Source organism: Leptonema illini DSM 21528 (assembly GCF_000243335.1).
Classification (GTDB): domain Bacteria; phylum Spirochaetota; class Leptospiria; order Leptospirales; family Leptonemataceae; genus Leptonema; species Leptonema illini.
Genome location: NZ_JH597773.1, coordinates 1840564 through 1898234 on the forward strand (window position 1 = coordinate 1840564; position 57671 = coordinate 1898234).

The following is a 57671-nucleotide window of genomic DNA, read 5'->3' on the forward strand; positions in this document are numbered from 1 at the left end:
TGAGAGCGCATCGGTCGCAGGCCGATAACGTTGCAGCACCTGAATCGCAAAACCTGACATGCAGAATCTGAAAGGAAAATTCCCCGAAGAGCTTGCCGAGGAATTCCGGCAGATGGGCCTGCCAGCCTATCGCGGCAAGCAGGCCTTCATGCGCATCTACAGGCATCGAGCGACGTCCATCGACGACTTCTCAGAATTCCCGAAAGAGCTGCGCGAGGCGCTCGCGCCGGCCTTCAGACGACTCAGTATGCTTGAGCGATCCGATGCTCCAGGCGGAACGGAGAAGTTCATCTTCGACTATGCGCCCGATAACGAAAAGAGTTCGCGCTTTCGCAGCTTTGAAAGCGTCTGGATCGTCAGCAAGGAACGACGCACCGCCTGCATTTCAAGCCAATCCGGATGCACGCTGAACTGCGCCTTCTGCGCCACGGGCACCCTGCCCTTTTCGGGTAACCTTGAGGCCTGGATGATCGTCGATCAGGTCTACGAGCTCTTGCATGCGCGTCCCGATGAGACGCTGACTAACATCGTATTTATGGGCATGGGCGAGCCCTTTCATAACTACGACAACGCCCTGAAGGCCGCTCATCTGCTCAATCATCCGCATGGCCTGGCGCTTGGAGCGCGGCATATCACGCTTTCAACGGCCGGCGTCGTTCCGATGATCCATCGCTTCATCGACGAGAAGCAGCCGTTCAACCTGGCCATCTCTCTCAATCATCCCGATCCCGAACAGCGCGGTCAGGTTATGGATATCGATCTCAAGTATCCGCTCGAAGAGCTTATCGACGCGGCGCGAAGACTGAACCGCGAGCTGAACCGTCCCGTTATGTTCGAGTACGTGATGATTCCCGAAAAGAACATGGATGCGGCCAATCTGAAGCGCCTGATACAGATCACCCGGCGTGTAAACTGCAAGATCAATCTCATCCCTCTCAATACGAATCTTCAGGGATGGCGGCGTCCCACCGAAGAAGAGGCCGCCGAATTTCAGATCGCTCTGCGCAACGCCGGCATCCTTGCCTTTAACAGAGGCTCTCCAGGACGCGAAGTGGACGGAGCCTGCGGCATGCTGGCCTTCCAGCGCCTGAACGCCGGCAAAAGCTAAATTCGCTTTACGGCCGCGTCATTCGGGCATTCCTGACCTATGGTTCAGGCTCCGACGGCAGAGGAACTTCTTGAACGATTGAAGGGATTTCTCGAAGTCCATACGAAGTCCCGTATTCTGAAGTCCGACGTTCCGACGATGCTTATGTATATACGAGCCTGCCATGCGAATCAGAACAAGAAGCCGAAAGATCAGACGATCAACTTCCTTCTGTTGCGGTTTCGCGAACAGGTACTCGATCAGGCTCCCGACGAGCGGCAGCGCATCATCGGCGACTTCCTGATCGACGAAATGAACAAATTCTACAACTAAAACCACAAACGCCTTCCGGAGAAGATAATGAAAGACGCCATCCTTTCTTCGCGCATGAATCACATCGACACGTCATTGATTCGAAAGATGTTCGATCTTGCCGGCGATCTGAAGAATCCGATCAATCTTTCCATCGGCCAGCCGCATTTTCCGGCGCCGCGAAACATCGTCGATGCGGCGGCAAAGGCGCTCACAGAGGGCCGCACGGCCTATACGCAGACGCAGGGTATACCGCAGCTTCGCGAGGCGATGGCGGCCCACTTTCGCGAGAAGAACGGCATTGCAACGCAGGCCGATCGCGTGCTTATCAGCTCGGGCGTTTCGAGTCTTCTTCAGCTGCTTTTTATGGCGACGATCGATCCCGGCGACAGGGTGCTGCTTGTTTCGCCCGCTTTTCTCATTTATCGAGGCCTCGTTTCTTTTTTCAGAGCCGAAGAAACGCTTCTTCCGCAAACCTTCGCCGCTGACGATCTGAAGAAGATCCCGAAAGATCGACTGAAGCTCATCATCTACTCCAGTCCGTCTAACCCCACGGGCTATATCATGAAGGCCGAACAGATCAAAGCCCTCGCCGATCTGGCCGAAGAAACGGGAGCGCTGCTCGTATCTGATGAGATCTATGCCCTGTTCGATTACGATAAGAAATTTATCAGCGCCGGGTCGATCTATCCCGAGACGCTCACTCTTTTCGGATTCTCGAAATCCTACAGCATGACGGGCCTGCGCCTGTCGGCGGCGACGGGCCCGCAGACGATCATGAAGGCGATGACGACGCTGCAGCAGTATACGGTCGTCTGTGCCCCTTCTGCCGTGCAGTGGGCCGGCGTGGAGGCGCTGAAAACCGATATGACGCCTTATGTCGACGACTACCGCAAAAAGCGCGATCTCATACGTGCCGGACTTCAAGGAGTCACCGAGTTCTACGAGCCCGAAGGCGCCTTCTATCTTTTCGCTAAGGTGCCCGGTGAAGACATGGCCTTCTGTGAGAGGGCCATTAAAGAGAAAGAGCTGCTTGTAGTTCCTGGTCGCATCTTTACAAACGAGACGAACTGGATTCGTATCTCGTATGCGGCCGAAGAGTCCGTTCTTCATCGCGGTATTGACGCCCTGAAAGAGCTGATGAAATAATCCAGCTCGAATCAGAGGCAACTCATCTGAAACTTTTCGCGCAGACTCTTAAAAAAGGATTGTCGAAAGCGGACGACCGATTTGGTTTGACATCAAACCATGTCCCGCAGCGATCATCCGGTATTCGTGCATTTCCTGCTCCGCCTTCAAGAGGAGGCCGATCGTTTTGTAAAAGAACGTCTCGACCGCATCGGGCTCGATATCGGCCGCACACATCTTGAAATCCTGCTCTATCTGGCCCGAAAAGGCGAAAGCGCCATGCAGCCGCTTGCACGGGCCATTCATCGCGACAAATCGACGCTGACCGCCCTTGTACAGCGCCTTGAGAGAGAGCAGCTCATTGAAAGGGGCGAGTCCGAGGATCGTCGCATCCGTCCGATTCGCCTTACGCCGAAAGCGCAGAAGCTACGGCCCGCTCTTTTGCGAATTCTACCCGACCTGCACAGGCATCTTTCGCGATCTCTGTCGCGCCAGGAACGCGAGACGCTGCGTCGACTGCTTCGCGGCATCTTTCTTTCCGTCGTCGATGCCGAACGTTCGCCTAACATCATCTACGAAAAACCGGGACGCGACGCTCCCTGATTGCGAGGATTTTCATGTCAAGAAGGCCATCTCTCTCTGAATTCAAGCCCGACGCTCTCTGGTTGCGTATGGAGAAGTGGATCGGCTTTCATCGAACGATCAATGTTTTCGGCCCCTATCTTGGAGCGGGCGTAAAGGTGGAGTCGGTAACGCCCGACTACAGCGCGATCACCGTTAAGCTGAAGATGCATTTTTATAACCGCAACTATGTGGGCACGCATTTCGGCGGATCGCTCTACTCGATGACCGATCCGTGGTATATGTTTATGCTCATGCAGCGTCTTGGAACGGGCTACATGGTCTGGGATAAATCGGCAAGCATCGAATTCGTAAAGCCCGGTACGGGAACGGTGCGGGCGACGTTCCGATTGCCCGACGAAGAGCTTGAACGAATTCGAGCAAAGGTCGAGGCTGAGAAGAAGACGGACTGGTCGTTTGAAGAGGTCATCGTCGATGAAAAAGGCACCGTTGTTGCCCGTGTGCGTAAGGTGATTTACATAAGGCGACTTGGGAAATAGATGCGTTGAAAAAGAGACGTATCAAAGAGTTTTACAGGCCCTTAAAAGCTTCTCTCTCGGTGGCAGACAAGCGCCTTGCCGTCGCTCTGGAAGCCCATAGCTTCGAGAGCGGATCGGTACGGACTTTGAAGAGACGGCTGTTCGTTGATGATCTCGACCGTCAGGCGTGCTGCGGGCTCAAAATCGACATAGAGAAGGGCCAGTAGCGCCTGTTTCAGATCATCGATCTCGTCGGGAGCGTCAAAGAACTGAATCACCCTTCCCTGCCTTGTGAGCACGGCTGCAAGCTTCTCCCCTCTGTAGATCATACGGTTACCGGGCAGCCTTGACGGCAGTGGACGCTCTTCATCGACCATAAGGCCGAGGCCGCAGAGCGACGCCGGATCACATGCATTGAGCCACCATACATGCCGTCTTTCAAGAAAGGCTTCAAGGCCCTGCATCCACTTATAGGCTTCGGCCGATAGGAACTGCAATCCTGTTAACCCTTCGAAAAAGGCTCCGGCATGCACCTCGCCTGCAAGCTCCATGCGACAGAGCGTGCGAAAGACCGAAGACCAGCGAAGTGCGGGCAGCTCTTTCTGTAAAAGCTCGCGAAAGATGATGCCGTATCGATCAAGAAGAAGCCGCACGCGCAGCCGGCTCTGCTCTTCGACGACCAGAGGATCCGTATCAAAGGCGCGACCCGGAACGGACCATGTATCTGCCTGCGACTGCCAGCGACGGCGCTGTGGCCGCTGCTCTTCGCTGTCTCGAAACGAAGTGCGAGCCACCTTGCGAAGCACTGAAATCGATCGTCCGGCAACCAATCCCTCCTGAAGCGCTTGAAGCAACGCCTCTCTCTGCGAGGCCTCAGCACGAAAAAGCGACTGCCCGCCCGAGTGTGCTGTAATCTGCAAACGCTGCTTTTCATTCAGATCATTCTGTTTTAAAAAAAGAGAGGCCTCATCTTCCAGAAAAAAGAATACCGACTCGCCTCCCGTTCCCGTGAAGCATAGTGAGGAATCCGTGAAAAGCGCATCGAGCGATGCCGTCGTATAACCCTCGATGCGAGCAGGGAATATCTGCTGCTCCCAGAGAGAGATCGGCGCCGTCGATCCAAAAAGCCGCTCCATCGTCTGCTGCAAGAATTCCACCTGCGCAGGCGGCTTGCGAAAAACCACCGATACGTTCTGCCTGTGGGCGACAAGAAGCGCGAGAAAACGCAGCGGACGGAGTGGCGGCGCAAGCCTTGTATGATGTCTCTGCAGTCGGTAGATTCGTTCGAGGTTGCGCCGCAGACACAGGCAGTCCGCAGCGTCGTCTTTGATTAAGGGAGCCCGGATCAGTTGCTCATCTATTTCTTCAAGCATGCGCTCCGTCAGATCGCCGAACAGATCTCTGATGCGATCCAGAGTCACAGGACCGTACCAATCGAGAAACCGCAGAAGCAGATCACCAGCTCCGGGCACGTCACGCCCTTCTCCCGCTGACGTTCGATCAAGGATCTCTGAAACCCCTTGATAGCAAACAAAGGACTCACGAGCCCCCGCGAAACGGTAGGCTTCGGCGACCGCAGAATCGCCCGATCCCGCAGCGCTCGCGTCTGAGGCGTTCCGGGCCGCTTCCGAGAGAATCACGGCTGCCTTACTCTGGCTCACAACATCACGAAGCGATTGCCACTCCGACTGCGGAATAAAGCTACGCTCTTCAAGCCACGACGAAAGGGCCGCCTCGCTATCGGGCGCATACCCGGCCTGTAGACGAAGCGACCGCATTTCAAAAAGCTTAACTGAATCTCGACTGACGGGAATCCACCTGTTCCCGAGAAGCTCCTGAAAATAACTCGATCGGTGGCCGGCCCCGCCCACACGGTCAGGCTCGTAGGTCAGTTCATTCACACGCTGAAAATCAATGCCCGCAGCGAACGGAGTCGGCTGGTCTACATACCGCATGACGAACTCGATCTGACCGGTCTGCCACTGGTCCAGACGTTCTCGTAATCCGTCTATATCGAAGCGATCACGCAGAAGCGCCCTGTAGACTTCCACCGTCACCGGAAACTCGCCCTTTCCAGACAGGGCTTCAAGCAGACGCCCGGCAGCGGCGCGAAGCAGCCAGAGCGGCGTCCGTCGACCGAAGCCCTTTCGCGGAAGCAGCAGCGCCGTCGATGCGGACTGACGGAACTGCCCGCCAAACAGGCCCGACTCGGGCAGCGCCTTCTCCAGATGTACGTCGAGCAACTCAGGCGGCAGGCTGAAAACATCTTCGGATTCGGGCGGTGCGGGAAGCACGACGATGACGCCATCGTCGCTTGCATAATACGGGATGCGCGTTTGATACCGCCCTTCAAGCTGTGCGGCAAGAGCAAGGGCAAAGGGACGGTTACGACGACCTCCCCAGAACGTATGCAGAAAGACCGGATAACTATCGTCCTCTCCTGGAAGCACTTCGGCGACGATGCGGTAACGCCCCGGAAGGTCGGCATGCGAGGCCTCCCGCTGCCTCTGAAGAAAAAGAAGCAGTTCGCGCGCGACGTCATCTCCTTCTTCGCTCCGCAGCCGATCAAGAAAACCGGGCCGCTGCATCTCTTGATTCCATAGATCAAGCTGATCGGCGACGGCATCGGCAAAGCCGTTCTCGCGATCTCTGCTATCAGCCCGCCAGAACGGGCTCATGCCCCATCCCGTCGTCGCCGGAATGACCTCCACCTCGCTGTCGCCGATGGACTGAATCTGCCAGAGCCTGGAGCCGAGAACGAAGCGGTCGCCGGCGCGACGCTCCCACACAAACTCTTCGTCCAGCTCGCCAAGAAGCGTTCGCTCTCCGCCGCTCAATCGCAGTTTATAAAGGCCCCGTTCCGGAATCGTTCCTCCTGATTGATACAGCTGAAGCCGCGCTCCGGGCGCAGGCAGGAGCGAATCGGAACCCGCAGCGTTAAGCGAAGCGCGCAGGCCCGAGAAAGGAAGGCCCTGAAAACGTCCCTGCAGCATCTCAAGCGTCAGGTCAAAATGACGCCGATCCAGTTTATGATACGTATCGGATCGTCGAAGCAGCTCAAAGGCGCGCTCTATGTTCAGGCTATGCCCGGCGGCCTCGGCCTCACAGGCCATCGAGATCAGAACCTGTGCAAGCAGATCAAGCGGAGAAGAAGGCGGCCGGATCGGCTCAAGCCGCCTTTGATCGACTAACCGTCGCAGCACAACGCCGTTTACAAGATCCATGCTGTGCAGCGGGTACAGCGTGCCTCGCGAAACCTCGCCCGGACGATGCCCCGCTCTTCCCAGGCGCTGCATCGCCGAGGCCACCGACGAAGGGCATTGCAGAAGCAGTACCTCATCGAGCTCGCCGATGTCGATGCCCAGCTCAAGCGACGAAGTGGCGACGACGCAGCGCAACCGCCCGGCCTTGAAGGCCTCTTCTACGGCAAGCCGGATCTCACGCGAAAGCGAACCGTGATGCGCAAAGGCGACCGGCTCGACGGTCATGCCTTCTTCTGCCTGCTTCTGATGCAGATCGTTCACAAGAGCGGCCACACGCTCAACGACGCGACGGCTTTCCGTAAAACATAGAATACGAGTGCCCGCCTTTATCTTTGCATAGATCTCAGCACCGAGTGCATCCCATACGGTTTCGGCCGGCGTATCAAGAGGCCCGTCGGCGGCGGGATTCCAGATCACCTTGATATCCAGCTCAGCGCGAGCCGGGCTTTTTTCATAAAGCAGCTGAACGGGGCGACGCTCTTCGCCCTGCCATCCGCCAAGATACTGGGCGATGCGATCGGGGTCGGCGACCGTTGCTGAAAGTCCGATGCGCTGCAGAGGTCCGGCTAACTCTTCCAGACGTTCGATGGCCGTCATCAGATGAGCGCCGCGAAGGCCCGGAGCGATGGCGTGAATCTCATCGACAATGACCGCTCGAAGCCCGTTTAACATCAGGCCGGCCGTCCCCGAAGCGAGCAGAAGGTTCAGGCTTTCGGGCGTAGTGATGAGGATCTCAGGCGGATGACGCCGCATGCGGTTTCGTTCGGACTGCGGGGTGTCGCCGCTTCGCGTAACGACGCGGATCTCGGGCATGGCGAGTCCGGCATTCTCAAACTCCGAATGAAGCTCTTCAAGCGGCAGAAGCAGGTTACGTCGGATGTCGTTATTCAGCGCCTTGAGCGGCGATACGTACAGCAACCGCGTCGTGCCTGATGCAAGACGTTCGGTAACGAAGTCATTGATGAACGAATAGAAGGCGGCAAGCGTCTTGCCCGAGCCCGTCGGCGCCAGGGCCAGCAGATGGCGGCCCGAGGAAGCGACAGGCCAGACCATCTCCTGGATCTCCGTCGGACTCCCGAAGCGCCGGGCAAAATACTCGCGAAGCAGCGGATGGAATCCGGCTGCGCCGCCCATTTACTTCCCGTAGACGTAGTTCAGGCGCATGTACACGCCCGGATTGTCGTGTATATAGTGCAGCATGCCGTTGCGGCTGATGCGGTATACCTGACAGGTCGTTTTTGTACGGAAGGTTAACGTCGAGGTGAAGCCTTTCTGGAAGTTATAGATCTCACCGCAGAAATCTCCCCAGGCAAGCGTTTCTATCGTACGGCCCCCGTGCAGCACGTCGACCTCGCCTCGTTTGATGATGAAGACGTCGTCGAAATTGCTGCCCTCGGTAATAAGATCGCGACCGCCAGGAATCTCCTCTTCTTCCATGAGGATTTCCATGCTCGTCTTTTGAGCCGACGTCATGCCGCGAAAGAAGCGCGAATTGGACAGCGTCTCCCACGTTCCGGTACGTCGGATCTGGTTGAGCTTCTCGAACTTCTCCATCAGGTCGGTTCCGCGAATAAAACTCAGAAATCGCGCCTTCTCGATCGTCAGAGCCTGCACGTCGGTTTCGGCTACGACGTCGGCGCTGCGCAGCGTATCGAGAATGAGCGACGCCTCGCCGAAATACTCGTAGGTGCCGTAGCGCTTCGTGACGTTCTCTTCTTCGAAGCTTTCCTGTTCCATACCTTCGACGCGAACGTTACCCGAAAGCAGAATGAAGAACTTATCGCCCGCCGTATCTTTGCGAATGATCACGTCGCCGCGTTTATACAGCTCTTTGTCGGCGATCGTAAGGAACTCTTTCGCTTTCGCTATGGGGAAGTTCTTGAAAATATCGACGTTCGCAAGGGCATCCAGGATGCGATAGGCCTCTTCATGGGGCGGCGTTTTCACGACGGGATAGAGGGTGTTCTCGATACCGAATTTCGCAAGCGTGAGATGTGATTCCGGCGGCATGGACTTGCGCGAGATATGATAGACGGTGATCTTCTTCTGCACCTCTTCGGGCAGCGTCGACAGATAGTCGACTCGAGTATGCAGCGGCGGAATGCCCGCCTCATGATAGATGATATCGTAATGCCAGGGGAAGTCGAGCAGATCGCGATAGCGGCTTTCGGTCAGCACTCCGTTATCAAGAAGCTCCTTGAATTTATCGGGATCATTCAGGTGATCCGACGAATAAATGAAGGACTGATCCTGAAACTGAAATTCGAAGCTGAGAGACGGAATCGAATGCAAGGCATAGTTGAAACGGAAGGCCGCTCCGTTGATGATATACGTTTTACCGATAACGACGGGAACGAAGTCAAACAGCGTATACAGCTCTTTGATGGGAATCTGCGTCAGCGCATGATATTTGCGAATGAACGAGTGCATGACCGTTACGGTCGTGAAGATCGTAATCTTACCCTCTTCGAGGATCTTCTGGAACGTGCCGGCGTCATGGTCGGCATGGCAGTGCGTGAGGATGACCGTATTGATCAGCTTCGGATTCACGTTGGAGCGACGCAGCCATTCCGTCGAATTCACAGGCGGATCGACCATCACGCCCTGATGATTGATCCACATGATGAAGCCCGACGTGTTATCGTCGGGGTCAAAGCCGTGACTGGGGCCGAGACAGGTAACGCCGAGCAGCGGCGGCTGATATGGCTCGGGCATGCGTTCGCCCGTATCATAGATGATGTTGTAGCCGACCTCACCCGGTAGGTCGGTCTTTTTATTCCAGTCGGAGTCGTGCACCTCGAAGTTGCCGTCGTCTCTCTTCACGATCGTGACGTTATTGAAGCGCACCTGATTGTCTTTGAAGATGACGAAGCGCACAAGGTCGTCCATCTCGCGGTTTCCGCGGAAGTAGTCGATCTCGGCCTTCATATTCGGGAAGCCGAAGCTCTGCTCACCGTTCGCATAGTCGGATTTCAGATCGAGCTCTTCAGGGCCGAAAATGGCCTCGTTGAGAACGATGCGGAACTGCTCGCGCTGTTCCTCAGTACAGACGACATAGGTCTTTTTCTGGCGCAGGAAGTGGTTGTAGTAGATCGGGAATTCAAGCTCGGCGACAGAAATGCCCTTCGAGACATGGAAAAACTGATTCGGAAGCACGAAAATGAAAGGCGTACTCCTCGGAAGCATCATCGTATCTTTGATCGTCTCAGGCGGCGAGCCGATCTGAATATACCCGACAGAGGTTTCGAGCAGGTATCCGCCCCGCGGAAGCGTTGTATATGGTTCGGTCAGAATGATCTTCGACATAGGCCTCTCACGGAGAGATTGTGATTGATACGCCTGAAATTGACTGTATTTAGGTTCTGTATATTATCGGACTACGAGATGCGGAAAACGACGGCAATCCTTTTTTTTAATATGCTGGCAGCGGCCTGCTCTTCCTCGAACTCTGATCCGAAAATACAGGCGCAGGTGGGAGTAGCACTGGGCCACAGCCATCCGCTGAGCATGAGATTTGCCGATCTGGAGGCCGGTCAGAGCGCCTTTGTGCTCGAAGAGTCCGCCGGGCACCGGCATGAGCTGCGGCTCAATGCCGAACAGAGCGCCCTGCTGCTTATGAAGTTCCCCGTAGCCGTGGAAAGCACCGAAACGGACGCTCATGTGCATCCGGTTACGATTTATGTCGCCGATGATTGAACGGCGTTCCCGCTTTTCGCTGAAACGCCGTTCTCAAAGCCGATTTCTTTCGATTCAGTAGATTACAGGTGCTTTTCGAGGACCTTTTTCAGATGGTCTTTTGGCAGAAGCCCGACGATGCGGTCCACCGGTTTGCCGTCTTTGTAAAGAACCATGGTCGGAATCGCAGAAATGCCGAGAGACGAGGCGACAGAGGGGTTCTCATCTACGTTGATCTTGCGGAACTGTACCGTACCCATCTCGTTGGAAAGCTGCTCCACGATCGGGGAAAGCATGCGGCACGGCCCGCACCACTCCGCCCAGAAGTCCACGAGAACCAGTCCCTTCGATGTTTGATCTGTAAATGTATCGTCTGTAATTGCGGTTACTGCCATTTGTTATCTCCTGTTTCTCCTTCCTCAGCGGCAAGGAGGACGTCCATCGCTTTTCGCGGGCCCATCTGCCCTTTTGCCGGTCGTGGCCGTCAGTTCTATCAGGTCGATTTCGCTCGCCCGATAGTTAGAAAATAATAAGAGGAGGGCCAGCTGCCACTCTTTTTCTATACCCATAGGGGGTAAATGGATTCAGGGACTATTTCTTCTCCTGTTTCTTCTTCTTTAAAATGTCTTCGACCGTGGCTTTCATCGACGTCAGGTTCAGCTCGTTTTTGCTCTGCTCTTCGGGATTGCCGGCAAAAGAATAGATCATCTTCAACATCTCAAGCAGCTTGATCGCCTTCTGTAGATCCCCGACGTCCTTGCCCGCCATTTCGTATTTCTGCCGGTATTCGCGGGCCGCCGTGCTCGCCGTATCGATCAAAAGGTCGAGATGATCCCTGCTCTCGGCATAGCCCGGCTCGCCGGGGTTCTTAGTTCGCTCAAAAAGCTTGAAATCCATAAAAACAAAGGCCAGAAGCGAGAGATTCATATAGAGCTCGGCGAAATACCAGCGGTACTTGCCCGTTCCCTCGGCCTCCTTCGTCATATCAAGAACCTGACGGAAGCCATCGATCAGGTTCAGTCTCTTTTTAGGATCAAGAAGCACAAACTGATCAAGCACCTCCTGATTCTCGGTCAGGGTCATGTCGCTGACGGCGCCGGTCAGTTTAACCAGGTCGGCCAGGGCGTTTGAGACCTCTTTTCGAGCCGTGCTGATATTCGTATCGCTGCGCAGATTCTGTATCTTCTGTGAAAAGGCATCAAGTCGTATATACAGAGTCGACTTCTGCAAGGATAGCATGGCCTGGCGGATCTTCACATACGGGGCCATGGCCGCATCCTGCTTCAGAACTCCATTCAACATGGAATGCTCTCTCGACAGATCGTCCAGTTGTTGTTTATAGGGCTCCGAGATGCGTGTGAAATTCTGACGCTGTTCACGTGTAATGGCCATGGCTTCCTCTGTTTTTCAAGCGAACGCCCTCGCTGAAAAGCTGATTTTCATTGTTTTTTTGAGAACGACGATTTTCCTGGAGATATGTTCTCCACTACGCTATTTATCGGCGGAATCGGCGGCACGGAAATGATCATTATTCTGGTCATTGCCCTGCTTCTTTTCGGTGGTCGCAAGATTCCCGAGCTTGCCCGGGATATTGGATCCGGTATCAAAGAATTCAGACGCAGCATGTCCTCTCCTCTTGAAGAAGAGCAGAAGACCACGCAGGTCGAACAACCGCGTCAGATCGAATACCAGCCGGGCCCGACGACGAAGAAGGCCACCCGGAAAACCTCTCGCAAGGCCTGATCTTGAATGGCTGCATCCGGTAAGAAGCGGAGCAGTCGCAAGACTGCTTCGAAAAAACGTGTCCTGCCTCCTGGAAGAAAGCCCGGCCTGCTACCGACCGGGAATACCCAGGGCTACACCGGCTACACGGCCCGTCCTCCCGAAAACGTCCCCGCAGAGCCAGAACAGAGTGAAAGCTCGTTTACACAGTCCGAGAACTCCGTTTATGAGGAATCTGACCGTGAGCGTTTCATGTCGCTCGGCGATCACCTTGAAGAACTGCGTTTTAGATTACTCTGGATCATCGGCATCCTTGTCGTTACGTCGTCGGTCACAGGCATCTTCATTGAGCGCATCCACAGCTTCTTAATAGCCCCGTATAAGGCCGTAGTAGCTCAACTGCCTGCCACGCAGGCCTCGCCGGGGCTCATTCTCGGCTCGATGTATGGCTCTATCGAGATCTACTTCAAGCTTGCCGTGATGATCGGCTCTCTGATCACACTGCCCATCGCCCTTTCGCTTCTCTGGGGCTTTGTGACGCCGGCAGTCAGCAAAAAGATCGCTCGCATCGGCCATGCCGGAGTCGCCGCATCGACTCTGCTCTTCTGGGGCGGAGTCGTCTTTGCCTATCAATACATCTTTCCGCTCAGTCTTGACATGATGCTCTATACCTTCTTACCCGAAGGAGTGATCGCACAGACGTCGCTTGAGAAGTATTACAGCTTTCTCTTTATGATCGTGCTCGGCTCGGGCATTACGTTTCAGCTGCCCATGGTCGTCGTCGTGCTCGGTGTGATCGGCATCGTGCCGGTCGCCTATCATCAGAAGATCTGGAAGGTGGTACTGCTTGGAATCCTGGCGTTTTCGGGATTCTTCACTCCACCTGATCCGTTCAGCCTCTTTGCACTGGCTCTGCCGCTCTGGGCGCTCTATGCGATTTCGGTCGGTATCGTCTGGCTGATTGAAAAGGGTCGCAGGCGTAGAGATAAAGAGAGAGCTAAAGAGATGGCGCAGTCCGACGCTGCATAAGGCGTCTGGCGACTTCAATTAGCCTGCTCGATATTGCCCTTGAAGGCGACACTTCCTGTGTCGTCAAACCCGCATTACACGGTTAACCGGAATAACCTTTAATTCAAAAGAAAAAGCCGGCCTTTCAGGCCGACTCCTTGCTGTCTTCGGTTTCGCGACTGGCGGCTTTTTTACGGTCGCTCTCTTTTCCGCCTTCCCGGCCGTTCTCTTTACCGTTTTCTTTGCGGTAGATGAGCACCGGGCCTTCCTGCTTCTCGATAACGCCGGGGGTGATGATCACCTGCTCGACGTCTTCGCGGGAGGGGATCTCGAACATAAGATCCATCATGATATGCTCGACGATAGAGCGAAGTCCACGAGCGCCCGCTTCTCGTTCGATGGCCTTCTTTGCTATGGCATCGATCGCTTCATCGGTGAACTTCAGCTTCACGTCTTCCATCTCGAAGATACGTTGATACTGTTTGTAGATCGAATTCTTCGGTTCGGTGAAGATCGTCTTCATCGTCTCGACGTCCAGCTCGGCAAGCGTGGCGACGACGGGAAGACGGCCGACAAACTCGGGAATCAATCCGAATTTCATGAGATCGTCGGGCTGCACATACTTCAGCGTTTCACTGCGCTTCATCTTCGTAGGCAGATCGGCGTCTCCGGGACGGCGATCAAAACCGATGGAACGCGAACCGAGTCTTTTCTCGATAATCTTCTCAAGGCCTACAAAGGCTCCGCCGCAGATAAAGAGGATGTTTTTCGTGTTGATCGTAAGGAAATCCTGATGCGGATGCTTGCGCCCTCCCTGAGGCGGAACGTTAGCCACAGTGCCTTCGATGATTTTCAGAAGGGCCTGTTGCACTCCTTCGCCCGACACGTCACGCGTAATCGAAGGGTTCTCGGACTTACGCGAGATCTTGTCGATCTCGTCGATATAGATGATGCCGATCTCGGCCTGCTTGATATCGTTTGCTGCGTTCTGAATCAAGCGCAGCAGGATGTTCTCAACATCCTCGCCGACATAACCGGCCTCGGTCAGAGCCGTCGCATCGGCGATGGCAAAGGGAACTTTCAGGAGACGGGCGAGCGTCTGCGCAAGCAGCGTCTTACCCGATCCCGTCGGCCCGACCAGAAGGATGTTCGATTTATCGAGCTCGATTTCAGACTTACGGCGGTTCTCGCCGATGCGCTTGTAGTGGTTGTACACGGCGACGGACAGAGCCTTCTTCGCCGCTTCCTGGCCGATCACATACTCGTCGAGAACGTCTTTGATCTCTTTCGGCCGGGGAAGGTTCTTGAATACGTCGCCTTCTTGAATGTCCTGATCGGATTCTTCGGCGATGATTTCGTTGCAGAGCTCAATACACTCGTCGCAGATATAAACACCGGGACCGGCCACAAGCCGCTTCACGGAATCCTGTTCCTTCCCGCAGAAGGAGCAGTGCAGCTTTTCTTTTCCGTTTCCTTTTTTCTTCGTACTCATGAATCCACCCGGTTTTTCTGATCTGCCTTTTTCTATTTCTGGCCTGTTCGCACTCGTGATCCCGGCAATTCAGAGTGGATCACGTCTCCACTCTGAGGTCAAGTAGAAAGTCAGCCGACGGCAGGCTCACGCTTGCGGTTGAATTCGAAAACCGTATCGATCAGTCCGTAATTCTTCGCATCTTCGGCCGACATGTGGAACATACGATCCGTATCACGCTCGATCTGCTCAAGCGGACGCCCCGTATGATGGGCGTAGATGTTGTTCAGTCGGTCCTTGATGTTGATCAGTTCCTGCGCCTGGAGCTCGATATCGCGGGACTGGCCGGTCACGCCCCCAAGCGGCTGATGCATGGCGATGCGCGCATTCGGCAGAGCCGACCTCTTGCCTTTTGTACCGGCTGTCAAAAGCAGAGAGCAGATGTTTGAAGCCTGCCCGATGCAGATGGTCCGGATGTCAGGACGGATGTATTGCATCGTGTCATAGACGGCAAGGCCGGAGGAGATGTATCCGCCCGGTGAATTGATGTAGATGTAAATATCGTTCTGCGGATCTTCGGCTTCGAGAAACAGAAGTTGAGCGATAATGGAATTCGCATATTCGTCGTTGATCGGATGGCCGATGAAGACGATGCGATCGCGCAGCAGCCTGGAATACACGTCGTAAGGACGCTCTCCGCGGGAAGTCTGCTCGTAAATTGTGGGGTAATAAGACATTGTCCTCTCCGGGTCTGGATTCTCGAATCAGTGAAGCAAAGAATGGGCGATCCGTCAAATACGGATCTTGCCCTCTTCGATCAACTTTTTGATGGAGACTTTATCTCCTTTCTTCACCTCGGCGTTCTCATAGAGCCAGTCGAGCGTTTTTTTCACCTTCATCTCGTCGCGCAGGCCGCTTCGCAGGTTTTCGTCCTGCACCATGCGGTCAAGCATCGGACCGTCTTCATAACCGGCCGAAACCAGGCGCTCCCGAATCTCTTTCTCAAGATCGGCGTCGGTTACCTCTATGGATTCCAGACGAGCCGTTTCGTCAATGACCATGCGCGATTTGATATTCTCAAGCGCCATGGCCTCGTACTCCGACTTCACTTCTTCGCCAGTGCGGCCGGTAAGCTGTGCCAGGCCTTCGATAGAAATGCGCTTTCCTTCTTCAATGCCGAGGCGGCGCGAAAGGTTGGCGAGGATGCGCTCCACTTCCGTTTCGACAAGGGCAGTGGGAACGGCAAAGGGGTTCTTCTCGATGATCTGTTTGATCAGCGAGTCCATAGCCCTGCCCTTCAGATGCTCTTCAGCCACTTTAAGGATCTTGCTTTTAATGTCGGCCTTCAGGTCGGCAAGCGTGCTGAACTCACCTGCCTGGGCGGCAAGCTCGTCGTTAATCGCAGGCAGCTCACGTGCGCGCACATCGACCGTATCAAACGAAACGGTGACCTTCTTACCGGCATAGCGGCGATCGGGAAAGTTCTTCTCGACGTCGACTTCATAGCTATGCGCGTCGCCGACCTTCTTGCCCGATACGGCCTCTTTCAGTCCGGGAAAGATCTCATCTTTAGCCGTATCGAACTCAAGCTCGGAATTCTTATATAACTCTTTTTTACCCTGAGCGATCTGAAGATTCAGAGTAACGACATCGCCTTCAGAAACGGGTTGCCCTTCGCGCGGCACCATGATGACGTTCTGTTCCTGAATCTTTGTCAGCACAGGCTCATAGAGCGCCTCTTCGAACTCAGGCTGCTCCTGTTCGACCTTTAACTTCTTGTATTTTGCGAGCTTGATCTCGGGAAGGAATTCGTATTCGGCCTCAAACTCAGCGCCTTTGCCGGGCTCGAACTTCTCAAGCTTGAAGGAAGGGCGGCTTACGGGCGACGGATCAAGCTTTTCGACCGTATCGTTATAGGCATCGATAACAAGGATGTTGGCGGCGTCTTCAATAACGCTATCGCCAAGATGCTTCTTCACCAGATCGATCGGCGCCTTGCCGGGCCTGAATCCTGGCAGTTTTACCTTGGACGCCGCCTTCACATAGGCCTTCTCATAGGCGCCTTCGATATCGGCGGCCGTAGCCGTAAACGTAACGACGGCCTGTGTGTCGGATTTCTTCTTAACTTTGTATTCCATGCAGGTTCTTTCCGTGAAATTGGTGAAATAGAGACGCCTTTTGAGGTCTTAACGTGTGATGGTTAGCTTTTCGAAAGCACCGACAGCTACAATTAAAAAACAGCGGCAGAATTGCGCTCATCACGTGTACCCGCTCTCTTTAAACGGCAATAATGAGGCAGAAATGAGAAAGGCCGGATAACCGGCCTTCATATTCATCGATTCTTTTTTAATCGCTTCTTCCAGACCCTTGCGAGTCTGTAATGAGCGGGAAACGGGATTTGAACCCGCGACCCCCTCCTTGGCAAGGAGGTGCTCTACCGCTGAGCTATTCCCGCATGGTTTTGCGAGCGAAGGGACTTGAACCCCCACACCTTACGGCACCAGAACCTAAATCTGGCGTGTCTACCAGTTCCACCACGCTCGCTTCGCTCGCAGTGCAAACTGATGATCAACACTTTTCATCATGTGTTTGCGATCAATCCTTTTTCAGATCCATCACATTCACTTCCTGAAAAAAATCAGGATGGGCGAACGACGGGGATTGAACCCGCGACCACCAGAGCCACAATCTGGCGCTCTACCACTGAGCTACATCCGCCATGTCGGTCTCGCGCCAGGGAGGAGTCGAACCCCCGACCCACTGCTTAGAAGGCAGTTGCTCTATCCTTCTGAGCTACTGGCGCCTTCGGGATGATAGGATTTGAACCTACGACCCTCTGGTCCCAAACCAGATGCGCTACCCCTGCGCTACATCCCGCTCTTACAGTCAATTCCGGCCCGGGCGGCGCTCCGTCCACCAAAAAACAAATGCATCCTGCAAATTGCCGCCACCGCCGATATTGAAAAAGATATGAGATCCTTTCCTTTATGGGACGCCATCCGAAAAGACCAGGAAAGCCCGCTTCAGAAGGAGCTCGCCGTCATGCGCGAGATTCCTCTTTTCGATAGCATTCCACAGAAAGGTCTTCGCGTCATTCGTGATCAATGCCACATGCGCCAGTTCAAAGACGGCGAGCATATCTTTCGCGCTACGGAGCCCGGCGTCGGCATGTATATCATTCTCGAAGGCCGCGTACGCGTGTATTCGGCGCGAAGCGGACGCGAAGAGACGCTGGCCGAGCTCGAGCACGGCGACTTCTTCGGAGAACTGGCCCTTCTCGAAGAAACGCCGCGTACGGCATCGGCCGTCAGCGACGGTTACAGCCGCATGCTGGGCTTCTTTCGCCCCGATCTCGACGTCATCATCAAACGGAATCCAAGGCTATCGAATCTACTGCTGCTCAATATCGCCCGTGTTACAGGACGCCGCCTGATCACGACGACGGAAATCCTGGACCATGCGCTAAAAGAACTGAATCAATTGCGCGAAAAGGAGCAATGATCGATGGATCTTCACGATAAAAAAATGGATCTTGCGACGCATGGCGTTCGCATCCTCTTCTTCGCTCTGGTCATCGTCTTCCTGGCGTCCCTGCTTTACGGGCTGAAAGAGCTGGCCGTTCCGTTCAGCATCGCCTTTCTGCTTTCGATCTTCCTTAACCCCGCCGTCGATTTTTTCGAAGGTCTGGGTATCAATCGCGTGCTCAGCGTCATGGTCGTACTGCTTCTGCTTGTCGGCGGCGTCTACGTCATCCTTGCGCTGCTTATACCACCGCTGACGGCAGAGGCGCAGAAATTCGCGGCAGAGCTTGGCCAGCTTGCGAACATACTGCCCGATCTGATTCAGTCGGCTCGTGAGAAGCTTGAATTCATTCTTCCCGATACGTATCGCACGATTAAGATCGACATCCCCTGGCTTGTTGATCTTGTTCTGGGCCCGGTCAAAGATAGCAACCTGCTTGCTTCGATTCCGAACCTGATCACCTATTCGATTATTACGCCTATCGTTCTTTTTATCTTTCTGTTACAGGGAGACGAGATCTTTCGCGGAGTGATGGCGCTCGTGCCCAATCGCTTTTTCGAGATGACGCTTCTGATCACGCATCAGATCCGTTACGGCATCGTTTCGTATTTAAAGGGGCTTTCCATTCAGATCGCTATTCTCTCGTGCATCTTTATTCCTGGATTCTGGATCATCGACCTGCCCTATGCTCCGGTACTTGCTCTTTTCGCCGCCGCCGTGAACATCATCCCTTATGTCGGTCCTGCTATGGGGGCCGCTCCCGTAGTCGCCGTCGCTCTGCTCACGGGAAACGGCCTTTTACTGCCCGCCTTGATCGTCATCGGCATCGGCCAGGGCGTCGACAACGCCTTCACGCAACCCGTCGTGCTTGCGCGATCGGTCGATGTGCATCCGATTGTTGCCGTACTCGCCGTGATCACCTTTCAGCAATGGATGGGATTCGTCGGCATGGTAATAGCGCTTCCTCTGGCCGGGATCATGGTGATGACCATTCAGACGATGTACAGGTCGTTGAAATCGTTCGGCGTAATCTGATCAGCTGCCTCAGATCTGGAAATCGACCCGAGGCCTCTTTACCTTCGGACGAAAGCGAAAGAGATAACGGCGATAGAGGTCGTAGGCCCGACAGATGTAATCCTCGGACGACGTGTAGCGTACAATAGCGCAGAGAAACTCGTAGGTTTCCCGGCCTTCTTCGTGAAGGGCGGCAGCCTTTACGTCTTTTAAAACGGTGCGAATCTTACCCATAAAGACGGCGCGCATGGTCGGATCGTAGCCGCCTCTGTTATACCTGAACGGCGATAGCTCGTTCAAGAATCCCTTCGCGTAAAAGTAAAAGGAATCTACGTCATTTTTGATGCGCTCTCGATCCCGCAGTGAGAAGGTACTCAGATAGGTCCAGAGCAAGGTCAGGACAGCCGAATCCTGACGCGAGATGCCGTCTCGTCTTGCCTCTCTGTAGAAATCGGAATCCATACAGTACCGGATGTAATCCATCCAGGAGTGCAGAGTTTCGTCGACGGAGTGGATAAGACGATTTTCGGGAGTCGCCTGTAGCTGGAGTTCCCGTGCCATCTGATTTGAAGCAGATCACATTTTTCACCGGGGACAAGATCTTTTTTTATGCGGACATAAAAAACGCAATCGAGCCGACGTTCCGACAGAAAAGCCCGGATCAAAAAGGACGACCACTTGCAGGAGGCGACAGAATCCGGGAAATCTCTGCTCTGTTTTTTCTTGTGTCCGTTCTCAGATCGAAAAAACAATCCAATCAGGGCGCAGCCCGAAAGCAGATGCTGAGCAGATACGATCTGTCATGTGATCTGCAAGAAAGGAGAGAGAGATGGATGCAATGCTTGAACATGAAACTCTGATCGCCGACGTGCGGGCACGGGAGATCATCGATTCCCGTGGGAATCCCACCGTCGAGGTCGAGGTTCTACTGGAAAACGGCGTAGTCGGACGTGCTGCCGTTCCGTCCGGCGCTTCTACAGGCGACTACGAAGCGGTGGAGCTGCGTGACGGCGACAGCAAGCGCTTCCTCGGCAAAGGCGTGATGAAGGCCGTCGAGAACGTCGAGAGCACAATCGGACCGGCTCTGATCGAAGAAGGCGTGAGCGCTCTGCGACAGAAAGAACTCGACCTGCGTATGATCGAGCTCGACGGAACTGAAAACAAAAGCCGCCTCGGCGCCAATGCCATGCTGGGCGTCAGCCTTGCCTCCGCACATGCAGCGGCAAAATCATTGAAGATTCCTCTGTACCGCTATCTTGGCGGTCCGATGGCCGATACGCTGCCCGTTCCGATGATGAACATCATCAATGGCGGCGCTCATGCCGACAACAACGTGGACTTTCAGGAATTCATGATCATCCCCGTCGGTTTCACTTCGTTTAAAGAAGGGCTGCGCTGTGGCGCTGAGATCTTTCATAACCTGAAAAAGGTGCTTCACGATAAGGGTCTGGCCACATCGGTCGGCGACGAAGGCGGATTTGCTCCGAACCTTGGTTCCAACGCCGAGGCCGTCGAGGTCATCCTCAGCGCTATCGAAAAGGCAGGCTATCGTCCCGGCGAAAACGTGCTCATCGGTCTTGATGTGGCCTCGTCGGAATTCTACGATCGCGAGAAGAAAACCTATCAGGTGGAAGGCAAGTCCCTGGATTCGGCCGGTATGGTCGAGTTCCTGGCAGGCCTTGCGGCAAAATACCCGATCCGCTCGATTGAAGACGGGCTCGACCAGAGCGACTGGGAAGGCTGGAAGCTTCTCAACTCGAAACTGGGCTCGAAGATTCAGCTTGTAGGCGACGACCTGCTCGTTACGAATCCGACCCGACTGCGCCGCGCCATCGAAGAAAAGAGCTGCAACTCCATTCTGATCAAGGTGAACCAGATTGGAACGCTGACCGAAACGCTTGAGACGATCTCTCTCGCACAGCGCAACAATATGACCTGCGTCATCTCGCACCGCTCGGGCGAAACCGAGGATACGACGATCGCTCATATTGCCGTGGCCACGCGGGCCGGTCAGATCAAGACGGGTTCGATGTCTCGCACCGACCGTATCGCTAAATACAACGAGCTTCTTCGCATCGAAGACGATCTCGACGTATATGCCGTTTATCCGGGCGATAAGGCATTCTATAACCTCGGTCGCTGAAATCTGAGTGCCGGGCTTCGGCCCGGCGCAACAGCCCGGTATTTACGATGAGTTTACGCGAACGCATACGGGCAATTCTGCTCTCGCCGGCACCGCCGCTTTTCGCGCTGATCTGGCCTGCCATCGCCGTCTTTCTCTATCTGTCGTTTCTCGGTGATGCCGGATATCTGACCTACAGAGATCGCAAAAACGAGCTGGAACATCTTCAGGCCAGCATCGACGATCTGAAGCAGGAATACAGAGATCTGAACGATCGTTTTCTGTATGCCGACGATACGCCGGCGATCACGCGAAGCGAAGAGATCGTGCTCTTCAAGTTCGAGAATCTGCCCGCTCGCATTCCGACGTCGACCGACTCGGTCAGCTCCATCGAGAAGAATCGGCTCTTTTTCCTCTTTCTGGCCGTCTTTATCGAGCTCGGAGCGGTGTTGCTCTACCTGAAACGCAGAAAAACCGAGGTCTGATACGGTTTTTTCTTTCCGTGCGGTGGCCTTATCTTTTCCCTGATCCCATGCAGGAATTCCTCACGAATCCCGTTGGCCGGGACCTCGAAGAAATCGTAAAAGAATTTTCCCCCACGCGAGCCGCGATCGAGAAGAACTTTCTCGAGAAGCGCCATGTGTATCTGTGGGGAGCGGTGGAGGATTCTTCCGCCCGTTACATCGTAGAACGCCTTCTCTATCTTGAAAGCGTCGATCCTGGAAAGGACATCACACTTTTCATCAACAGCCCCGGTGGCGTGATCACATCGGGCATGTGCATCTATGATACGATGAACATGATCTCGTCAGACGTTTCCACCGTTTGCATGGGACTGGCTGCCAGTATGGGCGCCCTGCTTCTCTGCGGAGGAACAAAGGGCAAGCGCTATGCCTGGCCGCACAGCCGCATCATGATACACCAGCCGCTAATCTCGGGGCAGATCGTCGCTCCGGCCGTTGATATCAAGATCCACGCCCAGGAAATCAAGAAGACCCGCGACGAGCTGAACCGCATCATCGCCGAGGCAAGCGGTCGCTCCATCGAGCAGGTCGAGCGTGATACGGATCGCGACAACTACATGAATACGAAAGAGGCCATCGAATACGGCCTGATCGATGCCGCCTTTCCAGGCTACTGACTGGCCGTTCAGACATTGAGCGCCGGAAATTGATTGGCCGGTCGGCCACAAGAACTGCGCCTGGAGTCGTATGCAGGATACGACTCCAGGTCGTCGCATCCTGTCGTCAAAAAAGAACCGCCTGACTTGCTTGCAGAATTAGCCGAGTTTTTCGAAAAGCGCCACTACTTCGTCGGCCGTCGTCGTTGCAGCTACGGCATCGCGAAGGTTTTCCTGATTGAAGGCGCGGGCGATGGCGGCCAGCGTCTTGATATGGCGATCGAAATCGTTGCGAGAAAGCAAAAGCAGCACGACGATACCGACGGGACGATCATCGACCGCTTCAAAAGGAAGCTTCTCATTCAATATGGCAATGGAAGCGAGCATGCCCTCAATATGCTGCGTGGAGCAATGAGGGATGGCGATGCCCGAGCCGATGCCTGTCGACATCGAACGCTCGCGATCAAGAAGCGCCTCAAGGATCTTCTCGCGCTTGTTCACAAATGCCGTACCGGCAAGTGTGCGATCCATCAGGTCTTCAAGCAGCGCATATTTATCTGCCGGAGATTCAGAGTAATGGAAGATACGATCCGCTGGAATAATGTCTTTCAGGTTCATAACGTTTAAAACATGGCTCGCCGGAAGAATCGGTGAAGCGGAGCCGAAAGCCAGTCTTGCAGAACAAAAAAGGCCGCTGAAGGCCAGAGAATTGCGGTCTCTCCGGAATGAAACCAAAACGAGAAAACATGAGACGGTAGAAAGAGAAAAAAGAACAGCAATCCGGCGAGGACGGGGCGTACATACCCCGGATAGCGGCTGCGAAACGGCATGCTGAAATACAGAATGAGCAGGGCGATATACGGGCCTGTAAGTATGGACAGAAGTCGATCGCCCTCGCCTGAAAGCGATAGCGTCGCTCCAAGGCCGGCGACAATGCCGACGATTTCCAGCAGATGGCCCGACTCCCGCCAGACCATATAAGCTGCCGGAATCAAGGCCAGATACGGCATCCGCTCAAATGGAGCAGGCCCGGAGAAAAGCCAGAAAGGATGCGGATCGGTCAGACCGAAGGCAACCCCTGCCCCCCCTCCGATCAAAACGATAAGGATAAGCGGATGCCGGTAAGGATAGCCGACAAATAGCGATCCCGGAAGAAACAGGAAGAGAGCAAGCAATGTCCAGAGAACAAGACCCGCAGTACCGGGAGGCAGCAGATAGATGGCGTACAGATAGATGCCGGCGCCGTGCAGAAGAACGCTTCCTCGCTGATCCTGCGCAGTGAGCCTGTACTGTAGAAGCACCATCGCAAAGAAGAGAAGCTGGCCCGCACGACCGATCAGATCGTCACCAAGCAGCCACTGAGAAACGGCCCAGAAGAAAACACCCGGTAGCAGGTAAAAGAAAAGATACTGCAACCGGCTCACTTAAGGCCTCCGATCATGGACGAAAGCGGAATGTTCGCCTCGCAGACGAGTTCGCATAACCCGCATTGAAAACAGCTACGGCGATCAAATCGCCTCTGATCAAAAATTAGAGAAAGCGGGCGGGCATCGACAGGGCAGATATCGTTACAGGCCCGGCATCCCGTACAGGGGATCTGCCCTTTCATGCTGCGAAAGCGATAGAACGCTGCATGTCGTTCGATGGCGATGGAGAAGCTGGCAAGGAAATCGGCGCTTTCGTTGCGCTGGCCAGGCGCCTCCCAGCCGTCCGCGGGCAGACGATCAGCGAAGACATCGGCCGGAACAGAGCCGTTAGGCAAAAGGGCAACGGTATCCTTTCTGCGCAAAAAGTCACGAAAAACGACCGGCCGATGTGTAAAGGGCTCGCCGTGAAATAGAGCTCGTATGAGGCCATGAACGACAGGAGGAGCAAGATACACCACACCGTCTTCAAGCCAGCTCTGTGGACTGCGCAGTTCCCGTGAACGCAATGCCTTTTTGATCAGGACGGCGGGTTGCAATAGCCGCGCATGAAAGAAATCCGTTCGGTCGCTGACCGTCTGCGTTCTGAAGATATGAACACCAGGGAAAAGGCCTCGCAGCAAATCTTCGAGATGAAGTCGTTCCACTCCCTGGCCTGCGAAAACCGACTTCCAGTAAAGCGGCAGCTCGGCATCGGCCTCAGAGACAACAAAGGCCCGCAGCTTTCCTGATTTCGCTCCCTCGATGGCCCTGCGTATCGCCGACGACAATGGAACAGGCGATTCATCCAGATAGAAAAGACCATGAGCGTCGCAGAAATCCAGAAAGGCCTGCATATTCTCGAACTGCGGCTGCGTATCGATCCGCACCGCATGCAGGGCGCCTGAAACTCGAATGCGAATCACGTCATCAGAATGCAAATCAGCGGCACCGGCCAGCGGAGCAAGCAGCGGAAAGCCCTGCGCTCTGGCCAGGACCTCGCCTACCTGCACACGACGCGGGAATTCCCCCTCAGGCACATAGGTTATCGCCTCGCGCTTCAGTGGAAGCAGCAGCCTGGGGGGAATATGAAGGTTGACGAATTCCCTTTCAGCGATACGGAATTCCGGAAGAACCGGCGATCGGCTGAAAAAAGAAAGCGGCAGGATCATGCCGGTAGTTTCGTCGTCGGCTTCTTGATGGTATAGATCTCGTCTTTGATGGGCAGCTCTTTCTTAAGATTCTTGATATAAGGAAGCAGATCGCCCAGCGCCTTATAATGCTCGCAATTCGGCATCATGCGACGAGCAACGGTGAAGTATTTGTAAAGCTTCTCTTCTCCGGACCGTTTCGACCACATCTTTTTGTTGCAGCGAACCCGCAGGATGTATTTATCCTGATCGGCTTCGTACTGGCGAACGACGATGCAGTGTGCGCAGTTGGCGCAGTAGACTTTATCTCCAGCAGACATTCAGCTTCTCCACTCCCCGCAGGGATTTTTTTCAACGCGTGTACTCAGAATCAAAAAAAGGATGGTCGCAATACGGTCAAACGGAAAACGGGCCGGCTACCGCGCAAAGAACTTCTTCTGAATATAATCCTGCACGTGTCCGATGGCCGGGTCGTCCGGATCTTCAAAGATGACCCCGAAATTCTTTCCGCTGGCCCGGCTGACCACAACGGACGCCTCAATATAGCGGTCTTCAAGACGAAAGCTCAGGATCAATCGGTCGCCAGGGTAAAGCGGCATGCGCGCCGTCAGACCGATCCCTCCCGTTCCCAGATCGATCAGGTCGGCCGGATGTGTGGCCGACTCTCCTGCCATGCGAAACTCCGCTTCTATACGAACGGCGATTCGTGCATTACGCCGCTTCTGCTTCGAAGGATCGCGCAGCTGCGCATCGCTGGTGAAATCAGGCATGATGTAAAGAGCAAGACGCCTTCCGGGAATGCAAGAAATTTTCGTGCACGCCCGGCTTAGAGTCGATCCTGCAGCTCTCCTGAGTTTCAGGATGGGACGGGCTCATCCCATCAATCGTGAACGACGACCTCTTCTTTCTTCTGGAAAAGGCGCATATCAAAGCGAGCATTGATCTGCATGCGTTCAAGAATATTGCCGACAGAGATGTAGAGGAATCCGGCCGAATAGATCAGCATGAAAGGAATGATAAAAGGTTTCTCATAGGCCCATGCAAAGTAAGCGGTCACCAGGCCATAGATGCCCATCAGAAGCTCGCTGAAAACCAGCGTATCAAGCGGCTGACGGTACATAGCACGCTCTTTCACCACATCCTTTTTCGACTCGATGCGGTATTTCGGCGTGCGCATGAAGGCCGATTTCTTGCCCATCAGAGCCTCGATAAAGGCCTTTGTGTTCGAGATGGCGATGCCGGTTCCGATCATCATGAGGATGGGAATCCAGATAATGCGACGCTTCCAGTTCTTGTAAAGCTCGCGCTGTGAATAGATGTAGAAAAACGTGGGGCCAAGCGTGGAAAGGCTGAGCACGGTAGCGGCAAAAAACAGCACCGCAATCGAAACGCTGTTCAGCTTGAACGACGTCCAGCGATCGACAAGCAGCAGAGGCAGCGAAAGCAGGATGTTGATCACCATCAGCGGATGCACGGAGTAGTTCAGAAGATGTGTGATGGCCTCGGCCTTGATCTTCTTGCTGAACGATGAGCGCAGGATGCGCGGCACCAGCTTCACAGCCGTCTGAATCGAGCCTTTGCACCAGCGGAATTGCTGCGATTTGAAGGAGGCAATCGTCGAGGGAAGCTCTGCCGGATTCACGATGTCGGTGAAATAGCGGAATCTCCAACCGGCCAGCTCGGCACGGTACGAAAGATCGAAGTCTTCGGTCAGCGTATCGGCCTGCCAGTTGCCTGCATCATAGATGCACTGACGTCGCCAGATGCCGGCCGTGCCGTTGAAGTTCATCCACATACGGCCGCCGTTTCGAGCGACCTGCTCGACGACAAAATGTCCGTCGATACCGAACGATTGCGCCATCGTCAGCATCGAGTAGTCGTCGTTGATGTGACCCCAGCGGGTTTGCACCATACCGACGTCGGGCTCTGCAAAATAGGGGATGGTTTTAATGAGAATATCGGGAGCAGGCAAGAAGTCGGCATCGAAGATAGCGATGAATTCAGATTCGCTCTTCTCCATGCCGGCCTTGAGGGCGCCGGCCTTGTGTCCGGTGCGGTCCGTACGATGCAGATGTTCGATTCGGTAGCCCTGCGCCTTCAGAGCACGGACGATGCCCGAGACCTTATCTTTCGTTTCGTCGGTGGAATCGTCAAGCACCTGAATATGCAGCTTTTCCTTCGGCCACTGGATTTTCAGGGTGGCATCAATCAGACGATCGACGACGTAGAATTCGTTGAAGATGGGCAGCTGAACGGTTACGTCGGGCAGGTTGGCCGGCTTCACGCGCTTCAGGTCGATGGGCTCGTGGTCGACGTTGGAGTAGCAGTAATCACGGTTCTTACGATAGAAGTAGACCATGATGTAGGTGTGAATACCGAAGACGAAAAGAGCGATAATATCGATGCTATATACAGTGATAAGCAGGATGGCAAGAATATCTGTCATATTGGTTCCTGTAAGTTGAGACGAGATCTCTGTTACCGATCTGTCAAATTTTTTCTCGAACCATTCGCGTCAAACCCGAAAAGTCCGGACGATCGTGCATGCCCGTTTCCTACGACGCACCCAAATCAACGACAAGAAGCGTATGCCCGCGGTATTCGCGCTGTGTCATGCCGTGCTCAAAGAGCCATTGCTCGATTTCGGTGTTGGAGAATCGCACGGTGGCCGGAGCCTGCACGGCAAGCAGCACACGGGTGGATCGCCCTTCGAGTTCCGTCCGCAGCTTCAACAGAAACTCTTCCATATGCAAACAGATGCCATCCGAGTTCCAGAAGCTGTAAGGAACATCAAGGAAGGCCACTCCGCCCTGCTCTGCGATTACAGGGGCCATGCGTCTGAAGTCCTTTTTATGAAAGGAGAGGTCGAATCCGGAAAGTTCTTTGATCAAAAAGGCAAAACGTCGCTCGTCGCGCTCCACACAATGAACGGGAGCAAACCCCCGGCTCAATGCCTCAACGGCCATCTGCCCCGAACCGGCACAGAGATCAAAAAATGCACAGGGACGATAGGCTTCAACAAGCTGAAAGAAAGCCTCTTTCATCAGCGATGACGTGAAGTGCCTGTGTCCGTGAAGGGCCGGAGGCAGGGCGATCTTGCGTCCGCGAAAGGAGCCCTGCTGCACGGCAACATGCGTGGTGCGATCCGGCGAAAGCGCCATTAGAGATGCTTCCGGGCAAGAGATACCCGCTCCTCTGATCGTCGATTCGCCGCCTGACGCTTCTTCGCTAGCGAAGCGATATGGCTGCGAATCAGAAGGGCAAGCACGGCTCCCCCCAGGGCGGAGCCGAGAACGATCTCGTTCATGGGAAAGCGGCCGTACCAGAACAGCAGGTACAGATCGGCCTCTTCGGGATTCGCCAGAACCAGAAACGCCAGGATCAGGCATCCCGCAAGAAAGAGAACCAGCCGCATCGGAATCATAGCTGTGTTACGTTATCGCTTCCACACATGGGACATACGATGGCATCGTTCTCTTCTTCAGACGCCTCATCCCAGCGATAATCGCAATCCTCACAGACAAACGACACCATGTCTTCATCGGCATCGTCGTCCCATTCTTCGTCCCACTCGTCTTCGGACAGGAAGCCTTCTTCTATTTCGTCATCACCAAATGTATCGTCTCTATCTGTCATCCTGATGGCCTCCGGGTGTCAGGGAAAAATCGAAAAGGCATCCTGTACGATCAAGTAAAAAAAGAAAAGCGGAGAGAAAAGACAGGATTCGCGAAATCAGGCCGTAGGCGGAAGCAATTCAAGAGAAAAAGGAGCGGCGCATACTATATCGGAATAATCCGGGTCGTCTGCCCGAAACAGCGGATTTCCGCTTTTTCGAGCCTGGCAGTATATACATTCGTCGTTTTCTGGAAGATCGGTCAGACGCTGGTCCAGCGTAAGCAGGTCCAGACGCAGCATGCGCCCTAAAATCGTTTTTCTTGCTTTCACGTCACCGGATTCATCACCGAAACCAAGAAGATACTTTATCGCCTCGGCGGCCATAAGCGAGCCGATCACGCCGGCAACGGCGCCCAGTACGCCGGCCGCGCTGCATGACGGAACGCTTCCGGGCTCGGGCTGATGTTCGAATACACAGCGATAGCAGGGGGTCTTCCCGGGCTCGACGCCCATCAGCATTCCATAGAAGCGCAGGATACCTCCGCTGATCAACGGAATTCCGCGATACATGCAGACGTCGTTTACAAGAAATCGCGTCGGGAAGTTGTCGGAGCCGTCGAGAACAAGATCATATCCATCGACAATCTCAAGGGCGTTCGCGGGAATCAGCCTCTGTCGAATAAACGTAAGCTCGATCTCAGGGTTCAGCGCTGCAAGTCTCGTATCTGCAAGATCGGCCTTGCTCTGGCCGACGCCTTCGCTCGAATAGAGTATCTGCCTCTGTAGATTGGTCAGATCAAGCGTGTCGCTTTCCACACAGGCAATATGCCCGATACCGGCAGCCGTCAGATACAGCAAAAGCGGGCTGCCCAGTCCGCCTGCACCGATGACGAGAACACGAGACGCCTTCAGTCTCTCCTGCCCTGCTCTACCGACTTCGGAGAGCAGGATGTTACGGGAGTAGCGACTGAGTTCGTCTCGATTCACCGTATTAAAGACAACGGCGCCGATTAAAGATTAACCGCCGACCAGAGGCTTCAGTTTCGAAGCAAGGTCTTTTAAAAGAGCATCAGAGGCGTCGCTTCCTTCAAGGTCAGAAAGCAGCGATTGGATCTGCGCCTTCTGAGCGTCCGTGCGCAGCGCAACCAGTGTGGCCACGACGATATAGCGATCAGCGGGCTTCAGGCTTGTATCGCCGGCCTTTTCCATCAGGGCGGACGTCGTTTCGCCTGTTTCACCGATGACGGCGAGAGCAATCAGCACCTCGGTAAGCACGGACGGCTGATCCTGATTCTTGAGAACATGGATAAGATCGGGCACGGCCTTCTCGTCTTTCTTCTCTGCCGCACACTTCGCTCCGCGAATCTGCTCCTGCGGGCTATCGGAACGCAGATCGGCGCTGCACTCGGAGGCAGGCTTTGTTTCGGTAGTCTGCGTTTCTTGAGGCTGAGCTTCGGGCTGAGTTTCTGTGGCCGTATCGATCGCCTCAGTCGTCTCGGCGGGCTGTGCCGATTCGTCGACCATGCTATCGCCGGGATCGGCGGACAGAACAGACCAGCTGAACACAAGGGTCAGGGCGCAGAGTAAGCGAAGAATGTTTGTTTTCCGTGTCATAGCTCATCCTGCCTCGTAGAACGAAGCTGTCAAGAGAAGTTTCATCTGCGGGCGTTTCATCAAGGATCCTCGCTCTGGCAGAAAAGAGGCTTGAGATCAGTCTTTATGGCGATATGCCCGCCCGCGAATGGAGTTCCGGCAATCACATAGAGGGCCCGCGTAGCATCCAATCCATCAGCCTGGCCGCTCCAGTAAGCTGTGCCTTCAGAAATGCCCGGCAGGCTTTGCGTTCGCGCCGATGCAGAACCAAGCACCAAATTCAGCAACGTATTCAGAAAGGCGGCCGATTGAAAAGGTCTCCAGCCGCCATACGGTCCATGCGAAAGCCCCCAGCAGGCAGAATGAAGAGGACTGTCGGAAGTCACGTAGAATCCGCCAGAGACCCCAACGTTGCACTTATTGTCACTAAAGGCGCAGTATTTGTAGCCTCCTGGAGGGCCGGTGCATCCTCCGTAAATCGCATCCCACTCCTGGCCGACAGGGCAGCGATTTACGTAGAAGGTTTTGGTAATGAAAGGATTGGGAGTATCCTTGAAGGCAAAGACGGCGCATCCAATGGAGACGTCGAAATTGGCCGTTGGAACCCACACGCGTTCCATAATATAGTAGTCGCCAGATCCATTCCCGATGAGGCACCGTGGCCCTGGAACGGCGGTAACCTGCTGTTCAATCCGCACCTTGTATTGGTAGCCGGCGACCGGATAGGACGTCGTAAGCAATGCTCCGTTTGATCCCGCTCCCGTTTCGCTGTACGCACTTGTAACACCGTTCTGCTCCTCAGCCCAATCGAGGTTGCCCGTATACAGTCCCGTTACGCGTATATCAGCCTTAACTCGAACGACTCTCGTCGAAACGGAGGACGGCATATAGCTGGCCTTGCATCCAATGACGCGAATCGACTCCTTTGTGAGCGGATAGACGAAAGCACCCGTATACGACGTACCTGTTATACAGGTAGGATTGGCGCCCAGGGTGGAATATCGATAGGTCGCTCCCGATGTTGTACCGGAGATTGTTACCTTCCCATAGGCATCGTGTTCGATCGTCGGCGCCGCTACCTGCAGAGTGTAGGTGCTGCTGCTCTGTGAGGAAGCATTCATTCCGGCCTTGCAGGCAATGGCATAAAACGTCGTGCCGGTGGCTCCAACGGAAATACTTCCCCCAGAAGGAAAGCTGCTCTCAGCGTTTGTGCCGTCGCAACCTAAAGCCGAGCCGGTCTTATTGTAAAAGATCGTTGCTCCGGCCGTAGTCGAGGATATGCTCACGGACAGATCATTCGAGTACACGCCTCCCGCCGGACTGAAGGTCGGCGTCGCCGCCGTCCCGGCAACCGTCGCCGTATACAGCGTAGCGGCGGATTGATCGAAAGCTGACAGAGTGAGGCAACTCACCGCCCGGAATGTCGTTGTAGACGATATCGTAAAGCTTCCGCCGTATTGTGTGGAGCCGCTTGCGCACTCTCCGCCTCGGCTATAGGCAGTACCGCCCGCCGCTAAGGCACATGCCGGATTCCCGCCATCGGTACGGTAACAGAGCTTTGCGCCGGGCGGGCCTGCAAACGTGATCGTATTCGTCACACCGGCCATTGAGATCGTGGGAAATGCAGCCGGCGGCGTCGGATTACACGAGATATTCTGAGTCACAGAGGAAGATGAAATTGTTCCGCTGATCGTCGTCGTATTGTCGCTAAAGAGACAGTCATAGCCAGGATTATAGGGCTGCGCTACGATGCTCAGCGTATAGCTATGACCGATCACCGTCGGGAACGTAAAGGCATCTCCGGGCTCAAGAGCGATCTGTTGACTTGTAGCGGTCGTCGTATCATTGTAGCGCACGACGAGGCCCGTTGACGGAGCCGAGTAACCGCTCACCGTTCCCTGTAGCGTATTCGTACTGCATACAACGGAAGGAAGGGTAACGTTGCCCGTAACGGAACCTCCTGTATACGAGTAACTCGTTCCACCGCTCGAGAAGCTACAGAACTGAGCGGGGGAAGACGGCTGCTGTGTGATCGTCAGCGTCGAAATCGTATCGCCATAGTGAAGCCCTCCGGCGAAGGAATAGCCTGTAGCACCGGCCGCCGGCGTGACCGACTTCGTATAAGGCGTCGTATCGAGGTAGGCTCCGGTCATCTGAATGCGCAGGCCGCTGCCCGTCAGGCCGGTGATCGCTCCGGCTACGGAATAGGTATTGGTATTACACTCGATACGGGCCACGATATCGGCATTCTGCACCAGCGTTGTCGTGCCGTTGCCGCCTCCATAGACGACGCTGCATTGCTGGCCGGAGGGCGAGGCCGTTACGAATATGCCGTAGGGCTGACCGCTCGCCGTGGGAACAAGGGCCGTCGTCGTAGCCCCCGCATTGTAGGTGTAGGGCGATCCGTTGATCGTGACCTGAAGCCCGTCATAGGCCAATCCCACAATCTGAGCCGACACGTTCTTAACGTTCGTCGTACATTCGATGGGATTCCCAGAGATATCGACGTCGCCTGACGTATAATCGGCAACGGCATTGCCGCCGCCATCAACGATATTAAACTGACAGGTTTGCCAGGGATTGGTCGGCTGTGACGTCACGCGCACATAACTGGGGTCAACGCTCACATACTCCGGGATGGGAAAGGTAAAGGCCGTCGCCCCGGCGTTCAGGGTCATGCTCTGTGTGCCGTTCAAAGTGATAACGAGGCCGCTACCTGCCAGGCCGCTTACGGCACCCGATACACGGTAGCCGTCCTCACACTGTACGACGACGTTATCGATATGAGAATTGTCGATAAGACCTGCGTTCTGATACACATCGCAGATCTGCGTCGGATTCGACGGATAACTGCTGATCTTAACGTAGTAGCGACTGTCAGTGCGCATGCCCTCTGGAAATTGGAACGGTACATTCTGTGCGGGGGGACAGGAGAGGCAGTCAAGCTGCACCGTATTGCCGTCTGCATTGGAGAGGATGAGCGATTGACCCATCAAACCGGTAACCTCGCCGCTGACTTTATAAAGAGGAGGAAAGATAGAATCAAAAAGAAAGAACTCCGGTAAACGATCACCGATGGGCTTTGTGCAAGCTGTGAGAACTATGATGCTCAGTGCACTCAGTATTTGAATAGAATAATGGAATAAGACACGAAAGCAATCTCTCATCAATCACCTCAAGCTGATCGCATGCTATATGATGATACATAGGTTCAACCTTTTTTCTCAAGTACGGACGTTTTTTCGGAATGATGAGAATGAATATCGCTGAATTCGACGTTTGTCGGTTTCTTATCTCTTGACCGGAGCGCATTCCTTGTTTTTTTATCAGAATGCTTGCCACTGAAAAACGTACGTATCCCGATGAAGCGCTGCTTCGCGAAAAGGTCCCGGCTCTCTGTAGAAACTTCTATCAGCTTGGCTGGGTCAGCGGCACAGGCGGCGGCATATCGGTTCGCAGAGACGACATCGTTTATATGGCTCCGTCCGGCGTGCAGAAAGAGAAGATCACAGGTGAAGATCTTTTTATTCTCTCGCGTCAGGGAGAGATCCTCGTCAGGCCTGCAAACGAGGCCCTGAAGCTGACCGAATGTGCTCCGCTATTTTCGGCCGCCTATGAGCTGCGCGATGCCGGCGCCGTAATTCACTCGCATTCTTCGAACGTAGTACTCGCCACCTTCCTGGCCGAGGCCGTCGATGAAGGCCTCTCAGAACTGCGCTTTACGCGGCTCGAAATGATGAAAGGCATTCAGGGGCATGGATACTTCGACACCTATGTGCTGCCCGTTATCGACAATACTGCTCGCGAATGTGATCTGACCGACTCACTGCGCAGGGCCATCGAGCGTTATCCGCAGTCGCCGGCCGTCGCCGTACGCGATCATGGCATCTATGTGTGGGGCCGCAACGAAGATCATGCGAAAACGCAAGCAGAGTGTATCGACTACCTGTGCGAGATCGCATGGAAGAGAAAGAGCATTGGAGCGTGAACGCTACGTAGCAGGGATATCGGACAGCAGCTTTTTTAGCGGCACTTTCGCCTTCTTCCCTTGACCTGAGAGGGAGCCATGCAATCATAAGGCATGGCTCCCAGAACATTGAAAACACTCTTCACTGTTGAGAAAGCCAGGATGTATCAGATGCATTCGCACATGGTGATTCTCCTTTTCTCTTTATTTACAGCCTCTGCGATCATTGCTCAACCGGCCGAACCTCCACGAATCACCGCTCTCAAGCCTGTTAAAACAGACAGCCCCCGCGATACGATGCGCAGCTTTTACGATGCTATGAACGATTATCGTCGTGGCATCGAAACGGGTAATGAGTCGCTTCAATCGCGCATCGATGACGCCGTCCGAACGTTGAACCTCGAAGAAACGCCGGCATTGCTTCGCGAAGAACGCGGGCGTGAGGCGGCGATCTTTTTAAAAGAAACGATCGATCGAGTCATTGTTCTTAACTATGAGCTGATACCCGCCGAAGGCACGGCCGAAGCACCGCTGTTGCGCTGGCGCCTGCGAGATACGGAAATCGTAATCGCACGTATAGATCAGGGAGAGCGGGCCGGTGAGTTCCTCTTCTCGGCCGATACCGTACGACGAGCCGAATCCTTCTATAACAAAGTGAAAGGTCTGCCCTATGTCGACGGATCGGGTATGGGATCGGGCTTTCGCGAGCCCTTTCTCGAAAAACACCTGCCCGAATGGTCGAAGGCTCGCTTCGCTTTTCTGGCACGCTGGCAGTGGATCGGGCTTGGAATTGCTCTTCTTCTCGGGCTGATGATACGCACGATCGTTCGCTTCTCTCTCGATATTTCTTTAAAGGTTATAAAGAAGACGCCGCTGGCGCGACATGAAAGCATTGTGCGAGCCTTTCGCGGGCCTTCGGGCTTTCTTGCCGCCGTCGGCTTCTGGTTCCTCAGCTTGAAAATACTCCAGTTCGACGGGAATACGCTCGGCTTCTTCATCGCAGCTTTGAAAATCGCCTTCAGCCTTTCTATGGTCTGGCTGGCATATCGTTTAACCGAAGCTCTGACAGGCTACCTCATGGGCTTCGCCGAGAAAACGGAATCCTCGCTTGACGACATGCTCGTGCCTCTTCTTCAGCGTACATTGAAAATACTCGTCGTCATTCTCGGTGTGCTTATGACCATTCAGAATCTCGGCATCAACGTCTTCTCTCTGCTCGCCGGCCTCGGTATCGGAGGCCTTGCCGTCGCTCTGGCAGCGAAAGACGCCGTAGCCAACTTCTTTGGATCCCTTATGATTCTTTTCGACCGCCCGTTTCAGGTAGGCGACTGGATCATCGTCGGTGTCGCCGAAGGCACTGTGGAAGAGATCGGATTTCGCAGCACGCGTCTTCGAACCTTCTATAACTCGGTGATATCGATTCCAAACAGCGAACTAATGAACGCGAAGGTCGACAATATGGGGCGCCGTCAATACAGACGCTTGCGTACGACGCTCAGGCTAACCTACGACACGCCACCCGCAAAATTAAAGGCGTTCGTCGACGGAATCAAAGAAATCATCCTGAAGCATCCGCAAACGCGCAAGGATTACTTTCATGTCGTCTTTAACGACTACGGCCCGAGTTCGCTCGATGTTATGCTTTATATGTTTTTTGAGGTTCCGGATTGGACCGAGGAGCTTCTGGCACGCGAACAGGTGTTAACGGAAATACTCACACTTGCCGAATCAATCGGCGTCAGCTTTGCATTCCCGACGCAGACGCTTCATATTGAGAGCATGCCTACAGCCGGTAGTTCACGCCAATAAAAAGCTCTGATACGGTCATATACTGAGGGCCTTCCGGGAAAAATACGGGAAGGCCCAGACCAAAGGGGATCATATTCAGGTTAGTCCCCCCGCTCTGTAGAGAAAGGCCCGTGACGCCTCCATTCGTCGATGTTAACCGGAATCGGGCTCGCTGCCAGTCGTATCGAACGACCCATTCCAGCGAGGGCAGGATCGGTCGACTGTATTCCAGTTCGAAAGCCGGCCCTTCGTAACGGCCGCGAAACTGGCCTTCATAAGATGAGAAACCAGCCACCTGATAGTCCGTGGATGAAAAGACAGTGCGAATCGTCGTCCGATCTCCCTTCAATACGATGGATGCTCCGCCCGATACCGCTCCGGCTGAGAAGCCAATACGCCCGCCGAAAAACGAGCGATGGTACCGCAGATCAAGTCGAGCGCGACGATCCGTCGTAGTATGCTGCACAAGACCGGCCAGCTCGAACTCCTGTCTTGGGGGGGTGGAATCGAAAATAAAGAGAACATCATGCCCTTTCTGTTTGATGGTCTCTCTCTGTATCTGAGCGGTCAGCCGCATGCCGATATCGTAAGAGGGCCGATAAAACAACGTACGCTCCACACTGAGAAAGAGCATCCGCTGTTCGCCGCGCCCGTTGAAGAACGAAAATCCGGGGCGAGTAGTCCCCGATTCGGCGAAAATCGAAATCGAGTTATCTTCGATCCGGTTAACGTTCATATCGGCATCAAGCGTTCGATAGGAAAGACCGGCTCGGAACGTCCAAAAATTTCTCGACAATGTCGCTTCGAGCTGGTATCCTGAAGCATACGGATTCCATTTCGAATTCTCGACAAACCGCCCGACGGCCTGGAAATTGTTACGGAATTCGCTCATCACAAGTTCTGATATCGTTCGCTGGCGGCCGTCGACGCGAAACAGAGCGACGTCGATGGCGTTTCTTTCCGGAAGATTCGAATCGGCCTTTTCTTTCAAGGGCTGCGCTTTACGCTCGTTTTCCCGACGGTCTTCCTCCTCTTTTTTCAGGCGGGCCTCTTTTTCGGCGGCTTCCTTCTTTATCGCTTCTTCTCTGGCTTTCTCCTGCGCCTTTTTTTCTCGAGCCTTCTCTTCAAGTATCCTCTGCGCTCGGTCGTCGTAATCAATACGCGCAATGTCGTTTTTATCAATAAGAAGGGTTCCCGTTGCAGTCTGGATCTGCACGTGCGTTCTTGACTGATTCAGTATCTTTCCCTGAACGAGACGGCCATCGTGAAGCAGTATCGTTTCGGCTCGAGCCAGGAACGGTATCATGAGGATCAGAAGCGGAATGAAGCGACGAAACAATCCCATAAGAATGGTGGGAATACACCCTGCATTCAACGCAATGATTTTTTTTACTCATTCGCATTTCAGCTATGCCAGTATGGAATCGCTTCCTCCGATGATTTTTTTTTGGAATTGAAAGAATCATCGACTGTTCTTATAACTGAGACGTCCAAAAAAGCTGTTCGCCTGCAATGCTCCGGCCAGACAGGCAAAAAAGGCCCTTTTCATTATGATCCGTTCATCTCGCCTGTTGAGATTCCTGCCCGCGTTGGCTCTGCTCGCCGTTTCCTGTCTGCCCTCCCTTGAATCGGCCGAAAACGAAACGGTCAGCTCGTATCTGATGGCAAACGCCTGCGCGCACATCACTGCCCTGCAATCGTCCGATTTCTGCGCGACAGCTCCGAAATATACGGTGGGCGGAACGGTGACGGGGCTTTCAGGAACGGGGCTGACTCTACAACTCGGTTCGGAACTTCTCTCCATCAGCGCAGACGGCGCCTTTCAATTCACCCAGCTTCGCGCAGCGGGCCAGGCTTATAGCGTCACCGTCGCCGCACATCCCACAGGGCCGACGCAGCTCTGCACCGTTGTCGGCGGCAGCGGAACGATCGTTTCAGGCAATGTGACGACCGTCGCCGTAAACTGCTCCACCGGCTACCTTGTCGGAGGCACCGTTACAGGGCTTGCCGGAACGGGCCTTTCCATCCGCAATAACGGCAGTAACACAACGTCGATCACCGCAAACGGCGGGTATGCATTCAGCACACCGCTCAGCAATGGAGCCACCTACTCCGTAACTATCACAGCGCAGCCGGTTTCGCCTGCACAGACCTGTTCGGTCAGCGGCGGTAGCGGAACCATTGCAGGTGCGGACGTCACGACGGCGAATATCAACTGCATCACAAACAGCTACGCGATCAACGTCGCAACGACAGGCTTGATTGCCGGTACTCTGCAGCTTCAGGATTCAATCAGCTCGCAGAACCTGTCCGTGACGGCAAACGGAACGACATCGTTCGCTACGCCGGTAGCATCGGGTTCAAACTATAATGTAACGATCACCGCACAGCCCGCCGGGCAAACCTGCACGCTCTCTGCAGCCTCGGGCACGATCGGAGCCGCAGCCGTTACCGTGACGGCGAATTGCACGCCGAATACATATACGATTTCGGGCTCCATCACGACGCTATCCGGTTCGGGGGCGCAACTCCAGCTTCAGAATACGGGCGGCACTCCTTTTGCAAATCAAACCATCAACGTTGCATCGGGTCAGACAAGCTTCAGCTTCAGCCCCGTTCCCGATCTTGCGGACTACGCCGTCGTCGTGCTCACTCAACCCGGCACGCCGGTATGGCAGACATGCGCAATGGGAGGCCCCGATACAGGCACGTTAGCCGGGGCGAACATCACGACGGTCTCGGTAACCTGCACGACCAATGAATACCAGATATCGGGTTCCATCTCAGGATATTCCGGTACCGGGCTCGTGCTGCGCCTGAACGGCCTGCCGCAGATCAATACGGACCTTGCCATCGCCGATGGAGCGACGACATTCGATTTCGCAACCGATACGGTGCGAAGCGGCGAGACCTTCACCATCAGCGTCGCCACACAGCCCGACACTCCGACGCAAACATGTGCGGTAACGGGCAGCCCCGGTACGGTTACAAACGCAAACATCACTACCGTCGTCGTCAACTGCACGACGAACTCCTATACGATAGGTGGAACGTTAAGCGGGGCGATGGGCGGCATCACTCTGACCGAAACGGTTTCGGGGCAGACGCTGAACCTTGCGGCAAACGGTTCTTTTACGTTCGCCTCGCCCGCTCTTTCAGGCGCCGCTTACAACGTTACCGTTACGACGCAACCGGTCGGCCAGACATGCATAGTAACAACCGGGGCGGGCACGGTCGCCGGTGCAGCCGTAACGTCCGCCGTCGTGAACTGTAATCCTATGGTTACGGCAACGACTCCGACCAATACGGCGATCAACGAATCCAACTCGCAGTCCATTCAGGTAACCTTTAACAATGTGATGGATCCGGCCACGATTACGACAAACGGAGCCAGCGATCTCTGCACGGGAACCGTTCAGGTTTCCTTTAATAACTTCCTGACATGCGCTCCGCTCGGAGCGGTTACGACGGGAGATAACAAGACCTTTTCCATCGCCCTGCCCGGCATCAATCTCTTCGCCGGAACACAGTACCGCATTCGAGTGCTCGGGACTGCAACGGGAGTAAAAGACGCAAACAACCTGACGATGGCCGCCGACTTTACGCAGGCTACAGGTTTCACGACGTCCGGGCCAGTGCGCCGCTACAGCTTCACCGCCTCCTCGCTCGATCACCGCAGCGATCCTGATAACGCAACCGGCCTTTTCGTGCTTGCCGGATCTTCGACCACAACAAGAGGGCATGACGGCGACAACAACGGCGGACAGCGCTTCGACGGATCAACAACAACCCTTGATGGCGGAGCGGGCAGCGCCACGGGCCTTCCTTCCGGGAGTAGCCCGCGCACGATGTGCAGCTGGATGGCACTCGATACGCTGCCGGCCATTTCGAATTATTTTATCGGTGCTCATTATGGCCCCCTATCGGATGGCCAGGCCTTCTTTCTTGGAGTCTCTAACGAAGGCACGATTGCCCTTCGTGGCAGCGGCTGGGCGGTCGGTTATCATATCGACCAGGCCACTCCGTTGACGCTGAACTCATGGTTTCACGCCTGCGCCACCTATGACGGCACCTCGATCGCACTGTATCATAACGGTCGCCTCATCGGCTCTGGGGCCGTCGCACTGAATACGAATACGGCAACGGGAACGATGCGCATCGGCAGCGCCGGTATCTCTGGGTTTCCGGGGCGCATAGACGATGTGCGCATCTATGACTCCGTACTTCCACAGGCACAAATCCGACAGCTTGCTTCGCAGATCAGGCCGGGCCTTTCCGTTCTCGCCGATCTGAACGGAGATGCGAAAGAGACGACAGGCCTGGCCGCGGCCGGCAGCTTTTTCGGCGGCACTGTGTTGACGGCAGATCGGTGGGGGTTAGCCAATCAGGCCGTCGAATTTGACGGAGTATCGCGCTATATTCAATTCGCAGCAGCGACAACGCCCTCGCTGCCCTCGGGCTCCGCCGATCGGACCGTCTGCGCCTGGGTTCGTCCGCGCAATCTTCCCATCGGTTCGTCACAGGCAGTTATCGGATGGGGCGGGGCCGCACCAGGGCAGGTATCGACTCTTGCTCTGCGGCATGACGGAGCGACACACTCCATCGAATTCACGAATGATCCGGCAGGCGGCACGATAAAGGCGGCGTTTCGACTTCCGCTCCATACGTGGTCGCATCTGTGCGGCGTCTACAGCTCCGGAACGGCCGAAGGCCGCCTCTTTCTGAACGGACAGCAGATCGACATTCAAATCGGCCTGCCCGCCTGGAATACGGCGGCAAGCGATCTTTATGTCGGCCGCAGCCCGGCCGGAGGCGATCTCTTCGATGGCGCGATCGACGATGTGCGTATCTATAACCGACCTCTTACGCTGAACGAGATACGGGCCCTGTCGGGCTATCATGTGCAGCAGATTGCCTCTCTGCGCTTTCATGGCATCGGCGATACGATCGACCCATCCGTGCCGGATGGTACAACCATCGCCGCATGGCCTGATGCCAGCGGTCATAACAACGACCTGACGAGCCCTCAGCCTCCGACAAAAGCAGCGATTCTGTTAAACGAACACAGGCTTTTCAAATTCGCCGGCGGCGAGCATTTCATGACGACGACGGCCAACGATTTAACGTCGCAAACCCAGTTCACGATGTATCTTGTTATGAATCCGGCCTTAACGCCGCCGAGCCGATCCGTGCTGATGCATGCCGGACGCTTTGATAATGGAGGAGCGAGACAATTCGCATGGTTATCCACGCTCGGCGGACGACTGCAACTGGCGAAATACACCGGCGCGCCAAACGACATCATCACCAACGGCTGGGTGCCTCCTCTCGGAGAATTCAATATCTATGCGACGGGATACGACGGCACACTGGCCTACATCTGGAAGTCGCCGACGGCGTCGAATGCGACCGTCGGAGGCTTTTCGTTCAGCACGGATAACGAGCTTTATGTCGGTATAAATCCGAATGATCCCAGCGAAGCCTTCGAGGGTTTTATCGCCGAAGCACTGTATTTTAATGGAGTGGAAGATCAAAACGTAACGCGCTGCTATCTCTCGGCCCGCTACGCCATCGCCGTCGGTAACATATGTAATTGAAATGGCCTGTATGGGGAGCTTCTTCATCCGACCGGATGCTTTCGTTATCCTCTCAGAAGCGCCTTCAGCCTGTAGGGATCTTTAAGCAGAGCGAAGGCGTCGCCGATTTCGCGCACTACGACGTCGGCAGCCTGTATCGCTGAAACGGCCGCGCCTTCCGGTCCGAGCACGGCCACGCCAACGGCCGCCTCTTTCAGGATAAGGCGATCGTTATGACCGTTCCCGAAAACGGCCGTTTTCTCGGGACCGAGGCCCTTGAGATACTCATGCTTCTTATTTGCCTGCCCTTCTGGCGGCAGGATGACGACCTTACATGGCAGATCGTTCAGCTCATGCTCGGCCGTATTGAAGGTATTGCCTGTGACGACGTGAATCTCCACTACGGAATCAAAATCTACGATGGCGGCGGCAACGCCTTCAATCAAACTACCGTCGCAGGCGATCGTGCCGTTAAAATCAAGCAGAAGATGCTCTATGTGCATCGTCGGTCCGTCGGGAATCTCAATGTGAATCATAATTTGCCTGTTTGAACGTCTGTTCTTGATTGATGCATCTCAAACGAAATCGGGCTGTCCCGTAGCCTCTTTCACGATCGACCACAGATAACCCGTCGGATCAATCTTTTTGCGCGAGGCCGTTGCCAGCTCAATAGGAACATAGACGTAATACGAATTCACCTTGCCGATCATGAAGTTCGTTTTGCCCGACATCGCTCCATGCACGGCGTTCTGAGCAAGCATCATACATGACACGGCATCGTCGGCCGAGGCCGGCACCGAACGAATGATATAGCTCGGATCAATATATTTCAGCGTAAACGGCACCTTCTCTTCTTTCAGATAGGTTTCGATCTCCTTCTTCAAGAAAAGGCCGACGTCGCCGTATTTGCGGTTCCCCGATGCATCGCGTTCTCCCGTATCGGGCATCAGCTCCTGCCCCGCTCCTTCGGCGACGACGATGAGCGCATGCTTCTTGCGATGAAGACGCTCTTTCAGATGCGGTAGAAATCCCCTTTCTCCTCTGAGAGTAAACTTCACCTCGGGCACAAGCACGTAGTTCGCCTCGTTAGAGGCGAGGCCGGCAAAGGTCGCGATATAGCCGGAGTCGCGTCCCATCAGCTTTACAAGTCCGATGCCGTTCGCCGCGCTGGTCGCCTCTGCGTGAGCGCCATGAAGGGCCTCGGTGGCGATAGCGACGGCCGTTTCAAACCCAAACGTGCGGTCGATGTACTGAATGTCGTTGTCGATCGTTTTCGGCACGCCGACGACCGCGATATTCAGGCGCCGCTTCTCGATCTCGTCGGCGATGGCCTTTGCTCCGCGAAGCGTGCCGTCGCCGCCGACGGCAAAGAGTATGTTCACGCCGTGGCTGATCAGCGTGTCGACCATGATGACCGGGTCCTGATTGCCTCGCGACGAACCGAGAATCGTGCCGCCCACCCTGTCGATGCCGCGCACACGTTCGAGCGTCAGCGGGGCGATCACATGCCCCTTCGCCGGATTCAGGCCTTCATAACCATAGGGGATGCCAAGAATACGCTTGATGCCGTACTGGAAATGTAGCTGCTTTACGATCGCCTGGATAACGTTATTCAGCCCCGGACAGAGGCCTCCGCATGTGACGATGGCCGCCGTCGTATCGGCCGGATTAAAGAAAAGCTGCCGTCGCGGACCGGCATTCTCAAGCGTGAGCACCGGCTCATTACCGGCAAACTTTGCCGCGAGAGAATCATATTCTACGTCGATGACGACGCGCGCCCCGTCGTCGATAAAACGGGGAATCTGAAGAGGCGTGGGAAACGACGGAGTTCCAAGGGAACGGACAACCATATCTTCGGGTCGGAGCATGCAGAAGCATCGCGCAGATCCGCGGCCCGGTCAAGTGCAAATCCTCTGCTCGCGCCCCTGATAAATCCGACATAGTTTTTATCTATGCGATCATTGATCCAATTTATTTGCTCTATTTCCAGATCTATGATACATTTGGCACATGCGACCGGGAAACGGCGCACAGGAGGATACTTATGTCAATGATTGGAAAGCGCATCCCCGAGTTCAAAACTCAGGCCTATCAAAACGGCCAGTTTATTCCGGTATCGGATGCCGACGCCATCGGTAAGTGGTCCGTCTTCTTTTTCTATCCGGCAGACTTCACCTTTGTCTGCCCGACGGAACTCGGAGACCTGGCCGACTACTATGCCGAACTCCAGAAGATGGGAGTAGAAGTTTACTCCGTATCGACAGACACCCATTTCGTTCACAAGGCCTGGGCCGATGCGAGCGAGACGATCAAAAAAATCAAGTATGTGATGCTCGGAGACGCCTCCGGAACCATCACACGCGGCTTCGACGTCATGATCGAAGCGGACGGACTTGCTCAGCGCGGCACATTCGTAGCCGATCCGCAGGGCATCATCCGCATCTGTGAGATCACAGACGGTCCTATCGGACGTTCTGCCGAAGAACTGGTTCGTAAGATCCGCGCCGCCCAGTATGTTGCCAGCCACGACGGCGAGGTCTGCCCCGCCAAATGGAAGCCGGGCGAAAAAACCCTCAAACCCGGTCTGGATCTTGTTGGAAAGATCTGACAGTTATGCTCTGCAGTGTTTCACTGCAGAGCGCATCTTCCCACATAAAACCGGTCCTGAAACCCTTCTTGAGTTTTCGGACGGGTTCCTAACGGAGGTTAGCCATGTTTGATGAAGAAATGAAAGAACAGCTGCGACAGTATTTCGCCCGCATCGAAAAGCCGGTGCAGTTGCAGATGTACACAGGACAGCATGAGAGTCGCGATGAGCTGAAACAGATGCTGTCGGCGGTCGCTGAGCTAAGCGATAAGATTGAACTGACAGAAAAGACGGACGACGGCGCCTCGCCAATCGCATTCGACGTAATCTCGGAAGGAAAGCCCACGGGCATCCGCTTCAGCGGTATTCCGGGCGGACATGAATTCAGCTCCCTTGTTCTTGCGCTACTTCAGGCAGGCGGATCGCCGATCCGGCTTGACGAAGGCGTGCAGAAGCTTGTGAGCGGATTTAAAGGCGAGATGCGTTTTCAAACCGTCGTCTCTCTTTCCTGTCATAACTGCCCCGATGTAGTGCAGACGCTTAACTCTCTTGCTCTTGTGAATCCGGGCATCACGCATGAGATGATCGACGGCGGGCTCTTTCCCGAGTTCGTCGAAAAACACGGCGTGCAGGGCGTTCCGGCCGTCTTTTTGAACGGAGAACCCTTCGCAAACGGCAAGATCGACGCCGGCCAGATCATCGATCGCATGATCGAGAAGAACGCGAATAACATCGACGTTCGCGAATCGGATCAGGTCTACGATGTCGCCATCGTCGGCGGCGGACCGGCCGGCGTGGCCGCCGCCGTCTACAGCGCCCGCAAGGGTTTAGCCGTCACCGTTATCGCCGACCGCATCGGCGGCCAGGTGAAAGATACGATGGGCATCGAGAATCTGATCACGATCGCGAAGACGACCGGTCCCGAACTGACGGCGTCGCTGGGCGACCTTCTGCGTGCGCATGAGATCGACATCCGCGAACATCTGCGCGTCGATCATATCGAAAACGGCGACGTCTACAAAACCATCGTGCTCAACACGTCGGAGCGCATCCGCTCGCGAACCGTAATACTCGCAACGGGAGCGAAATGGCGCGAGCTGAACGTACCGGGCGAGAAGGACTTTCTCGGCAAAGGCGTCGCCTACTGTCCGCATTGCGACGGGCCTTTCTTTAAAGGAAAGGATGTGGCCGTCATCGGCGGCGGCAACTCAGGCGTCGAGGCCGCTCTTGACCTGGCCGGCATCGTCAGATCGGTTAAGGTCTTCGAATTCACCGATCGGTTAAACGCCGATAAGATCCTGCTTCAGCGGCTTGAGCAGACCTCGAATATCGAGTCTTTCGTAAGCGCTCAGGTAACGGAGGTGTTGCACGACGCCGAGAAGGTGACGGGCATCCGATATAAAGACCGCACGACGGGCGAAGAGATCGATCTGCCTCTGGACGGTATCTTTGTGCAGATCGGCCTGATTCCGAATACGGCCTTCGTCGACGGCCTTGTCGAACGCAACCGCTTCGGTGAGATCGTCGTCGATACGCACGGACGCACGTCGGTGCCGGGTATCTTCGCCGCCGGTGATGCCACAACGACGCCGTACAAGCAGATCGCCATCGCCCTTGGAGATGGGGCTAAGGCATCGCTGGCCGCCTTCGAGTATCTCTTGAAGCAGCCGAAGGTGGAGGCGGTGGCATAAGTCCCGCCACCACCGCACTGCTCACCCCGCGGGTCGCATCTTATTGTCTGGTTGAGTGCCAGGCGGGGATACGGGTGGGTGCAGGCGGAATGGTTACCTCGCATAAGGCCACAGGATGGGTTCCTGTGGCCTCATGCTTTCAGCGGGAAGATTTTGATCTGGTTCGATGTTTTTGTGGTTAAGAGTTTTTGACCACGAAATACACGAAAAGCGCGAAAAAGGAATTTGCCAGTTCTGGTGCAATGGCGTTCTGACTGCGACAGAAAACTACGACTCATTTGCAGCAATTAACCAGAATCTTATTGACAAAGACAGAAGACCTACCCAAAATAGACTTCAATCTATTGATGCACCATAAAGGATAACTTGCATGGCGATACAGCTACGGACTCAAGTTGCAGAAATGATCAACACACTTCAAGAAAACGGATGGTCTCAAGCCAATATCGCTGAAGAACTCGGCGTCAGTCAAGCGTATGTAAGCTTGCTGAAGTATAAAAGAATTCAAACCTCCTTAATAATCGCGAACAGCATCATCGAGAGACTACAGAGCATCTTCTCACAGTATGAGATCACCACTGCTGAAAACGAAGATGAAATTTCCGAAAGCGAATCGGGTGATGATAATGCTGAAGATATCGGCACCTTCTCTGATTGGTTAAATGCACAGATAGTTCAGAATAGCTGGAAACCAAATCAAATTGCTGATGCAAGCGGAGTATCTCTGATCACAATTAGATTTATACTAAGTGGGAGAACCAGTAACCCTCAAAGTGCAACGCGAGGAAAAATTGAGAAAGGGATTCAATCTCTGCTTTCTTTAAACCCGCAATCAGAAGGCGTCGTTCAGGATGTTCAGGTTGAATCAACTGCCCCGGTTGCGCCAGAAGACGAAATAATCGCAGGTATCCCTTTTCTGCGTGACGAAATTGAAAGAGCGCCGAACAAAAAAGGTGTGTATGCCATCCATGATCGCCGGGGGTATCCGGTTTACGTTGGCAAAGGTAATATTAGAACAAGACTATTAAAGCATGCTGAACACAGAGCCTTTCTCGATAGCCGGGTTGCCAATAATTTCTCGTACATCGTCCTGCAAAAATCTGATACTGTTGAGGATATCGCTGATGCCAATCGCGAAGCCTTACGATTAGAAAAATTGATCGTGAAGTTCTGCGGTAATACCATATTACTCAACAAACAATTGGTTGAGGATCTTTCTGACGAATAAGTGGCTTCATTATATACGATTCAATGGCTTTGGTAGAGCCGTAAATCCTCAACATTCCGGTTGACAGTGAAGTCGCTCCGCCCATAGATCTCTGCATTTATGCGAAGTCCCGCCATTTCCTTCTATATAAAATGAATCGTCTGGTGGGTGACTCCACTGACCCTGCCTATCAGCTTCAGGTGTTGAACGAGTCTGCAAACGAAAAAGGGCGAACCGGAGCGCCGCTACTGATGTCTGAATGCCTGTGAAGGCCGTTTCTTTTATCAGTATCGTCGCTCTGATCGCAATCAACCCGCTGCAAGCTGCCTGCTTCCTGGAAAATCGTGTCGACGCCATTCTCGGTATCTGTACTGATAACGACATTCGCTATGCCATCAAGTTTGAAAGGAAGACAGGCAGTTTCTACTACGGACAATGGAGAAACGGCCCTGCGGGTTATGGCCTTTTCATGAATCGCGTTTTCGAGAGAGGCCATGCGTATTGTGGCGGCTGGCGCCATGAATACTACTATGAGGGCCGCGAGGTCCAGGATACTTCGGAGTTCCTTGATTCCATTGACAGTCAGGGAATCGGATGTCGTAGCAACGTATGCCCTGACGGCTTTCGCGTAGAATACCACGAGGTATCAGATCTCCGGATCGGACACTATGTGGACGGCGGGCCTGAGGGATTCTCTGTTTCTACAGAGCTCGGCAGCTATTTCATCGGCTATCGGCATTCTCATGGTCTGAATGGCGAAGGCATTGAACTGAATCTGATCGAAAAAACTTTCACTCATGCAGTATGGAAGGACGGTCGGGTCGTGAAAACGATCAAGACTGTGAACATCAGTGATCATCTAAAGATGCCCGCGCAATGCGAGCAATGAAACGCCGGCAGCAGGAAGAGCCCTTCCTGAAACAGAAGAAAAACGGTGCACAATAATTCTTGCCATCTCTGGGACGCCGATCTGGATTGCCACGGAGCGGCAACCATGGACAACATCACTCGATTCAAAGAGCATTTCTCGTTTCTTGTAAAAACAGAAGAGGATCAGAGCATTCTCGACGACCTTTCTAAAACGGTTCAATCCTTTGAAAAAGACGACTCGGGAGCGGTCCGCTGTGAGCTGAGCATCGTCAACCTCGACGATGCGATGGCAGAGCTCATCTGCCCGCCACCGTTTACAGGGACCATAGCCGCTGATGTTCCGCCCGGTTTTGCCGCTCTCGCAAAGAGCCACAACGGCATCTACTACGAAGACCTGGGCGGTGGAGTGATCGGCTTCCTCGGCCTGCGCGACGACGGAACAATCGAATCGGGTAACTGGGAATGGGAGGCCGTCGAAGAGGGCGACAACGAAGAATATCTGGAACAGCTCGAAGAGGCCGACATCGCCGCTTCGTCCATCGTATGTCCGCTGCAATTCGGTCAGAACTGGATTCTCTATGATCCCCTGAAGAAAGCGACGACCGGAGAACCCGCCCTGCTCTTTCTCTCACATGGCGATTGCGAGCTGGTTCCGATACCGGAAAGCGATGGCCTGACGCTGAGTCAGGTCTTACTGCGGATTCTCGCGCAGAGGATTCTGGATCGGAATTACTTTGAAGCAGTGTATTCTTGAGATGACTAACCGAATTTCCATCACCTACTGCACACAATGCCGCTGGCTGCTTCGAGCGGCGTGGATGGCTCAGGAGCTGCTCACAACCTTCGAGCAGGAACTCTCTGAACTCACACTGATTCCCGGAACAGGCGGCATCTTCGAGGTGCATGCCAATGACGCCCTGATCTGGTCACGCAAAGAACAGGGTCGGTTTCCTGACATCACCGAGCTCAAGCAGCTCGTCCGGGATCAGATCGCGCCCGAGAAGGACCTGGGGCATTCGGACAGGAAAAAAGAGTCGTAGGCACATCGACCTGCTTTCATTCCAGCCTGCCCGCTCCCTCTGCGTAGCGAACCATGGACGGGAAAGCGACGGCGCCTGGCGCACGATCGCGCCACGCGCCGGACGCAGAGGGTGCGGGCGGGCCCAGCCTATAGCATATCAAGCGGATCAAACTCCAGTTCTACGAAGGCCTTTTCGCCGAGACGTGCCTTAAAGGCGGGCAGACGCTCTTTGAGGACGCCGCGCAGACGATCGGGTGCCGTCGTTTTCAGAATCAGATGATAGCGATAATTGTTATGCAGTTTTGTTAACGGCGCCGGAGCCGGGCCAAGAAGCTCGTCTTTATCAGAAAGCTCCGTCGTAAGAAGGCTCGCCAGCTCTTCGATGCGCTTCACGGCTACGGCCTCTTCACGCGAACGAATCAAGATGCGGATCAGCCTCTTAAACGGCGGATAACCGCTCTCGCGTCGCTCGGCGATCTCTTCTGCAAAGAAGCGATCGTAGTTCTGTTCCCTGGCAAGCAACAGCACCGGATGCTCCGTGTTCAGGGCCTCAAAGAATACACGCCCGGCCTCTTCGCCCCGGCCTGCCCGTCCGGCAACCTGCATGAGAAGCGAGAAGACGCGCTCCTGAGCTCGAAAATCGGGAAGGGCCAGGCCACGGTCGGCCTGCAGCACGCCGACAAGCGTGACGCCGGGCGAATCAAGGCCCTTTGCAATCATCTGCGTTCCGGTGAGCAGATCGATCTCGCCCTGTAAAAAACGCGATAGAACGTCTTCGACGTCGATCTTCGCAGCCGCATCGGTATCGAGGCGTTCGATACGCATCGACGGAAAGCGTGTCAGCAGATACTCCTCCACCTTCTGCACGGCGGTGCCCTGCTTCTTTAACGGCCCGCCGCAGCTGCGACACTGCTTCATCTCGCGCTCCGTCCATCCGCATTGATGACAGAGAAGGCGACCGTCACGGTGAGCGGTTAACCCCACCGAGCAGCGCGGACATTCGACGACGGATTTGCAGGTGCGGCACTGGATATACGGCTGGTAGCCCCGTCTGTTCAGGAGCAGTACGGTCTGCCTGCCGCTCTCGAAATTCTTCTCGATCTCAAGAAGAAGGGTTCGGCTGATATCGGCGTCGCCCTGCTGCTCGATGATCTGCACGTCGGGCAGAGCGCCTCGAGCCCGCTCCGTCAGGCGATGATAGAAGAAGCGCGCCTTGCTTTCGGGATTCCGCCGCACGTCAAAACGCTCGGCCGCATAACGCATCTCTACGCGAGGGGTGGCCGAGCCGAGAAGAAGTACGGACGATTCCGTCTCGCAGCGACGGCGGGCGATCTGTCGCGCATCGTACCGAGGAGTGCTGTGCTCTCGATACGAGGCGTCATGCTCTTCGTCGAGTATGATGATGCCCGGCCGGCTGACAGGCGCAAACACCGCCGATCGGGTACCGACGACGATGCGACGGCGGCCGGCAAGCACGTCCATATACTCCGCAAAACGCTCTTTCGGACGACGCCCCGAATGAAGAAGCGCCAGTTCGTTACCAAACGTGCTCTGCAGACGGTTGATCGTCTGCACGGTTAACGATATCTCGGGCACGAGCAATATGCCCGATCTTTTGATATCGAGCGCATGCTGCAGAGCGCGAATATAGATCTCTGTTTTTCCTGATCCGGTGATGCCGTGCAATAAATGCACGGAATGCCTGCCCGCATCAAGCTCGTCGCAGAGCAGCGAGAATACGCCTGACTGTTCGTCGTTCAGAATCAGGCTCTCTGCCGGGGACGTCGGCCGTTCGACCGATGCGAGGTCGGACTTTGCTTTCTTGCTCAGACGATGCGGCGAAGGAAACATCTTGAAAAGCGCCTCGCCCGGAGCACAGAGGTAGTGCTCGGCCATCCATCGGGCAAGCTCGATTTGTGCCTCGCTGACGACAGGACCTTCGAATACGGGAGTGGCCATCTCTTTGATATGAACATCGGGCGGATGGGAATGACGTTCGACGACGACGGCACGTTCGGTACGGTTCTGCAGCGGAACCTCCACCATCCAGCCTGCGTCAACCTCAAGGCCTTCAGGAAGCAGATACGTTAAGCTCTGATCCAGAGGATACGGCAGAAGAACGTCGATATAGCGGTGAAACAGGGAACGCTCCGGGCTCGAATCACAGTCGAGCTTTCATGGTTTTCAGGGATTCGACGATCTGCTTTTTCACGCGAAGCTCCGACTCGCGCAGCACAAGCAGCTTCCAGAGAAGCGCATCGCCTTCGCGGCCGGCCGCGCGAAAGCGCTCTTCGTTTGCATCGCCCTTCCCTTTCTCTTTAATGGAAGCGGCCGACTTCAGCTTCACGTTTGCGATGACGCGCTCCGCACCTGCTGCCTGCTCGGGCAAAGCCTTTACCATCTCTTCCATGCGAGAGCGATACTCGGCGGGCTTCGACTTCAGCGTCCGATAGAGCTGTGCCTGCTCTGAAAATCGCTCCAGAGCCTGCTCGGCTTTCAAGCGCTGTCGCTCCATGGCGATCAGAGCGGCCGGCGAACGTACGACCAGACAGGGCAGCGTCAGGCTCTCGGTGACAGGAAAATCTACGATCTTCGACGATTCGGCAAGTGCCTTCGCCCGATCCCCGAATAGAAGAACGGCGGCCGCTCCCGTTACAAGAAGAAAACGGATGTTCTCTCGCTCGACGGTTTCGCGCAGATGCTTCAGGCAGTTTTCCGTACGTCGGTTCCACTCCTCGGGCAGACTGCGCGGATCAAAATGACAGGCCGGAAACTCCTGATAATAAGGATCTTCAATCGTCAGATCGGCGGCGCCCAGCATGCGCGAAAAGAGCTCTTCCTCTTCGGGTGTGGGAAATCGACTGCGATCGCTGCGGTCGGGTAACGCCGTCGCCCGCTCGTCGATCGGATAGTTGTAACGCAGAACAAGAGCCGGCAGATTGCCGCGGATCAGGTAGCGACGCACCGCATAGATCCGATCGGGACAGAGCTGGCAGCTCATATTGGCCGGCAGATCCTTGCGGATCTGTATAACAGGAGCGGCCGGTTTCTCCACCTGTGCTTGCACGGCGTCGGTCACGACGGCCTTGCGAGGCGTCAGATCGGGCGTGTAGATCAGCGCCGGCGGACCGTCGATCAAGATCTGCGTCGCCGGATTCTGTTTCAAGTCCTCGAGGGCGACGGTTAAATCGCTAACGACGCGTTTCAGATGTTCGCGCAACGACATCACAGCTCATCCAGGTTGATCTTCAGCGTCTTCAGCTTACGATGAAGATGCGTGCGCTCCATGCCAAGAAAGCGAGCCGTCCGACTGATGTTCTTCTCGAACTGCTTCAACGCCTGCATGATGTACTTCTTCTCGAAATCCCGGCGCGCCGAACGCAAGTCAAGCCCCGGGAATTGATCGTCCTGATCGGGCCTGAAAAGCGAATCGGCCACCTGGTTAACGTCGATCTGCTCTCCCTCTGAAAGGATGGCCAGGCGCTCGACGACGTTTTTCAGCTCGCGCACGTTGCCGGGCCATTCGTAACGAGCAAGCAGGTCGATGGCGCCGGGCGTGAACACCTTCGCCGGCAGGCCGTTCGCCTTCACCGCCTGACGCAAGAAATGATCGAGCAGAAGCGGTATATCGCCCATGCGCTCACGCAGAGCGGGCATGTTAATCGGAATCACGTTCAATCGATAGTAGAGGTCTTCGCGAAATCGTCCGTCGCGAATGGCCTGCTGCGGATCGATATTCGTCGCCGCGATCACGCGCACATCGACCGATATCGATTCGTTGCCGCCGACGCGCTGAAAGCGCTGCTCTTCGAGTACGCGCAGAACCTTGGCCTGCATCGTCATCGCCATATCGCAGATCTCATCGAGAAAGAGCGTGCCTTCGTCGGCCTGCTCGAACTTGCCGATACGACGATCGGCTGCTCCGGTGAAGGCGCCTTTTTCGTGGCCGAAAAGCTCCGATTCGATAAGCTCGGCGGGAATGGCGGCGCAGTTCAGATCGACGAACGGCTTATCGGATCTCGAAGAATTGCGAAAGATGGCGCGGGCGACGAGCTCTTTACCGGTACCGTTCTCGCCGAAGATAAAAACACGGGCATTTGTGCGCGCTGCCTGGGCGATGGCCTGTTTCACTCGCAGGATCTGCTCGGAGTCGCCGATGATCTCGTCAAAGTCGAGCTGCACTTCTTTCTTCTTAGCTACGTTAGGCTCGACGTGCAACACGGCATGGATCTTATCGAGGATGGACTGAATGGAAAGCGGCTTTTCAAGAAAGTCGACCGCCCCTTTTTTCGTCGCCGCGACGGCCTGCTCGATCGTTCCGTGCCCCGAGATCATCAGAACGGGCAAGGCAGGATACATACGACGGATCTCATCCAGAACTTCGAGCCCGTCTTCTTTGCCTAACCACAGATCAAGCAGAATCAGAGCCGGACGCTCTTTCTCAAGAGCCTTCACGGCGCTTTTACCCGTGGCGAATTGCTCGACGACAAAATCCTCGTCTTCAAGGATCTCTTTCAGAGACGTGCGGATCGAACGATCGTCATCGATTACATAAACTTTCATCAGGCCTTTCCTTCAGGAAATAAAATACGGAATTCCGCTCCACCCATAGACGAGCGGCTCACGTAGATGCGCGCATTGTGTTCGAGCACGGCCCGCTCTACGAGCGCCAGGCCGAGACCGTTCCCGTGCTCCCCTTTTGTCGAGAAATATGGCTCAAAGATGCTGTCGCGCATCTCTTCGGGAATGCCGGGTCCGTTATCCTCCACTTTCAAAAGGACGAACCGACGCCCGGCCTGACGATGCAGCACGGCCGATATGACGATCCGTCCCTCTTTCTGCGGAAGCTCCTGACCATCGGGAAACCTCTCGTACACGGCTTCAATCCCATTTTTCACGAGATTATTCATCATACCTATAAAAAGCGTCTTATCAATCCAGATGTCGGGAAGATTATCCATGACCCGGACCTCAATATCGACGCCGGGAATATTACGAAAGAGTTCGGCCGATTCCTGAATCAGAGGGCCGATCTGAACGAGCTCGGGCCGCGGAGAAGGAAGCCGGGCGAAGTTCGAGAACTCTTCAAGCAGATGCTTGAGAACGTTCACCTGTTCGATAATCGTGTTTGCTCCGGTACGGACGACGTCGTCAAGATCATCCCGATTGCCTCGGTCCAGCTTGCGTAGCATACGTTCCGAAGAAAGCTGAATCGGCGTAAGCGGATTCTTGATCTCATGCGCCAGACGACGGGCCACCTCCTGCCAGGCGCCGACGCGCAGGCTGTGTAAGAGGCGGCTGCGCAGCGTTTGCAGCTCTTCGGTCATGCTGTTGAACGACTCGATAAGGATGCCTATCTCGCCTTCGGCGCGCAGATCAATGCGCGTATCAAGCTTGCCCTCCGTTACGGCACGCGTCGCCGCCGCAAGCGAGACGATAGGATGCGAGATCTGTCGGGCGATGACGATGGCGACGATGATATCGGCGATGATCATACCGAGATAGAGGATGGCAAGGCTGAGACGCAAGCTGTAGGGGATGACCTTCTCCCACCGGGCTTCGTCGACGTTTAACAGACGGTTCACCTGTCTGTATTTCATCTCGTCGGCCGATCGCGCCGGATAGAGCCTTTTCACAAGCATAATCTGCAGTTCCGGACGAACGGTTAACGAAACGAAGGCGTAACGACGCAGGTCGACCGTGACGAGGCCGTAGCCGTCGCCGGATGGTCCGCTCTGAACGAGCTCCTGTACCAGATCGCTCGTTTTCAAAGAAGGTCCGTACAGCAAAACGGGAGAATTACGCTCCACAAGATAAACGGCATCGTACCTTTCCTGAATCAGCCCGTCGAAAAGCGCCGGTTCAAATTTGCCCTGAGAGTCCTTCAAGAACGTAGCCAGTACGGCGGCACGCCGCTGCCTGACGCTGTTATAAAAAAGAGTCGAGGCCTCTTTCTCCCAGTCCGCCATCATATGCTCGGCCGAATCCATGGCTCCGCGAAAATCCAGATCGAAGAAGACGCCGATGACGGACTCCACCCGGCCCGAGGTCAGAAGAAAGATCGGCAGAGACGGGATAATCGATACGATGAGAAAGGCGAGAATCAAACGATAGCGCAAACTCGATCGCAGCTTGCCCGTGCGTTTGATACGCCGGTTGCGGTACAGATAATGAAGAAAAAAGTTAAGCGTGCCCAGAGGGATGAAAACGACGATATAGCCGAAGATACGATCAAAAGGCGTCGACTGTTCGTTAAGAAAGAAGCTTTCAGCGACAAAGACGCTGACCCACAGAACGAGTATAACGTAAAAGATGTCGCGCAGAAGAATCCGCGACTCTTCCTTTTCCCAGCGATCCGCCTTCGGAGCCTCATTCGGCATTGCCGCTCAGTACTCCCGACAGGATTTCAAGCGCCTCATCTTCGTCGGCGCCTTCGATTTTCAGATGCACGTGCGTGCCCGGTCCGAGCGCCAGCATGAGAATACCCATGATGCTCTTTCCGTTCACCGTCACTCCGTCGGCCGTTAACTGTACCTCAGACGCGAAACGTCCGGCTTCGCGAACGAAAACCGAGGCAGGTCTGGCATGCATTCCCTGCTCCATCTGAATTACGATCGTCTTTTCTTTCATGACTAAACCGGCGGGCTCAGGGGACGCGATTTCGGCAGAGGGCGTTTCGGTTTCTCGGGCTGAGCTTCATCGACGTCAGCGTCCGACGCCTTAGAATCCACCGTAACGTCGACGCTCCGCTCAGCCGGGGCCGAATCGAACCTGCGTGCCGCTTTATCGCCTTCTTGCTTGCGCTGGATCTCTCTCTGTATGCGTTCCGAAAGATTGCGGCCGGCATGGATGCCCATCGACTTCAGACGATGGTTCATGGCCGCCGTTTCGATCAGAATGGGAATATTGCGCCCCGGACGCACGGGAAGTATAATGTGCGGAACGTCAACGCCGAGAATCTGCGTCGTGCGATCTTCAAGGCCGAGTCGCTCGTATTCGCGGCTGACATCCCACTCTTCGAGCTGGATCACCATATCAAGGCGGATCTCCCGGCGCACCGCTCCGGCGCCGAAAAGCTCTTTTACGTCGATGATGCCGATACCGCGCAGCTCCATATTATGCTCGATGATGGAGCTTGTATAACCCATCAGATAGCTGTCGGCCAGACACCGCAACTCGACCATATCGTCGGCGACAAGACGATGACCGCGCTCGATCAGTTCGAGCGCCGTCTCTGATTTGCCGATGCCGCTTGAGCCCTGGAGCAGAATGCCGACGCCGTAGACGTCGAGAAGAACGCCGTGCAGCTTCGTCGATTCGGCAAGGGCTTCGGTAATAAAACGAGTATAATGAACGAGAAAATCATGCGTCGTAAGCGAAGTGCTGAGAAGCGGAATGCCCGTATGATCCGAAGTTTCTACGAAACAGGGCGGCGGTACATTTCCATGCGTAAATACGACGGCAGGGATGGCGAAGCTGAGGAAGCCCACTCCCATCTGAAGCTGTTGCGGTATCTTGCAATCCGAGATATAGGCGTATTCGCCCTTGCCGATCACCTGAATGCGTTCTTCAGCGAAATCGCGATAAAAACCGGCCAGGGCAAGGCCGGGCCGGTTTACATCAATACAGGTGAGACGTCGATCGAGTCCATCGGCCCCGGCTGCCAGTGTGAGCCGGAGTTCCGGACGACCGATAAGCTCACGTACGGCTACTCCGGTTTCAGAGCTCATCCGTGACGGGCGTGATGTGCGTGCTGCTTGCCTTTATGCTTCTTGATCTGACGCTCGAGTTTCTTTTCAACGAGGTCAAGAGAGGCATACATATCGGTGGTCTTATCTTCGGCAACGAACACACCGCCATCTCCGTTCATAGTGATTTCAACGATCTGATTCACCTTTTCCACTTTGAAGCGAACCGTCGCACCGATGAGGCGGCTGAACTGAGGAGAGAGCTTATCAATGACCTTGCGCGCCGCTTCTTTCAGTCCTTCGGACGACTCGATGTTATGAAAGTGAAAGGTAATATCCATGCTGATCCTCTTCTGGCTTCTAATTGTCGGCCCGCAGGCCGGAGCACTTCCAGTAATTCCTGAAAGTGCTGTGAGTCATTCCTTTTTATGGCTGCGCCTTGATTCGGCAACCGGAATCCCGAGAATTCCCCGGTATTTTGCCACCGTGCGCCGGGCGATTCGGATGCCTTCCTTTTTTAATATGTTGGCGATGGCCTGGTCTGAAAGCGGCTCGGCCTCCGATTCGATGAGAATGCGGATGCGATCCTGGATGCTCGTTGAAGATTCGCTTTCCACTCCGTCGAGCTTTTTGAGGCCTCGGGCAAAGAAGTACTTCAGTTCAAAAACGCCCCAGCGCGTCTGCACGTATTTATTCGAGGTGATGCGCGACACCGTCGATTCGTGCAGACTGAGTTCCTCGGCGACCATACGCAGGTTCAACGGCTTCAGATGGCCGGGCCCGCGGCGAAAGAACTCTTCCTGAAATCCGACGATGGCGTTCATCGTGCGCAGTAGCGTCCGTCGTCTCTGTTTGAGACCGCGAATCAGGAACGAAGCCGAATGCATGCGGTTTCTCAGGTAATCCTTATCCTCCGTCTTCATCGTACGAAAGGCCTCGGCCTCAAGGATGCGCGCATAGTCTTCGTTGA

General features: G+C 54.9%; 53 protein-coding genes and 5 tRNA genes (1 of these 58 running past the window's edge). 22 read left to right on the forward strand and 36 right to left on the reverse strand.

The genetic code is table 11. The annotated features are described in order from the left end of the window. The first annotated feature begins 58 nt into the window (after positions 1–58). The 5 genes from rlmN to LEPIL_RS08450 all read left to right on the forward strand — a co-directional run bounded on the left by rlmN (position 59) and on the right by LEPIL_RS08450 (position 3648). Positions 59–1108, forward strand: coding sequence for a 23S rRNA (adenine(2503)-C(2))-methyltransferase RlmN (gene rlmN, locus LEPIL_RS08430; RefSeq protein ID WP_002771817.1), 1050 nt, complete (start codon positions 59–61; stop codon positions 1106–1108). A 39-nt stretch (positions 1109–1147) separates the two neighbouring features. Continuing rightward, positions 1148–1420: a hypothetical protein gene (locus LEPIL_RS08435; protein ID WP_002771819.1), complete on the forward strand. Its 273-nt coding sequence runs from the start codon at positions 1148–1150 to the stop codon at positions 1418–1420. A gap of 27 nt (positions 1421–1447) precedes the next feature. Further along, entirely contained in the window at positions 1448–2548 is a 1101-nt protein-coding gene (locus LEPIL_RS08440; protein ID WP_002771821.1) for a pyridoxal phosphate-dependent aminotransferase, read from the forward strand. Between the two features lie 99 nt (positions 2549–2647). Further along, complete coding sequence (locus LEPIL_RS08445) at positions 2648–3130, forward strand: MarR family winged helix-turn-helix transcriptional regulator (protein ID WP_002771823.1); 483 nt, start codon at positions 2648–2650, stop codon at positions 3128–3130. A 14-nt stretch (positions 3131–3144) separates the two neighbouring features. Continuing rightward, positions 3145–3648: a YiiD C-terminal domain-containing protein gene (locus LEPIL_RS08450; RefSeq protein ID WP_002771825.1), complete on the forward strand. Its 504-nt coding sequence runs from the start codon at positions 3145–3147 to the stop codon at positions 3646–3648. 41 nt (positions 3649–3689) lie between these two features. Here the strand turns inward: LEPIL_RS08450 and LEPIL_RS08455 are convergent, their stop codons facing one another. Continuing rightward, positions 3690–8024, reverse strand: a complete 4335-nt coding sequence (locus LEPIL_RS08455; RefSeq protein WP_002771828.1) for a DEAD/DEAH box helicase — start codon at positions 8022–8024, stop codon at positions 3690–3692. Beyond that, positions 8025–10196, reverse strand: coding sequence for a cAMP/cGMP-dependent 3',5'-cyclic-AMP/GMP phosphodiesterase (locus LEPIL_RS08460; protein WP_002771830.1), 2172 nt, complete (start codon positions 10194–10196; stop codon positions 8025–8027). Positions 10197–10274: 78 nt separating this feature from the next. On the opposite strand from LEPIL_RS08460, the gene LEPIL_RS08465 reads away from it, so the two are divergent. Beyond that, positions 10275–10586 (forward strand): hypothetical protein, encoded by a 312-nt coding sequence (locus tag LEPIL_RS08465; protein WP_002771832.1) that lies wholly within the window; start codon positions 10275–10277, stop codon positions 10584–10586. A 62-nt stretch (positions 10587–10648) separates the two neighbouring features. Here LEPIL_RS08465 and trxA read toward each other — a convergent pair whose 3' ends face one another. Further along, positions 10649–10960, reverse strand: a complete 312-nt coding sequence (trxA, locus tag LEPIL_RS08470) for a thioredoxin (protein WP_002771834.1) — start codon at positions 10958–10960, stop codon at positions 10649–10651. Between the two features lie 196 nt (positions 10961–11156). After that, positions 11157–11957: a hypothetical protein gene (locus tag LEPIL_RS08475; protein ID WP_002771836.1), complete on the reverse strand. Its 801-nt coding sequence runs from the start codon at positions 11955–11957 to the stop codon at positions 11157–11159. Between the two features lie 84 nt (positions 11958–12041). Here LEPIL_RS08475 and tatA point away from each other — a divergent pair, with 84 nt between their 5' ends. Continuing rightward, positions 12042–12308, forward strand: a complete 267-nt coding sequence (gene tatA, locus LEPIL_RS08480) for a twin-arginine translocase TatA/TatE family subunit (protein ID WP_002771838.1) — start codon at positions 12042–12044, stop codon at positions 12306–12308. A gap of 6 nt (positions 12309–12314) precedes the next feature. Further along, entirely contained in the window at positions 12315–13316 is a 1002-nt protein-coding gene (gene tatC, locus LEPIL_RS08485) for a twin-arginine translocase subunit TatC (RefSeq protein ID WP_002771839.1), read from the forward strand. Positions 13317–13440: 124 nt separating this feature from the next. Here the strand turns inward: tatC and clpX are convergent, their stop codons facing one another. From clpX to LEPIL_RS08525, 8 genes are all read right to left on the reverse strand, one after another. Next, positions 13441–14787, reverse strand: a complete 1347-nt coding sequence (clpX, locus tag LEPIL_RS08490; protein ID WP_002771840.1) for an ATP-dependent Clp protease ATP-binding subunit ClpX — start codon at positions 14785–14787, stop codon at positions 13441–13443. Positions 14788–14897: 110 nt separating this feature from the next. After that, a complete protein-coding gene (locus LEPIL_RS08495; RefSeq protein ID WP_002771841.1) occupies positions 14898–15503 on the reverse strand; it encodes an ATP-dependent Clp protease proteolytic subunit in 606 nt (201 codons plus the stop codon). Between the two features lie 54 nt (positions 15504–15557). After that, positions 15558–16904 (reverse strand): trigger factor, encoded by a 1347-nt coding sequence (tig, locus tag LEPIL_RS08500; protein WP_002771844.1) that lies wholly within the window; start codon positions 16902–16904, stop codon positions 15558–15560. 245 nt (positions 16905–17149) lie between these two features. Continuing rightward, positions 17150–17221 (reverse strand) — tRNA-Gly (locus LEPIL_RS08505). A gap of 7 nt (positions 17222–17228) precedes the next feature. Further along, positions 17229–17310 (reverse strand) — tRNA-Leu (locus LEPIL_RS08510). Positions 17311–17412: 102 nt separating this feature from the next. Continuing rightward, positions 17413–17484, reverse strand: a tRNA-His gene (locus LEPIL_RS08515). Positions 17485–17495: 11 nt separating this feature from the next. Next, positions 17496–17569: transfer RNA gene (locus LEPIL_RS08520), tRNA-Arg, on the reverse strand. 2 nt (positions 17570–17571) lie between these two features. Beyond that, a tRNA-Pro gene (locus tag LEPIL_RS08525) sits at positions 17572–17643 on the reverse strand. 93 nt (positions 17644–17736) lie between these two features. On the opposite strand from LEPIL_RS08525, the gene LEPIL_RS22925 reads away from it, so the two are divergent. Continuing rightward, a complete protein-coding gene (locus LEPIL_RS22925; protein ID WP_002771846.1) occupies positions 17737–18267 on the forward strand; it encodes a cyclic nucleotide-binding domain-containing protein in 531 nt (176 codons plus the stop codon). A 3-nt stretch (positions 18268–18270) separates the two neighbouring features. Further along, positions 18271–19323, forward strand: coding sequence for an AI-2E family transporter (locus LEPIL_RS08535; RefSeq protein WP_002771848.1), 1053 nt, complete (start codon positions 18271–18273; stop codon positions 19321–19323). Positions 19324–19332: 9 nt separating this feature from the next. Here the strand turns inward: LEPIL_RS08535 and LEPIL_RS08540 are convergent, their stop codons facing one another. After that, on the reverse strand, positions 19333–19863 hold the full coding sequence (locus LEPIL_RS08540) for a hypothetical protein (RefSeq protein WP_002771850.1): 531 nt from the start codon (positions 19861–19863) through the stop codon (positions 19333–19335). A gap of 277 nt (positions 19864–20140) precedes the next feature. Between LEPIL_RS08540 and eno the strand changes: the two genes are divergently transcribed. From eno to LEPIL_RS08560, 3 genes are read left to right on the forward strand one after another with little or no spacing between them, the layout of a single operon-like run. Next, positions 20141–21445 (forward strand): phosphopyruvate hydratase, encoded by a 1305-nt coding sequence (gene eno / locus LEPIL_RS08550; protein WP_040918509.1) that lies wholly within the window; start codon positions 20141–20143, stop codon positions 21443–21445. Between the two features lie 47 nt (positions 21446–21492). Beyond that, on the forward strand, positions 21493–21909 hold the full coding sequence (locus LEPIL_RS08555; RefSeq protein WP_002771853.1) for an LPXTG cell wall anchor domain-containing protein: 417 nt from the start codon (positions 21493–21495) through the stop codon (positions 21907–21909). A gap of 47 nt (positions 21910–21956) precedes the next feature. Further along, positions 21957–22565: a ClpP family protease gene (locus tag LEPIL_RS08560; RefSeq protein ID WP_002771854.1), complete on the forward strand. Its 609-nt coding sequence runs from the start codon at positions 21957–21959 to the stop codon at positions 22563–22565. Positions 22566–22703: 138 nt separating this feature from the next. Here the strand turns inward: LEPIL_RS08560 and LEPIL_RS08565 are convergent, their stop codons facing one another. From LEPIL_RS08565 to LEPIL_RS08620, 12 genes are all read right to left on the reverse strand, one after another. Then, positions 22704–23162 carry a PTS sugar transporter subunit IIA gene (locus LEPIL_RS08565; RefSeq protein WP_002771856.1) on the reverse strand — a complete coding sequence of 153 codons (459 nt, stop codon included), beginning with the start codon at positions 23160–23162 and terminating at the stop codon, positions 22704–22706. Positions 23163–23167: 5 nt separating this feature from the next. Next, positions 23168–23968 carry a hypothetical protein gene (locus LEPIL_RS08570; protein ID WP_002771858.1) on the reverse strand — a complete coding sequence of 267 codons (801 nt, stop codon included), beginning with the start codon at positions 23966–23968 and terminating at the stop codon, positions 23168–23170. Further along, entirely contained in the window at positions 23965–25119 is a 1155-nt protein-coding gene (locus tag LEPIL_RS08575; RefSeq protein WP_002771860.1) for a ferredoxin family protein, read from the reverse strand. Before LEPIL_RS08575 ends, LEPIL_RS08570 begins: the two co-directional genes overlap by 4 nt. Beyond that, positions 25116–25418, reverse strand: coding sequence for a hypothetical protein (locus LEPIL_RS08580; RefSeq protein ID WP_002771862.1), 303 nt, complete (start codon positions 25416–25418; stop codon positions 25116–25118). The genes LEPIL_RS08575 and LEPIL_RS08580 overlap by 4 nt, the downstream gene beginning before the upstream one ends. 96 nt (positions 25419–25514) lie before the next feature. Continuing rightward, entirely contained in the window at positions 25515–25868 is a 354-nt protein-coding gene (locus tag LEPIL_RS08585; RefSeq protein ID WP_002771866.1) for a PilZ domain-containing protein, read from the reverse strand. Positions 25869–25978: 110 nt separating this feature from the next. Continuing rightward, positions 25979–27544, reverse strand: coding sequence for a cellulose synthase family protein (locus tag LEPIL_RS08590; RefSeq protein WP_002771868.1), 1566 nt, complete (start codon positions 27542–27544; stop codon positions 25979–25981). 109 nt (positions 27545–27653) lie between these two features. After that, positions 27654–28259 (reverse strand): RsmD family RNA methyltransferase, encoded by a 606-nt coding sequence (locus LEPIL_RS21880; protein WP_002771870.1) that lies wholly within the window; start codon positions 28257–28259, stop codon positions 27654–27656. Further along, positions 28259–28522 carry a LapA family protein gene (locus LEPIL_RS23395; RefSeq protein WP_002771872.1) on the reverse strand — a complete coding sequence of 88 codons (264 nt, stop codon included), beginning with the start codon at positions 28520–28522 and terminating at the stop codon, positions 28259–28261. Before LEPIL_RS23395 ends, LEPIL_RS21880 begins: the two co-directional genes overlap by 1 nt. Next, on the reverse strand, positions 28519–28734 hold the full coding sequence (locus tag LEPIL_RS08605) for a hypothetical protein (protein ID WP_002771874.1): 216 nt from the start codon (positions 28732–28734) through the stop codon (positions 28519–28521). Before LEPIL_RS08605 ends, LEPIL_RS23395 begins: the two co-directional genes overlap by 4 nt. 96 nt (positions 28735–28830) lie before the next feature. Further along, the gene (locus tag LEPIL_RS08610; RefSeq protein ID WP_002771876.1) at positions 28831–29700 is read right to left on the reverse strand and encodes a HesA/MoeB/ThiF family protein; all 870 of its coding nucleotides are present in this window, start codon (positions 29698–29700) and stop codon (positions 28831–28833) included. A gap of 30 nt (positions 29701–29730) precedes the next feature. Next, positions 29731–30327 (reverse strand): HEAT repeat domain-containing protein, encoded by a 597-nt coding sequence (locus LEPIL_RS08615; RefSeq protein WP_002771878.1) that lies wholly within the window; start codon positions 30325–30327, stop codon positions 29731–29733. 59 nt (positions 30328–30386) lie between these two features. Next, positions 30387–33473, reverse strand: a complete 3087-nt coding sequence (locus LEPIL_RS08620; protein ID WP_002771880.1) for a chitobiase/beta-hexosaminidase C-terminal domain-containing protein — start codon at positions 33471–33473, stop codon at positions 30387–30389. Positions 33474–33637: 164 nt separating this feature from the next. Between LEPIL_RS08620 and mtnB the strand changes: the two genes are divergently transcribed. Both mtnB and LEPIL_RS21885 read left to right on the forward strand, forming a co-directional pair. Continuing rightward, entirely contained in the window at positions 33638–34294 is a 657-nt protein-coding gene (gene mtnB / locus LEPIL_RS08625) for a methylthioribulose 1-phosphate dehydratase (RefSeq protein ID WP_002771882.1), read from the forward strand. 93 nt (positions 34295–34387) lie between these two features. Then, the gene (locus LEPIL_RS21885) at positions 34388–36082 is read left to right on the forward strand and encodes a mechanosensitive ion channel family protein (RefSeq protein ID WP_078123440.1); all 1695 of its coding nucleotides are present in this window, start codon (positions 34388–34390) and stop codon (positions 36080–36082) included. On the opposite strand, the gene LEPIL_RS08635 is transcribed toward LEPIL_RS21885, so the two are convergent. After that, positions 36057–37406, reverse strand: coding sequence for a cell envelope integrity TolA family protein (locus LEPIL_RS08635; RefSeq protein ID WP_002771886.1), 1350 nt, complete (start codon positions 37404–37406; stop codon positions 36057–36059). The two genes, LEPIL_RS21885 and LEPIL_RS08635, sit on opposite strands and share 26 nt — an antisense overlap. 205 nt (positions 37407–37611) lie before the next feature. Here LEPIL_RS08635 and LEPIL_RS21890 point away from each other — a divergent pair, with 205 nt between their 5' ends. Next, complete coding sequence (locus LEPIL_RS21890) at positions 37612–41658, forward strand: LamG-like jellyroll fold domain-containing protein (protein WP_002771887.1); 4047 nt, start codon at positions 37612–37614, stop codon at positions 41656–41658. Positions 41659–41702: 44 nt separating this feature from the next. Here LEPIL_RS21890 and LEPIL_RS08645 read toward each other — a convergent pair whose 3' ends face one another. Both LEPIL_RS08645 and LEPIL_RS08650 read right to left on the reverse strand, forming a co-directional pair. Further along, positions 41703–42173 (reverse strand): HAD family hydrolase, encoded by a 471-nt coding sequence (locus LEPIL_RS08645; protein ID WP_002771888.1) that lies wholly within the window; start codon positions 42171–42173, stop codon positions 41703–41705. Positions 42174–42212: 39 nt separating this feature from the next. After that, positions 42213–43505, reverse strand: a complete 1293-nt coding sequence (locus tag LEPIL_RS08650) for an ATP-dependent 6-phosphofructokinase (protein ID WP_002771889.1) — start codon at positions 43503–43505, stop codon at positions 42213–42215. Between the two features lie 176 nt (positions 43506–43681). On the opposite strand from LEPIL_RS08650, the gene ahpC reads away from it, so the two are divergent. From ahpC to LEPIL_RS08680, 6 genes are all read left to right on the forward strand, one after another. Then, a complete protein-coding gene (gene ahpC / locus LEPIL_RS08655) occupies positions 43682–44245 on the forward strand; it encodes an alkyl hydroperoxide reductase subunit C (protein WP_002771892.1) in 564 nt (187 codons plus the stop codon). Positions 44246–44349: 104 nt separating this feature from the next. Beyond that, a complete protein-coding gene (ahpF, locus tag LEPIL_RS08660) occupies positions 44350–45915 on the forward strand; it encodes an alkyl hydroperoxide reductase subunit F (protein WP_002771894.1) in 1566 nt (521 codons plus the stop codon). Positions 45916–46318: 403 nt separating this feature from the next. Continuing rightward, positions 46319–47143: a GIY-YIG nuclease family protein gene (locus LEPIL_RS08665; RefSeq protein ID WP_143464739.1), complete on the forward strand. Its 825-nt coding sequence runs from the start codon at positions 46319–46321 to the stop codon at positions 47141–47143. Between the two features lie 244 nt (positions 47144–47387). Further along, positions 47388–48011: a hypothetical protein gene (locus LEPIL_RS08670; RefSeq protein WP_157135044.1), complete on the forward strand. Its 624-nt coding sequence runs from the start codon at positions 47388–47390 to the stop codon at positions 48009–48011. A gap of 105 nt (positions 48012–48116) precedes the next feature. Further along, the gene (locus LEPIL_RS08675; protein WP_002771899.1) at positions 48117–48746 is read left to right on the forward strand and encodes a hypothetical protein; all 630 of its coding nucleotides are present in this window, start codon (positions 48117–48119) and stop codon (positions 48744–48746) included. A gap of 1 nt (position 48747) precedes the next feature. Beyond that, positions 48748–49032: an Rdx family protein gene (locus LEPIL_RS08680; RefSeq protein ID WP_040919949.1), complete on the forward strand. Its 285-nt coding sequence runs from the start codon at positions 48748–48750 to the stop codon at positions 49030–49032. A gap of 128 nt (positions 49033–49160) precedes the next feature. Here LEPIL_RS08680 and priA read toward each other — a convergent pair whose 3' ends face one another. From priA to rpoN, 8 genes are all read right to left on the reverse strand, one after another. Next, positions 49161–51155, reverse strand: a complete 1995-nt coding sequence (gene priA, locus LEPIL_RS08685) for a replication restart helicase PriA (protein ID WP_002771901.1) — start codon at positions 51153–51155, stop codon at positions 49161–49163. A gap of 19 nt (positions 51156–51174) precedes the next feature. Next, a complete protein-coding gene (locus LEPIL_RS08690; protein ID WP_002771902.1) occupies positions 51175–52239 on the reverse strand; it encodes a hypothetical protein in 1065 nt (354 codons plus the stop codon). Then, complete coding sequence (locus LEPIL_RS08695) at positions 52239–53576, reverse strand: sigma-54-dependent transcriptional regulator (RefSeq protein WP_002771903.1); 1338 nt, start codon at positions 53574–53576, stop codon at positions 52239–52241. Before LEPIL_RS08695 ends, LEPIL_RS08690 begins: the two co-directional genes overlap by 1 nt. After that, positions 53576–55393: a sensor histidine kinase gene (locus LEPIL_RS08700; protein ID WP_002771908.1), complete on the reverse strand. Its 1818-nt coding sequence runs from the start codon at positions 55391–55393 to the stop codon at positions 53576–53578. The genes LEPIL_RS08695 and LEPIL_RS08700 overlap by 1 nt, the downstream gene beginning before the upstream one ends. Next, positions 55383–55643 (reverse strand): HPr family phosphocarrier protein, encoded by a 261-nt coding sequence (locus LEPIL_RS08705; protein WP_002771910.1) that lies wholly within the window; start codon positions 55641–55643, stop codon positions 55383–55385. Before LEPIL_RS08705 ends, LEPIL_RS08700 begins: the two co-directional genes overlap by 11 nt. A 2-nt stretch (positions 55644–55645) precedes the next feature. Next, positions 55646–56743 carry an HPr(Ser) kinase/phosphatase gene (hprK, locus tag LEPIL_RS08710; RefSeq protein WP_002771912.1) on the reverse strand — a complete coding sequence of 366 codons (1098 nt, stop codon included), beginning with the start codon at positions 56741–56743 and terminating at the stop codon, positions 55646–55648. Further along, on the reverse strand, positions 56740–57042 hold the full coding sequence (hpf, locus tag LEPIL_RS08715) for a ribosome hibernation-promoting factor, HPF/YfiA family (protein ID WP_002771914.1): 303 nt from the start codon (positions 57040–57042) through the stop codon (positions 56740–56742). Before hpf ends, hprK begins: the two co-directional genes overlap by 4 nt. A gap of 75 nt (positions 57043–57117) precedes the next feature. Continuing rightward, positions 57118–57671: the 3' portion of an RNA polymerase factor sigma-54 gene (gene rpoN, locus LEPIL_RS08720; protein ID WP_002771916.1), read on the reverse strand. The gene runs 838 nt beyond the window's last position; only the last 554 of its 1392 coding nucleotides appear in the window; the start codon falls outside the window, past its right edge; the stop codon is at positions 57118–57120.

Bases quoted from the DNA above. Each gene is read 5' to 3' on its own strand.
- rlmN (WP_002771817.1), top strand. From the start codon at position 59: ATGCAGAATCTGAAAGGAAAATTCCCCGAAGAGCTTGCCGAGGAATTC.
- LEPIL_RS08435 (WP_002771819.1), top strand. From the start codon at position 1,148: ATGGTTCAGGCTCCGACGGCAGAGGAACTTCTTGAACGATTGAAGGGA.
- LEPIL_RS08440 (WP_002771821.1), top strand. From the start codon at position 1,448: ATGAAAGACGCCATCCTTTCTTCGCGCATGAATCACATCGACACGTCA.
- LEPIL_RS08445 (WP_002771823.1), top strand. From the start codon at position 2,648: ATGTCCCGCAGCGATCATCCGGTATTCGTGCATTTCCTGCTCCGCCTT.
- LEPIL_RS08450 (WP_002771825.1), top strand. From the start codon at position 3,145: ATGTCAAGAAGGCCATCTCTCTCTGAATTCAAGCCCGACGCTCTCTGG.
- LEPIL_RS08455 (WP_002771828.1), bottom strand. From the start codon at position 8,024: ATGGGCGGCGCAGCCGGATTCCATCCGCTGCTTCGCGAGTATTTTGCC.
- LEPIL_RS08460 (WP_002771830.1), bottom strand. From the start codon at position 10,196: ATGTCGAAGATCATTCTGACCGAACCATATACAACGCTTCCGCGGGGC.
- LEPIL_RS08465 (WP_002771832.1), top strand. From the start codon at position 10,275: ATGCGGAAAACGACGGCAATCCTTTTTTTTAATATGCTGGCAGCGGCC.
- trxA (WP_002771834.1), bottom strand. From the start codon at position 10,960: ATGGCAGTAACCGCAATTACAGACGATACATTTACAGATCAAACATCG.
- LEPIL_RS08475 (WP_002771836.1), bottom strand. From the start codon at position 11,957: ATGGCCATTACACGTGAACAGCGTCAGAATTTCACACGCATCTCGGAG.
- tatA (WP_002771838.1), top strand. From the start codon at position 12,042: ATGTTCTCCACTACGCTATTTATCGGCGGAATCGGCGGCACGGAAATG.
- tatC (WP_002771839.1), top strand. From the start codon at position 12,315: ATGGCTGCATCCGGTAAGAAGCGGAGCAGTCGCAAGACTGCTTCGAAA.
- clpX (WP_002771840.1), bottom strand. From the start codon at position 14,787: ATGAGTACGAAGAAAAAAGGAAACGGAAAAGAAAAGCTGCACTGCTCC.
- LEPIL_RS08495 (WP_002771841.1), bottom strand. From the start codon at position 15,503: ATGTCTTATTACCCCACAATTTACGAGCAGACTTCCCGCGGAGAGCGT.
- tig (WP_002771844.1), bottom strand. From the start codon at position 16,904: ATGGAATACAAAGTTAAGAAGAAATCCGACACACAGGCCGTCGTTACG.
- LEPIL_RS22925 (WP_002771846.1), top strand. From the start codon at position 17,737: ATGAGATCCTTTCCTTTATGGGACGCCATCCGAAAAGACCAGGAAAGC.
- LEPIL_RS08535 (WP_002771848.1), top strand. From the start codon at position 18,271: ATGGATCTTCACGATAAAAAAATGGATCTTGCGACGCATGGCGTTCGC.
- LEPIL_RS08540 (WP_002771850.1), bottom strand. From the start codon at position 19,863: ATGGCACGGGAACTCCAGCTACAGGCGACTCCCGAAAATCGTCTTATC.
- eno (WP_040918509.1), top strand. From the start codon at position 20,141: ATGCTTGAACATGAAACTCTGATCGCCGACGTGCGGGCACGGGAGATC.
- LEPIL_RS08555 (WP_002771853.1), top strand. From the start codon at position 21,493: ATGAGTTTACGCGAACGCATACGGGCAATTCTGCTCTCGCCGGCACCG.
- LEPIL_RS08560 (WP_002771854.1), top strand. From the start codon at position 21,957: ATGCAGGAATTCCTCACGAATCCCGTTGGCCGGGACCTCGAAGAAATC.
- LEPIL_RS08565 (WP_002771856.1), bottom strand. From the start codon at position 23,162: ATGAACCTGAAAGACATTATTCCAGCGGATCGTATCTTCCATTACTCT.
- LEPIL_RS08575 (WP_002771860.1), bottom strand. From the start codon at position 25,119: ATGATCCTGCCGCTTTCTTTTTTCAGCCGATCGCCGGTTCTTCCGGAA.
- LEPIL_RS08580 (WP_002771862.1), bottom strand. From the start codon at position 25,418: ATGTCTGCTGGAGATAAAGTCTACTGCGCCAACTGCGCACACTGCATC.
- LEPIL_RS08585 (WP_002771866.1), bottom strand. From the start codon at position 25,868: ATGCCTGATTTCACCAGCGATGCGCAGCTGCGCGATCCTTCGAAGCAG.
- LEPIL_RS08590 (WP_002771868.1), bottom strand. From the start codon at position 27,544: ATGACAGATATTCTTGCCATCCTGCTTATCACTGTATATAGCATCGAT.
- LEPIL_RS21880 (WP_002771870.1), bottom strand. From the start codon at position 28,259: ATGGCGCTTTCGCCGGATCGCACCACGCATGTTGCCGTGCAGCAGGGC.
- LEPIL_RS23395 (WP_002771872.1), bottom strand. From the start codon at position 28,522: ATGATTCCGATGCGGCTGGTTCTCTTTCTTGCGGGATGCCTGATCCTG.
- LEPIL_RS08605 (WP_002771874.1), bottom strand. From the start codon at position 28,734: ATGACAGATAGAGACGATACATTTGGTGATGACGAAATAGAAGAAGGC.
- LEPIL_RS08615 (WP_002771878.1), bottom strand. From the start codon at position 30,327: ATGACACGGAAAACAAACATTCTTCGCTTACTCTGCGCCCTGACCCTT.
- LEPIL_RS08620 (WP_002771880.1), bottom strand. From the start codon at position 33,473: ATGAGAGATTGCTTTCGTGTCTTATTCCATTATTCTATTCAAATACTG.
- mtnB (WP_002771882.1), top strand. From the start codon at position 33,638: ATGCTTGCCACTGAAAAACGTACGTATCCCGATGAAGCGCTGCTTCGC.
- LEPIL_RS21885 (WP_078123440.1), top strand. From the start codon at position 34,388: ATGGCTCCCAGAACATTGAAAACACTCTTCACTGTTGAGAAAGCCAGG.
- LEPIL_RS08635 (WP_002771886.1), bottom strand. From the start codon at position 37,406: ATGGGATTGTTTCGTCGCTTCATTCCGCTTCTGATCCTCATGATACCG.
- LEPIL_RS21890 (WP_002771887.1), top strand. From the start codon at position 37,612: ATGATCCGTTCATCTCGCCTGTTGAGATTCCTGCCCGCGTTGGCTCTG.
- LEPIL_RS08645 (WP_002771888.1), bottom strand. From the start codon at position 42,173: ATGATTCACATTGAGATTCCCGACGGACCGACGATGCACATAGAGCAT.
- LEPIL_RS08650 (WP_002771889.1), bottom strand. From the start codon at position 43,505: ATGCTCCGACCCGAAGATATGGTTGTCCGTTCCCTTGGAACTCCGTCG.
- ahpC (WP_002771892.1), top strand. From the start codon at position 43,682: ATGTCAATGATTGGAAAGCGCATCCCCGAGTTCAAAACTCAGGCCTAT.
- ahpF (WP_002771894.1), top strand. From the start codon at position 44,350: ATGTTTGATGAAGAAATGAAAGAACAGCTGCGACAGTATTTCGCCCGC.
- LEPIL_RS08665 (WP_143464739.1), top strand. From the start codon at position 46,319: ATGATCAACACACTTCAAGAAAACGGATGGTCTCAAGCCAATATCGCT.
- LEPIL_RS08675 (WP_002771899.1), top strand. From the start codon at position 48,117: ATGGACAACATCACTCGATTCAAAGAGCATTTCTCGTTTCTTGTAAAA.
- LEPIL_RS08680 (WP_040919949.1), top strand. From the start codon at position 48,748: ATGACTAACCGAATTTCCATCACCTACTGCACACAATGCCGCTGGCTG.
- LEPIL_RS08690 (WP_002771902.1), bottom strand. From the start codon at position 52,239: ATGTCGTTGCGCGAACATCTGAAACGCGTCGTTAGCGATTTAACCGTC.
- LEPIL_RS08695 (WP_002771903.1), bottom strand. From the start codon at position 53,576: ATGAAAGTTTATGTAATCGATGACGATCGTTCGATCCGCACGTCTCTG.
- LEPIL_RS08700 (WP_002771908.1), bottom strand. From the start codon at position 55,393: ATGCCGAATGAGGCTCCGAAGGCGGATCGCTGGGAAAAGGAAGAGTCG.
- LEPIL_RS08705 (WP_002771910.1), bottom strand. From the start codon at position 55,643: ATGAAAGAAAAGACGATCGTAATTCAGATGGAGCAGGGAATGCATGCC.
- hprK (WP_002771912.1), bottom strand. From the start codon at position 56,743: ATGAGCTCTGAAACCGGAGTAGCCGTACGTGAGCTTATCGGTCGTCCG.
- hpf (WP_002771914.1), bottom strand. From the start codon at position 57,042: ATGGATATTACCTTTCACTTTCATAACATCGAGTCGTCCGAAGGACTG.